We start from the raw sequence: 55,686 nt of genomic DNA on the forward strand, positions 1-55,686 counted from the left end.
AGGCCCATGTCGTCCGCGAGAATCCCGCCGACTTCCAGTTGTCGCAGCGACTGCATCCAGCTCAGGCCTTCCAGCTGATACGGGCGCAAGGTGGCATTCAGGCCTTCGGGCGCGGCGGCGGTGTGGTCCTTGATGTCGCGCAGGCGCTGGGCAAAGGTGCGGATCTGCTCGCCACCTTCCCAGAGCAGTGGCAGGCCTTCCAGCGGGTTCAGTCGCGTGGCGTCGGCCTTGCTCAGGCGCAGCTTGGTTTCGCCGGGCTCTTGCAGGTAAAACTCGCCGAGGGTGGCCAGCACCGGTTTCAGGCGGCCGAAGGGCAGCGCGACCTGCAGCGGGCCCTGGTCGGTGCTGCGGCGTTGCGGAATGTTCACCAGGATCAGTTCGTCGTCACGACGTCGGGCGAGCCGTTCCGGGTTGAGGATTTCGGTGTGGGAGCGCATCAGGTTCAACAGGATCGGCAGCAGGCTCAGGCGTTCGCCGTTGACGATGATCCCCAGTTCCAGGTCGAACCAGTCGCGTTCCGGCGTCTGTTCGACGGTGGCGTACCAGTCGTCCACGGCGGTCAGGTCGAAGCCGAAATCCTCGTCGATCTGCAACTCCCAACCCTGGGTGCGCAACTTCGGCAGCTCATTGAGGGTGAAGGTCAGCCAGGCGCTGTCGTTGACCATCTCGTAGAGTTCGCCGGCACTTTCCGGCAAGGCTTTACTTTGTCGGGTGGCGACTTTGAAACCGAGGATCCGCAGCTGTTCCCTGTAGGTCTGTTCGACTTCCGGGTGACGTTTTATCCGCAGCGTCTGTGTTTCCTGACGAATCAGGATGTCAGCGTTTTTCTGTCCGCTGACGTACTCGTCCAGATAGCTGAAGGACAGCGCCGCGCGATGCTGAATGTAGCGCTGCATCTTGCCGTTGCGCGGTTCGAAGGCACTGAATTCGATGCTCGCCAGCCACAGGCGCGGCACCGGTTGCACGTTGTCCACCAGCACTTGCGGCGGCGCTTTCGGGTTACGGTTTTCCAATACGGCCTGAAGTTTTTCCAGCAGTTCGGCGTCTTTCGCGGCGGCCGGATACGCGAGGGTTTCCTGCACTTGCAGTAGCACCGCCGCGCAATGTTTACAGTTGCTGTGAACCGGGCAGGTGCATGTGGCGTCGATCATCAGCAAGGTGCCTTTGGCCGACTCGCGCAGGCGAATGGTCTGACGGTAAACGTTGCCGCCAGAGCCTTCGCAACTGGCGGTGATGGTGGCGTCGCCGACTTCGACGATCCTGACGCGGTTCTCCAGTGCGTAGCGGCGGCCCCTCTCCAGGCTCTGTTCCTTGAATCGGCTGACCCAGGATGTTGCCAGGGGTTTGCTCAGGGGCGAGGGCATCAATCAGTCCGGAATTTCATCAGGGACTGGCCGAGGCGCAGGGGCGGTCAGCGAGGTGATCTTGATCAGCAGGCCCAGGTGGCCATTGTCGAGGAAGTTCAGCAGGCCGTTCTTGGTGTGGCTTTCCTGCTTCAGGCGTTCGCTGGCGGTGACCATGCCATTGGCGTCAATCTGATTGACCCAGAAGTCGGCGTCGACGTCAGTGAAACGCCCCAGTTTCAGGTTCAACGTGCCCTCGATAGGGAATTGGCCAAACTGTTCCTTGCCTTCGCTGATCGCGATTTTGCTGGCTTCTTCACCCAGGTTCTGTTGCCAGGCCTTGTGCAGCAACACCGTGTACTCGTTGCTGGCGGTGAGCTTTTCCACTTCGGCATTCAGGCTTGGTGTACGAAAGCTGTCGGGGCTGATGCGTTGGGCACCGGCAGCCCAGTCTTCTGGCGCGGCGCGGCTGACGATGGCAGGCACGGCGTTTTGCCGTACCAGAATCATTTCAACCTGATACAGATCATCGGCAAACGCGGTCGAGGCAAGCAGCGACATCAACAACGTCATCAACAAGGTCAGTGAGCGAAACAGGCGCATGCGGCGTCCTTCAAGCAGTGGTCGGAATGAGGCGCTCGAATAGCGCCTCTACAGTATTAAAGCGTTCTTCCGGGCGTTCCATCGGTACGAGGAATTTGAACATTGTGGCGCCTTCGAACTTGTAGCGTTTGGGTTGGCTCTGAATCAGTTTGATCAGTGTCAGCGGGTCGACCGGGGTCTGTGCCGCGAACTCGATCCGACCGCCTTGCGGGCCGCCGTCGACTTTCTTGATGCCCAGCTGTTCGGCTTGCAATTTCAGCGCCGTGATCCGCACCAGGTTCTTGGTCGGTTCCGGCAACAGGCCGAAGCGGTCGATCATCTCCACTTGCAGGTCCTTGAGGCCTTCCTCATCGGTGGCCGAGGCAATGCGTTTGTAGAGAATCAGTCGGGCATGAACGTCCGGCAGGTAGTCTTCGGGAATCAACGCCGGTACACGCAGATTGACTTCCGGACCGCCGCCCAGCGGTTGATCGAGGTTCGGCTGTTCGCCCTTGCGGATCGACTTCACTGCACGCTCGAGCATTTCCATGTACAGCGTGAAACCCACGGCCTGGATCTGCCCGCTCTGGCCGTCGCCCAGCAGTTCGCCGGCGCCACGGATTTCCAGGTCGTTGGTGGCGAGCACGAAGCCCGCGCCGAGGTCCTGGGTATTGGCGATCGCTTCCAGACGTTTTTCCGCATCGGGAGTGATTTGCTGGCGCGGTGGTGTCAGCAGGTAAGCATACGCCTGGTGGTGACTGCGACCGACCCGGCCACGTAACTGGTGCAACTGGGCCAGGCCGAACTTGTCCGCGCGTTCGATGATGATGGTGTTGGCGCTCGGCACGTCGATGCCAGTCTCGATGATGGTCGAGGCGATCAGCACGTTGAAGCGCTTGTGATAGAAGTCGCTCATCACCTGTTCGAGTTCACGTTCGCGCATCTGCCCGTGGCCGATGCCGATCCGCGCTTCCGGCACCAGTTCAGCGAGGTCTGCGGCGCATTTCTCGATGGTCTTCACGTCGTTGTGCAGGTAGTAGACCTGGCCGCCACGCAGCAGCTCACGCAGCAGGGCCTCTTTGACCGTGCTCTTGTTCTGTTCCATGACGAAGGTGCGCACCGACAAGCGACGGGCCGGCGGTGTGGCGATGATCGACAGGTCGCGCATGCCCGACACCGCCATGTTCAGCGTGCGCGGTATTGGCGTTGCGGTCAGTGTCAGGATGTCGACTTCACTGCGCAGTGCCTTGAGCTGTTCTTTCTGACGGACACCGAAACGGTGCTCTTCGTCGATGATCACCAGCCCCAGGTTTTTGATTTTTACGTCATCTTGCAGCAGCTTGTGTGTGCCGATGACGATGTCGATCTTGCCTTCGGCCAGGTCCGCAACCGCGGCGTTCACTTCCTTGGCCGACTTGAAGCGGCTCATCACTTCCACGGTCACCGGCCAGTCGGCAAAGCGGTCGCGGAAGCTGTTGTAGTGTTGCTGGGCGAGCAGGGTGGTCGGCACCAGAATCGCCACCTGACGACCGCCGTGTACCGCGATGAACGCCGCACGCATGGCCACTTCGGTCTTGCCGAAACCGACGTCGCCGCAGACCAGGCGATCCATCGGTTTCGGCGCGAGCATGTCTTCGCGCACCGCTTCGATGGTGGTTTGCTGGTCCGGGGTTTCTTCGAACGGGAAACCGGCGCTGAAGGTCGCGTAATCGGCTTTCGGGTCTGCGAAGGCATAACCCTCGCGAGCGGCGCGGCGGGCATAGATGTCGAGCAACTCGGCGGCCACATCGCGCACCTGTTCGGCGGCTTTGCGCTTGGCTTTCTGCCAGGTCTCGGAGCCGAGGCGGTGCAGCGGCGCGAGGGCGTCGTCACTGCCGGTGTAGCGAGCGATCAGGTGCAGGTTGGCCACCGGCACATACAGCTTGGCGCCTTCGGCGTATTCGAGGGTCAGGAACTCGGCGGCCTGGTTGTCGATTTCCAGGATCGTCAGCCCCAGATAGCGGCCGACACCATGATCGATGTGCACCACCGGCGCACCTTCGCGCAGCTCGGTGAGGTTTTTGATCACCGCATCGTTGTTGGCGTCGGCGCGTTTCTCGCGGCGACGGCGCTGCATTACGCGCTGACCGAACAATGGGCTTTCGGCAACCAGGGCCAGCGCTGGGTCGTCCAGCAACAGGCCTTCGTCGAGTGGTGCAATGGTGATCGCCAAGCGCTCTTTGCTGGCGACAAAGTCCGGCCAGCTGTCGACGGTTTTCGGTCGCAGCTTCAAGCGTTCGAGCAATTCCAGCAGCACTTCACGACGGCCCGCGGACTCGGCGGTAAACAGCACGCGGCCGGGGAATTCGTCGAGGAAACTGGCCAGCGCCGCCAACGGCTGAGTGGCCTTGGCTTCGATGGCCAGGTTCGGCAGAGGCTGAGCCGGGAAGCGCTCGCGGCCGACACCAGTTTCGACGTCTTGTTGACTGGCCACCACACGGGGCCAGCTCTTCAGGCGCGCAAAGCAGTCTTCCACCGGCAGGAACAACTCGGCCGGTGGCAATAAAGGACGGGACGGATCGACGCGGCGCTCTTCATAGCGGTTGCGCACATCGTTCCAGAAATTCTCCGCGGCCTGTTCGATGCCCGGCAGGGAAAACACTTGCGTGTCCTGGGGCAGGTAATCGAACAGGGTGGAGGTTTCCTCGAAGAACAGCGGCAGGTAGTACTCGATGCCCGCCGGCGTAATCCCGCTGCTCAAATCCTGGAAAATCGGGCAGCGACGGAAGTCGACATCGAAGCGCTCGCGAAACCGCGCCTTGAAGCGGGTCACGGCTTCTTTCTGCAGCGGGAATTCCTTGGCCGGTAACAGCTTGACCGAGTCGACCTTGTCGATGGAACGCTGGTTTTCCGGGTCGAAAGTGCGCAGGGTTTCGATTTCGTCGTCGAACAGGTCAATGCGATAAGGCAGCTTGCTGCCCATCGGGAACAGGTCGATCAGCGAGCCGCGCACGGTGAATTCGCCATGCTCGTACACGGTATCGACGTAGCGATAACCGGTGGCTTCAAGCCGGGTGCGCATCTGCTCGACATCGAGTTTCTGGCCGACATCCAGCACCAGGCTGCTGCCGAGCAGGAATTTGGTCGGCGCCAGGCGATGCAGGGCAGTGGTGATCGGCACCACCAGCACGCCGTGCACCAGCTCCGGCAACCGATACAGGCTGGCGATACGCTGCGAGATGATGTCCTGGTGTGGCGAGAACAGGTCGTAGGGCAGGGTTTCCCAGTCGGGGAAGTGCAGGACAGGCAAATCCGGGGCGAAGAAACTCAGCTCCTGTTCCAGCCGTTCGGCACTCTGGCTGTCGGCGGTCAGTAGCAAGGTAAAGCGCTTGGCAGCGCTGGCGGCCTCGGCGATGGCCAGGCTCAGGGCGGCACCGGGCAGGTTGCCCCAGTGCTGTTTACCTGCCGCGGCAGGGAGAAGCGGTAGACGCAGAACGGGCACGGAAGGTTGAGCTCCAAGCGTTGCGACAAAGTCGGTAATTGTAACGGTCTCGAGTGCCGGCTGTCAGTTGCAGACTGTGTCTATATACACAGGTTGAGCAAAATGTAGTGGTAATGACAAAAACTGGCGATTTAATACTGAAAATGTAGTGCCAAAACCGCCCAGTGTTACGGAGGGTTACGGACACTGTGGCGTTGTCGTCGAAAAATTGACTGTGCTGAAAGCCCCGTATTTACTGGGCTGGCGCGGGGCGTGATTTTTTTGAACGGAATTTTGTTACCGCTCGTGCGACAGGCGCGCATTGCTACGGGAGGCTCTCGGCGGCATAATGTAGCCCCTTTTTTCTGCCCCTACATGTGGAAGGTTCCCGTGACTCAGAAGCCCGACCAGTGTCTTGGTGAATGGATCGACCGTGAAGCACTCGCAGAAGCGATGATTCCGCTTATCGGTCAGCTCTACCGCAATAACAACGTGGTGAGCTCGATCTATGGCCGCAGTCTGATCAACCAGTCTGTCATCGCGATTCTCAAAGCTCACCGCTTTGCTCGCCATCGCCAGTCCGATGACAGCGAATTGTCCGTCCACGAAACATTCCCGCTGCTCAAGGCAATGAGCGAGCTCAAGCTCGGCGCTGCTTCGGTAGATCTGGGCAAGCTGGCTGTCAAATTCAAAGCCGAAGGCAATGGCCGTACCGCCGAAGCGTTCGTCCGTGACGAACTGGCTGATGTGGTCGGCAAGCAGAATGGTTCCGGTCGTACCGGCACCGACGTTGTGCTGTACGGCTTCGGTCGTATCGGTCGTCTGCTGGCGCGCATCCTGATCGAGAAAACCGGTGGTGGCGACGGCCTGCGTCTGCGCGCCATCGTTGTCCGCAAGGGCGCCGAGAACGATCTGGTCAAACGTGCCAGCCTGCTGCGTCGCGACTCGGTGCACGGTTCGTTCAATGGCACCATCACCATTGATGAAGCCAGCAACACCATCACCGCCAACGGCAACCTGATCCAGGTTATCTACGCGAAGAACCCGACTGAAGTGGACTACACCCAGTACGGCATCAAAAACGCGCTGCTGGTGGACAACACCGGTGTATGGCGTGACGCCGACGGCCTGGGCCAGCACCTGGCCTGCCCGGGTATCGACCGCGTTGTTCTGACCGCGCCTGGCAAAGGCAAGCTGAAGAACATCGTTCACGGCATCAACCACGGTGAAATCACCGCTGACGACAAGATCGTTTCCGCCGCTTCCTGCACCACCAACGCCATCGTGCCGGTGCTGAAAGCTGTCAACGACAAGTTCGGCATCGTCAACGGTCACGTTGAAACGGTTCACTCGTACACCAACGACCAGAACCTGATCGACAACTTCCACAAAGGCGATCGTCGTGGCCGTAGCGCCGCGTTGAACATGGTGATCACCGAGACCGGTGCTGCCACTGCTGCCGCCAAGGCGCTGCCTGAACTGGCCGGCAAGCTGACCGGTAACGCGATTCGCGTTCCGACGCCAAACGTGTCGATGGCCATTCTCAACCTGAACCTTGAGAAAGCCACCACCCGTGAAGAGATGAACGAGTACCTGCGCTACATGGCGCTGCACTCCGATCTGCATAAGCAAATCGACTTCGTCAACTCGCAGGAAGTGGTTTCCACCGACTTCGTGGGCTCGCGCCACGCAGGCGTAGTGGACGCTGAAGCGACCATCTGCAACGACAACCGCGTTGTTCTGTACGTTTGGTACGACAACGAGTTCGGTTACAGCTGCCAGGTAGTTCGCGTGATGGAAGACATGGCCGGTGTAAACCCGCCAGCATTCCCGCGCTAAGCCTTAGCCGCACATGAAAACGCCCCGACTTCGGTCGGGGCGTTTTTGTTTGGGCGACCGGCGAGGGCGCAATCTGCCGGGGAAAGTCCTGGCAGCCGGTTAGCCGCAGGCCTTCATGTCTACTGGCCCGACAAACTCATTGCCGCGGCCCATCACGCACGCCACGCTCTGATTGCGCTGACGTTCCCAGGCCTGAACCGGGTAGGTCTTGTTCCAGGCTTCGTACAATTGCCGATCCTGTTTCGACAGGCGCAAGCCGTACTGTTTGCTCATGTAGAAATACGTTCGGGCGATCATGCCGCGAATGGAAGGCCGGGGCATGACCTTCTTCGCCTTGAAGTCGACCTGAGTCAGGCACGAGCCATATTGACCCGATTGCACGGGTAGCCAGCCGAAACTGAAATTGCTCCGATCGCCATTCACTTCGCCGATGCTGGGCACCAGATTGTGCAGGTCGGCCTCAGCTTTTTGATAGGTTGGGTCGTAATGCGTGCAGTTCTTGCGACCTCCCTGTTGCCAGCACTGACGCTGATGGCCGATCTGCCAGGCCGGGACAATGTGTTCCCACTCGATGCGCGAGGCGCGCTTGGCGTTTTTGCGTGGTATATAACCACAGGCGGCGAGGTTCACGCGGTTGCCGGTGTATTTGCAGCCGCAATAAAACTCGGTGGATTGCGGAGCGTACAACTTCCAGGCGACTTTCTTGGCTTCGTTGAAGGTGCGTGGGGCGCCAGCTTGGGCACCAAGGGTGATGAGCAGAAACAGCAAAGCAAGCCAGCGGACGCTCATTGACTCAATCTTCCTTCGGCACAACCCAGAAAATCTGCACGCCGCCATCGTCGCGATGGGCGAGGGTGACGTTGTCGTTCTCGTCGATTTCTTCGAGCAAGCGCTCCCACTCATTCACGGGCTCGTCCGGAAGACGGAAGATCAGTGCGGCTTTGGCTTTCTGGGCGGTGGGGGAATTGATGATTTTCTGAACGCGCATACCCAGGCGTTCGTAAGCGTCAGGAGAGGCGGAGGTAGTGGCCACGGAGTTATCCTTATTGAGCTGTACGTGCATACAGTATTTAACTGTAGGCATTTTCGCAACTGCTTAAAATTCAAGAAAATCCTCTGACAGTGGTTTTTTCCGTTTGGTGTAGGGCGAAGGGAGATTTTTTATCGGAAAGAGGTCGTGAACCACTCGCCAGGACTGGCGAGTGGTGACAGCGGTGCCCGACCGCGAACGGGTCGGGCGAGGGCGTATCAGTACTCCCAGAACATCCGTTGCAGCTCTTTGCTGTCGTTGGTCTTGGTCAGTGCGACCATGGCCAGGATGCGGGCTTTTTGCGGGTTCAGGTCGTTGGCCACAACCCAGTCGTACTTGTCGTCAGGTTGTTCGGCGTTACGCAGAACGAAACCGCCAGCGTTGACGTGGGAGGAGCGAATGATTTGTACGCCGTCCTTGCGCAGAGCCTGCAGGGCGGGAACCACGCGGGACGACACCGAGCCATTGCCGGTGCCGGCGTGGATGATGGCTTTGGCGCCCGATTGAGCCAGGGCTTTGTAGGCGGTGTCACTGACGTTGCCATAGGAGTAGGCAATTTCGACGTCAGGCAGACTCTTGATGGTTTTGATGTCGAATTCCGAGTCCATGGTGTGGCGCTTGGCCGGTAGACGGAACCAGTAGGATTTGCCTTCGACCACCATGCCCAACGGGCCCCAGGCACTTTTGAACGCCTCGGTCTTGATGTTGATCATTTTGCTGACATCGCGACCCGACTGGATTTCATCGTTCATGGTCACCAACACGCCTTTGCCACGCGCGTCCTTGCTACTGGCCACGGCGACGGCGTTGTACAGGTTCAGCATGCCGTCGGCCGACATGGCGGTGCCAGGGCGCATGGAGCCGACGACGATAATCGGCTTGTCGGTTTTCTCCACCAGGTTCAGGAAGTAAGCGGTTTCTTCCAGGGTGTCGGTGCCGTGGGTGATGACAATGCCATCGACGTCTTTGCTGTCGGCCAGTTCAGCCACGCGACGTCCCAGTTGCAGCAGGTTGTCGTTGGTGATGCTTTCGGATGCGATCTGCATGACTTGTTCGCCGCGAACGTTGGCCAATTGGCTCAGTTCCGGAACTCCTGCGATCAATTGTTCGATGCCGACTTTCGCCGCTTGGTAGGTGGCGCTGTTGGCGGCGCTGGCGCCCGCGCCGGCAATGGTGCCCCCGGTGGCCAGGATCACCACGTTCGCCAGTTTCTGTCGGGTTTCGACTTCTTTTGCTTGAAGGGCTGTGGGCAGAAGCATAAGCAGGGCCAAGGCGCCCGGAATAAAAGTGTTGAAGGCAGATTTCATTATTGTTTTCTCTAGTAGTGAGACGGTGCAGATGCAGGTTCATCTAGAAGCGCCCCAAGCAGATCTGAACGCCGGGGGTGGAGAGGAAGAGCAGGATCTGTACCAGTCGGACGCTGGAGAAGGTGATCTTTTAACCTGATGATTTTTATCAATATTGTTGTCGTGGCTGGCGATACTTCGCGCCTGGCTGTCCGGGTTTCCGAATATGTTCAGCTTTTATGTTCGGCTCACCGACCTTCATTGAGAAGGTCGCCTTGCATAATCGAAAATCGGTGCTAAAGAAAACCCCGCACAGGTCGATGCTCCTTTAAAGGATCTATTTTTTCAGGAGTTCACATGTCGTTTACTGTCGGTTTTGCAAATGCAGGCGCAATCACTATCGGGGGTAAATCCCCGGCGACCATCAACGACTTGAGTGAAGCAACATCCGACGCCTCGACCCAGGCGCTGGGCAAAGAGCAGGGCGACGACAAGCAGGTCAGAACCGGTGGCGGCGCGGCGGCTCAGAGCGAAAGCAAATCCGAGAAAACCAGCAGTCAGAGTATTGCGGTGCAGATATTGCTCAAGCGCATGCAGGAACTGCAGCAGCAACTGCGCGAACAGCAGCAACAATTGGCGGCCGCTCAGGCGGCGAATTATTCGACCCCGGAAGCCAAGTCCAGCGCAGTCATGACAATCCAGGGGCAAATCGCCAATACCAGCGCTGCGCTGGCGCAAGTGACCGGCAATCTGGTCAAGGAGCTGGCCAAGGATTCCAGCGGCGGCGGTCTGGTCAACACCACGGCGTGAGGCAAAACGGGTTGGCTTTTGCCAACCGAGACGCGGAACGGGGCGTTGACAAATCTCGGCAGGGTTCGCATAGTTCGGTCTACGCAAACGTTTGCGCGGTCGCCGTCGATGGGTTGATCCATTGATGATCCAGCGCAAGCGTTGCTAAGAATAATCATAAGATCGGAGTGAACCCATGAAGCTGCCATTCGCTGGACGTCTTCTCGCTGTCGCTATGCTGGCTGCCGCATCCGCCGCGTTGCCTGTCTCTTCGGCATTCGCCGCAACCCCTGAAAAACCTAAAGTCGCGCTGGTCATGAAATCTCTGGCCAACGAGTTCTTCCTGACCATGGAAGACGGCGCCAAGGCCTACCAGAAAGACCACTCCGGCGACTTCGAGCTGATCTCCAACGGCATCAAGGACGAAACGGACACGGCCGGCCAGACGCGCATCGTCGAACAAATGATCCTGTCCAAGGTCAACGCACTGGTCATCGCTCCGGCAGACTCCAAGGCCATGGTCCCGGTCATCAAGAAGGCAGTCGATGCCGGTATCACCGTGATCAACATCGATAACCAGCTGGACCCGGCTGTCGTCAAAAGCAAAAACATCACCGTTCCATTCGTAGGCCCGGACAACCGCAAAGGCGCGCGTTTGGTGGGTGAATACCTGGCCAAGCAACTGAAGGCTGGTGACGAAGTCGGCATCATCGAAGGCGTTTCCACCACCACCAACGCCCAGCAGCGCACTGCCGGCTTCAAGGATGCGATGGAAGCGGCGCAGATCAAAGTCGTGTCCCTGCAGTCCGGCGATTGGGAAATAGACAAGGGCGGCAAAGTGGCCTCGTCGATGCTCAGCGAATACCCGAACATCAAGGCCCTGCTGGCCGGCAACGACAGCATGGCGGTCGGCGCGGTCTCTGCCGTGCGTGCCGCCGGTAAGGCCGGCAAGGTGCAAGTGGTCGGTTACGACAACATCAATGCGATCAAGCCAATGCTCAAGGACGGTCGCGTCCTGGCCACCGCCGACCAGTTTGCTGCCCGGCAAGCAGTGTTCGGCATCGAGACCGCGCTGAAAATCATCAAAGGCGAGAAAGTCGATAGCGGCGCCAACGGCGTCATCGAAACTCCGGTAGAGCTGGTTACCAAGTAGTCTTTCTGGCGACACAACGGTGCTCGCCCCTTGGGGCGGGCGCATGGAGAGTTTTTATGTCAGTTTCCGCCCCGAACGCTGTCCTCTCGGTCAGCGGTATCGGTAAGACCTACGCTCAACCTGTCCTGACCAGCATCGACCTGACGCTGATGCGCGGCGAAGTGCTGGCGCTGACCGGCGAGAATGGTGCCGGCAAAAGTACGCTGTCGAAAATCATTGGCGGGCTGGTCACGCCGACCACCGGCCAGATGCGATTCCAGGGTCAGGATTACTGCCCCGGCAGCCGCAGCCAGGCCGAAAAGCTGGGCGTGCGCATGGTCATGCAAGAACTCAATCTGTTGCCGACATTGTCGGTGGCGGAAAACCTGTTCCTCGACAACCTGCCCAGCCTCGGTGGCTGGATCAGCCGCAAACAACTGCGCAGGGCGGCGATCGAGGCCATGGCTCAGGTCGGCCTCGACGCCATCGATCCGGACACCCTGGTCGGTGAGCTGGGTATCGGTCACCAGCAAATGGTGGAAATCGCCCGCAACCTGATCGGCGATTGCCATGTGCTGATCCTCGACGAGCCGACCGCGATGCTGACGGCCCGTGAAGTTGAAATGCTCTTCGAGCAGATCACTCGCCTGCAGGCGCGCGGCGTGGCGATCATCTACATTTCCCACCGCCTCGAAGAACTGGCACGGGTGGCCCAGCGCATCGCGGTATTGCGCGACGGCAACCTGGTCTGTGTCGAGCCGATGGCCAATTACAACAGCGAGCAACTGGTCACCCTGATGGTCGGCCGTGAGCTGGGCGAGCACATCGACATGGGCCCGCGCAATATCGGTGCCCCGGCGCTGACGGTCAAAGGGCTGACCCGTTCCGACAAGGTTCGCGATGTGTCCTTCGAAGTGCGCGCCGGCGAGATCTTCGGGATCTCCGGTTTGATCGGGGCAGGGCGCACCGAATTGCTGCGCCTGATCTTCGGTGCCGATACAGCCGACAGCGGCACCGTTGCGCTGGGTTCGCCGGCTCAGGTGGTGGATATTCGTTCACCGGCCGACGCAGTCGGTCATGGCATCGCGCTGATCACCGAAGATCGCAAGGGCGAGGGCCTGCTGTTGACGCAATCGATCAGCGCCAATATTGCCCTGGGCAATATGCCGGTGATTTCCAGCGGCGGCTTCGTCAACAACGGTGACGAGATGTCGCTGGCCCAGCGTCAGATCGACGCCATGCGCATTCGCAGTTCCAGCCCGACGCAATTGGTCTCGGAATTGTCCGGCGGCAATCAGCAGAAAGTGGTGATCGGCCGTTGGCTCGAACGCGAATGCACGGTAATGCTGTTCGACGAGCCGACCCGAGGCATCGACGTCGGCGCCAAGTTCGACATCTATACATTGCTCGGTGAGTTGACCCGTCAGGGCAAAGCACTGGTGGTGGTGTCCAGTGACCTGCGCGAACTGATGCTGATCTGTGACCGCATTGGCGTGCTGTCGGCAGGGCGTCTGATCGACACCTTCGAGCGTGACAGCTGGACCCAGGATGATTTGCTTGCCGCCGCGTTCGCCGGCTATCAAAAACGTGATGCGTTGCTCAACGAAGCAGCGCCTAGGGATCTTCCATGAATACTGCAACTCTGGTCGGCAAACGTAGTGGCAATTTTTACGGCCTCGGCACTTACCTGGGCCTGGCCGGTGCCTTGCTGGCGATGGTCGCGCTGTTCTCTGTGTTGAGCAGCCATTTCCTGTCTTACGACACCTTCAGCACCCTGGCCAACCAGATTCCCGATCTGATGGTGCTGGCGGTCGGCATGACCTTCGTATTGATCATCGGCGGAATCGATTTGTCGGTGGGTTCGGTGCTGGCGCTGGCGGCGTCGACAGTCAGCGTGGCGATTCTCGGCTGGGGCTGGAGCGTGCTTCCGGCGGCGTTGCTGGGAATGGGCGCCGCGGCACTGGCGGGTACCATCACCGGTTCGATTACCGTGGCCTGGCGGATTCCGTCATTCATCGTGTCCCTCGGTGTGCTGGAAATGGCGCGGGGTCTGGCATACCAGATGACCGGTTCGCGCACCGCTTATATCGGTGATGCCTTCGCCTGGCTGTCCAACCCGATCGCTTTCGGCATCTCGCCGTCGTTCATCATTGCCTTGCTGATTATCTTCATCGCCCAGGCTGTGCTGACGCGCACGGTGTTCGGTCGTTACCTGATCGGCATCGGCACCAACGAGGAGGCGGTACGTCTGGCGGGGATCAATCCGAAGCCCTACAAGATTCTGGTGTTCAGCCTGATGGGGCTGTTGGCCGGTATCGCTGCGTTGTTTCAGATTTCTCGCCTGGAAGCGGCGGACCCGAATGCCGGCTCCGGTCTGGAGCTGCAAGTGATCGCCGCGGTGGTGATCGGCGGCACCAGCCTGATGGGCGGGCGCGGTTCGGTGATCAGCACCTTCTTCGGCGTACTGATCATCTCGGTACTGGCGGCGGGTCTGGCGCAGATCGGCGCGACCGAGCCAACCAAACGCATCATTACCGGTGCGGTTATCGTGGTGGCGGTGGTGCTCGATACCTATCGCAGTCAGCGCGCAAGCCGGCGGACCTGAGTCATGGCAACGATCAAGGATGTAGCGGCGCTCGCGGGCATTTCCTACACCACGGTTTCCCATGTGGTGAACAAGACGCGGCCAGTCAGTGAGGAAGTGCGGATCAAGGTCGAGGCGGCAATCAAAAGCCTCGACTACGTGCCCAGCGCCGTGGCTCGCTCGTTGAAGGCGAAAACCACCGCGACCATCGGGCTGCTGGTGCCCAACAGCCTCAACCCGTACTTCGCCGAGTTGGCCCGTGGCATCGAGGATTACTGCGAGCGCAATGGCTATTGCGTCATTCTCTGCAATTCCGATGACAACCTGGACAAGCAGCGCAGCTACCTTCGCGTGCTGCTGGAAAAACGCATCGACGGCTTGATTGTAGCCTCTGCCGGTGGTGACAGCAGCTTGGCCGAAGGCCTGACGGGCGTGCGTACGCCGATGGTGATCGTCGACCGTGACCTGGAGGGTGTCGATGCGGACCTGGTGCGCATCGATCACGAATACGGCGCCTATCTGGCGACCCGGCACTTACTGGAGTTGGGGCATCGGGACATCGCCACGATTGGCGGCCCGGCAAGTACCAGCGTGGCGCAGATGCGTCTGGCCGGTTATTGCCGGGCGTTGAAAGAGGCGGGCGTCGAGGTGCCGCGCGAGCGCATGCTGGAAAGCGACTTCACCAGCACCGGCGGTTACAACGCCGCCGCGATCCTGCTGGAAAAGAACCCGCCCAGCGCGATCTTCGCCGGCAACGACATGATCGGCATCGGTGTGTTGCGTGCCGCTGCCGAGCGCAATATTCGTGTGCCCACCGAGCTGTCGGTGATCGGTTTCGACGATATCCAGATGAGCCGTTACGTCTATCCGGCGCTGACCACCGTGGGCCAGTCAATCCTGCAACTTGGCGAGATGGCGGCCGAGGTGTTGCTGCGCCGGATCGCCGCGCCGGATCTGGCGACCGATCAGCGCATCGTGACGCCCAGTATTGTCCTGCGGGAATCGACCAGCGCCGCTGGCCGGTGTGTTTGCCCAATATCGCTGAGCCGAAAGCACCGCTAAACAAAAAAGCACCGCTGAAATCGAATTGATGAGTAAAGATGTATGCCAGCAAAAGTAGTGGTAATAGGCAGCCTGAACATGGACCTGGTGACCCGGGCGCCACGGCTGCCCCGTGGTGGTGAAACGCTGATCGGCCAGTCATTTGCCACGGTTTCCGGCGGCAAGGGTGCGAACCAGGCCGTGGCCGCGGCGCGGCTGGGAGCGCAGGTGTCGATGGTCGGTTGTGTCGGCAGCGATGCTTATGGCGAAGCGCTGCGTGGAGCGCTGTTGGCCGAGCGGATCGATTGCCAGGCCGTCAGTACGGTCGAGGATTCCAGCGGCGTGGCGTTGATCGTGGTCGATGACAACAGTCAGAACGCGATCGTGATTGTTGCCGGTGCCAACGGTGCGTTGACCCCCGAAGTGGTCGACCGTTTCGACAATGTATTGCAGACGGCAGATGTCATCATCTGTCAGCTGGAAGTGCCGGATGCCACGGTCGGCCATGCTTTGAAACGCGGTCGTGAGCTGGGCAAGACCGTGATCCTCAATCCGGCACCGGCCAGTCGCCCGCTACCGGCGGATTGGTATGCGGCCATCGATTACCTGATTCCCAACGAAAGCGAAGCCTCGGCCTTGAGCGGTTTGCCGGTGGATTCCCTGAGTACTGCCGAAGCTGCCGCGACCCGCTTGATCGCCATGGGCGCCGGTAAGGTGATCATCACCCTTGGTGCTCAGGGATCGCTGTTCGCCAATGGCACACGCTTCGAGCATTTCCCGGCACCGACAGTGAAGGCGGTCGATACCACCGCGGCCGGCGACACGTTTGTCGGTGGTTTCGCTGCGGCGCTGGCGGCCGGCAAAAGCGAGGCCGAGGCGATTCGTTTCGGTCAGGTCGCGGCTGCGCTGTCGGTCACCCGGGCTGGCGCGCAACCTTCGATTCCTACCTTGTCCGACGTACAGGCGTTTAAAGCACCATGAAAAAGACTCCTTTGCTCAACGTCGCGTTATCGCGGCTGATCGCATCCCTGGGTCATGGCGACACCGTTGTGATCGGCGATGCCGGCCTGCCGGTACCGCCTGGCGTCGAGTTGATTGACCTGGCATTGACCCACGGCATTCCGGATTTCATCAGTACCTTGAAGGTCGTGCTCAGCGAAATGCAGGTCGAAAGCCATGTGCTGGCCCATGAGATTCTGGACAAAAAGCCGTCGGCCTTGAGCACCCTGGATGAACTGAATGCCGACGGTGCGCTTGGTCGGCGCGAACTGCTCAGTCATGACCAATTCAAAGCGCTCAGCCGACAGGCACGGGCGATTGTTCGTACAGGCGAATGTCAGCCGTACTGCAACATCATTCTGGTGGCTGGCGTAACGTTCTAACTTTCCGTTCTTCCCACGCACAAGGAGTGCGCTATGCACCGCTATGCTCAGAAACTGCATCACCTGCTTCGGAGTCTGCTGCTTTTGTCCCTGATTACCGCAACAAGCGCCCACGCGGCGGAAAAAATCGACTTGATCATCGACACCGATCCGGGGGCCGATGACGTGGTCGCCTTGCTGTTTGCCCTGGCCTCGCCGGAAGAGCTGAACATTCGTGCGCTGACCACCGTCGCTGGCAACGTGCGTCTGGACAAAACCTCGCGTAATGCGCGACTGGCCCGCGAATGGGCGGGCCGCGAAGAAGTGCCTGTTTACGCGGGTGCACCGAAACCGCTGATGCGCACGCCGATCTATGCCGAGAACATCCACGGCAAGGAAGGTCTGTCGGGTGTCACCGTGCACGAGCCGAAGAAAGGCCTGGCCAAAGGCAATGCGGTCAACTACCTGATCGATACCCTGAAAGCCGCCAAGCCCCACAGCATCACCATCGCCATGCTCGGCCCGCAGACCAACCTGGCCCTGGCGCTGATCCAGGAACCTGAAATCGTTCAGGGCATCAAGGAAGTGGTGATCATGGGCGGTGCGCACTTCAACGGCGGCAACATCACCCCGGTGGCCGAGTTCAACCTGTTCGCCGACCCACAGGCGGCGGAAGTGGTGCTGAAGAGTGGCGTCAAGCTGACGTATCTCCCGCTGGACGTGACCCACAAGATCCTCACCAGTGAAGCGCGCCTGAAGCAGATCGCTGCACTGAACAACAATGCCAGCAAGCTGGTGGGCGATATTCTCAACGAGTACGTCAAGGGCGACATGGAGCACTACGGCATTCCGGGTGGCCCGGTGCATGACGCCACGGTCATCGCTTATCTGCTCAAGCCGGAACTGTTTACCGGTCGTTCGGTAAACGTGGTGGTCGACAGTCGTGAAGGGCCGACCTTCGGTCAGACCATTGTCGACTGGTATGACGGCCTGAAGGCGCCGAAGAATGCCTTCTGGGTTGAAAATGGCGACGCCCAGGGCTTCTTCGACCTGCTGACCCAGCGCCTGGCTCGCTTGAAGTAATCCAAAGACCCGCAGGTGCCAGCCTGCGGGTTTTTCCGCTACTCGGTATCCGTTACGCCCATGTAGTCGGCAGGGTATCTCTCGAGAACCTGGGTAATGAAGGTCTGGGCGGCCTGCGTCCCCAGTTCCTTGACCAGCAAATCGATACCAATGATTGCCAGCTCTTCCGGAGTGCCCGGGCTGTAAGAGCTGTGACCCTGTGGCCACTTGATTGTGATATTGGCGTCGATGCTTACGGTGGTCATGATGGCGCTCGTGAAGTCGGGAAAGTCTGAGTGTCGAGTTAACCATTTTGCAGGACGTTTGGCACTCCGACTTAGGCATCAGGGGAGGGCTATGCGACACTTGGTCTTTGACGAATTTTCAAGGATTGTGCTGTGCAGATCGATTTGAACACTCCTGACGGCTTGACCCTCGAAGCAGTGCGTCAGCTACTGGCCTCTGCCAGCGACGATGAGCACACCCAGTTGCGGGTCACCAAGGGCGGCATCGCCTACATTTCGTCGGGTGTCGTGGGCGGTACTGATATCGACGGGCTGCGGTTTCGCCTGGAAACCTGGGCCAAGGGCTCGGGCTATGTCGGATTAGTCGCAGCCAGCGACGAGGTCTGGGTCATGCAGATCTTCAACGCGTTGAAAGACAACTGGCCGAATCCGCCGTTCGATTACATCGACGTCTATTGAACGCTGTTCATATTCAGTCACGATTGCGGGATGAACGGTAGGGCGATGCTCAGGCAAACTCGCCACTCGTCCAGACTGAGGGCAGGGTGATAGCGCCCGCCTTGAAACCAAACGCCAAAATGGCGGTCGCACGATCTCTGCTTAATTTTTGAAAAAAGGAGGCGTCATGCCTTGGAAGCTCGCGTCATTGGGTACGTTGTTGGCCGCCACTCTGCTGGCCGGTTGCAGCAGTACGTCCACCGAGTCGGCAAAGGACCCTGTGGCGACCGATACCGGCCACAGCCGTTGTGAAGCAAAGTCTGCCGAATTCACCATTGGCAAAAAGGCTTCGCCCCAATTGCTGGAGCAGGCACGTACCCGCGCAGGCGCGCAGAATGCCCGGTTCCTCAAGCCTGACGACATGGTGACTCTGGAGTACCGCTCCGATCGCCTGAACCTGAACACCGACAGCAATCTGGTGGTTACCCGCGTCAACTGCGGCTGATTGCTTCAGGTTTTTGTTTCACCCATAAAAAACCCCGTCACATGGACGGGGTTTTTTTAGTGCGCCAGAAAATTACTCTGGGCGAACTTGTGCAGCTTGCATACCCTTTTGGCCTTTCTCAGCCACGAAGGAAACGGTTTGGCCTTCTTTCAGGCTTTTGAAACCGTCGCTTTCGATAGCTTTGAAGTGTACGAACAGGTCGTCACCGCCACCTTGAGGAGTGATGAAGCCGAAGCCTTTTTCATCGTTGAACCATTTAACGGTGCCGGTTTGGCGATTAGACATGGTGTATCTCCAAGAAACATATATTTTCAGTAGTACTGTGCTGCTCAGGCCAACTGGGCACACCGGAGTATCATAGTCGAAATGTTCGCTTTGGGAGCCCCCCGGACGTGCTGTTTGCCCTACAGTCGCGTTCTCTTTGTTGCTCTGTATGGCTGAAAGCCCCGTTTTAAAAGGCTTTCAGCCGAAAGTAAAGACAATAAAAAAAGCTGTAAAACCTGCATAAATCGTACGAAAAAGCTGAAATCCATCACTTTTTATCAGCGTTGGGCCGAGTCAAAAGGACTTTTTCCTCACTTTTTCGCCGGTGCATTGGCCTTGCATTTGGCGATCTCGCCCAGTGCCTTCTGTTGCAGTTCCGGGGTGGCCTTGTTGTCCATCAGCGACTGGATATCGCTGGCCGGGTAGGATTTGATCGCGTCGGCGCCACAAGCGCAGTGGGATTTTGCCGCAGCAGCGCCAATCTGAGGGGAGGCCGCCTGTGTGCACTGAGCCATGTACTTCTCGCGCTCACCCTTTGGCCAGTCGGCGTGGGCCGCCAGCGGCAGCAACAGGACGACGGGTGCGACTACTGCGAATAAACGATTCAGACGCATGCTGAGATGCTCCTTTCGGGTCAATGTCTTTTATCTGAGGGGTGACACGGGGTTCAAGTTCAGCACTCTGGCACAAAAAAGCCTGATTTGCCCCAGCAGAAAACCTCAGTGCATCGATGACCGTTCATCTGTGCTAGCATGCCTGGCTCGGGTGTTTGCAGGCTCCGGATGACCTTCCGTCCCGGCAGCGGCAAATGCGCGAATAACCCTGATTTGAATCCCAGTCACTCTGGTTCGGTTTTCCGGTTGGCCGCAAGGCTCCTGCCGCTGTAAGGCAGGCGTTCGTCATTGAATGGCCTGGATCGGATCTTGTACTGGCTCATCCCAACCCACGTGACCTTTGGTAGGGGTCACCACTAGGAGAGGAGGCGCCATGCCAACTATTACTCTTCCCGACGGCAGTCAACGTTCATTCGATCACCCGGTTTCCGTAGCCGAGGTCGCCGCATCCATCGGTGCAGGCCTGGCCAAGGCCACCGTAGCCGGCAAGGTCAATGGCAAGCTGGTCGACGCCAGCGACATCATCGACAGCGACTCTTCGCTGCAAATCATTACGCCAAAGGATGAAGAGGGGCTGGAGATCATTCGCCACTCTTGCGCCCACCTGGTTGGCCACGCGGTCAAGCAGCTGTACCCGACGGCCAAGATGGTCATCGGTCCGGTCATCGAAGAAGGCTTCTATTACGATATCGCCTTCGAGCGTCCTTTCACGCCCGACGACCTGGCCGCCATCGAACAGCGCATGCAGCAGCTGATCGAAAAAGATTACGACGTGATCAAGAAAGTCACTCCGCGCGCCGAAGTGATCGAAGTGTTCAAGGCTCGCGGCGAAGACTACAAACTGCGCCTGGTCGAAGACATGCCGAACGAGCAGGCCATGGGCCTGTACTATCACGAAGAATACGTTGACATGTGCCGTGGTCCGCACGTGCCGAACACGCGCTTCCTGAAATCCTTCAAGCTGACCAAGCTGTCCGGCGCCTACTGGCGTGGCGATGCCAAGAACGAGCAATTGCAGCGCGTTTACGGCACCGCATGGGCGGACAAGAAGCAGCTGGCGGCTTACATCCAGCGCATCGAAGAAGCTGAAAAGCGCGATCACCGCAAGATCGGCAAGCGTCTGGGCCTGTTCCACACCCAGGAAGAGTCGCCGGGCATGGTGTTCTGGCACCCGAACGGCTGGACTCTGTACCAGGTGCTCGAGCAGTACATGCGCAAGGTTCAGCGCGACAACGGTTACCTGGAGATCAAGACTCCACAAGTCGTTGACCGCAGCCTGTGGGAGAAATCCGGGCACTGGGCCAACTACGCCGACAACATGTTTACCACTCAGTCGGAAAACCGCGACTACGCCATCAAGCCGATGAACTGCCCGTGCCACGTGCAGGTGTTCAATCAGGGCCTGAAAAGCTACCGCGAGCTGCCAATGCGTCTGGCCGAGTTCGGTGCCTGCCACCGTAACGAGCCGTCGGGTGCGCTGCACGGCATCATGCGCGTTCGCGCCTTCACTCAGGACGATGCTCACATCTTCTGTACTGAAGAGCAGATGCAGGCCGAATCCGCCGCGTTCATCAAGCTGACCATGGACGTCTATGCCGACTTCGGCTTTAAAGAAGTCGAAATGAAACTGTCCACTCGTCCGGAAAAACGCGTCGGTTCCGACGAGTTGTGGGATCGCGCCGAAGCGGCATTGGCCGCAGCCCTTGATAGCGCGGGCCTGCCGTACGATCTGCAGCCGGGCGAGGGTGCGTTCTACGGTCCGAAGATCGAGTTCTCGCTGAAAGATTGCCTCGGTCGCGTCTGGCAGTGTGGTACCCTTCAGCTCGATTTTAACCTGCCTGTCCGTCTGGGAGCCGAATACGTCTCTGAAGACAACAGTCGCAAGCACCCGGTGATGTTGCACCGGGCGATCCTGGGTTCCTTCGAGCGCTTCGTCGGAATTCTGATCGAGCACTACGAGGGTGCATTCCCTGCGTGGCTGGCGCCGACCCAGGCAGTGATTATGAATATCACTGATAAACAAGCCGATTTTGCCGCCGAGGTTGAAAAAACTCTCAACGAAAGCGGATTTCGTGCCAAGTCTGACTTGAGAAATGAAAAGATCGGCTTTAAAATCCGCGAGCATACTTTGCTCAAGGTTCCCTATCTCTTGGTTATCGGAGATCGGGAAGTCGAGATGCAGACTGTCGCTGTGCGTACTCGTGAAGGTGCTGACCTGGGCTCGATGCCCGTCGCCCAGTTCGCTGAGTTTCTCGCGCAAGCGGTTTCCCGGCGTGGTCGCCCAGATTCGGAGTAATTATTATTAAGCGTGAAATGAGACAAGATAAACGAGCTGCACCGAAAGCCCCGATCAACGAGAATATCTCGGCACGCGAGGTTCGGTTAATTGGGGCTGAAGGTGAACAGCTTGGGATTGTGTCAATTGAAGACGCGCTTCTTAAGGCTGAAGAGGCCAAACTGGATCTGGTGGAAATTTCCGCCGATGCAGTACCCCCTGTTTGCAAACTGATGGACTACGGCAAATCGATCTTCGAAAAGAAGAAGCAGATTGCCGCGGCCAAGAAAAACCAGAAGCAGATTCAGGTTAAAGAAATCAAGTTTCGTCCAGGGACGGAGGAAGGGGATTACCAGGTAAAACTGCGCAACCTGGTACGTTTCCTGAGTGACGGGGACAGGGCCAAGGTATCCTTGCGATTCCGCGGCCGTGAGATGGCCCACCAGGAGCTGGGGATGGAACTCCTCAAGCGAGTTGAAGGTGACTTGCTCGAGTACGGTTCGGTCGAACAGCATCCTAAGATGGAAGGACGCCAGCTGATCATGGTCATCGCCCCGAAAAAGAAGAAGTAATCAACAGGGCACGGCAGGCCTTCTGATTATGTTTATCAACTGAATGCGGAGTATCCGAACATGCCAAAAATGAAAACGAAAAGTGGTGCTGCTAAGCGGTTTTTGAAAACTGCTAACGGTATCAAGCACAAGCACGCTTTCAAGAGCCACATCCTGACTAAAATGTCGACCAAGCGTAAGCGTCAACTGCGCGGTAGCAGCTTGCTGCATCCGTCTGACGTGGCAAAAGTCGAGCGCATGCTGCGCCTTCGTTAATTTTAGTCAAGAATAGAGGAAGTAACTCATGGCTCGTGTAAAGCGTGGCGTCATTGCCCGTAAACGTCACAAAAAAATTCTGAAACTTGCTAAAGGCTACTACGGCGCTCGCTCGCGCGTATTCCGTGTTGCCAAGCAAGCGGTAATCAAGGCAGGCCAATACGCCTACCGTGACCGTCGTCAGAAAAAACGTCAGTTCCGCGCTCTGTGGATCGCTCGTATCAACGCTGGTGCACGTATCAACGGTCTGTCCTACAGCCGTTTCATCGCCGGCCTGAAAAAAGCGTCCATCGAGATCGACCGTAAGGTTCTGGCTGATCTGGCAGTGAACGAAAAAGCGGCGTTTGCTGCGATTGTCGAGAAAGCTAAAGCCACCTTGGCTTAAGTACCCCCGACAGTCACCCGGCCTCACCTCTGTGGGGCCAGGTGTTAAACGTCATAAATAGGGGAAGAGCCTTCAAGCTCTTCCCCTATTTTGTATCTGGAGTCTGTACATGGAAAACCTGGATGCGCTCGTCTCTCAAGCACTAGAGGCTGTGCAAAGCGCTGAAGATATCAATGCCCTGGAGCAAATCCGGGTTCACTACCTTGGTAAAAAGGGTGAATTGACTCAGGTGATGAAGACCCTGGGGAATTTGCCGGCAGAAGAGCGTCCGCAAGTCGGTGCGCTGATCAACGTTGCCAAGGAGCGTGTCACAGAGGTTCTCAATGCGCGCAAGGCGTTGTTCGAGGAGGCCGATCTTGCGGCCAAGCTCGCCGCCGAATCCATTGACGTGACCCTGCCTGGCCGCGGCCAGACCTCAGGCGGTCTGCATCCGGTTACCCGGACTCTGGAACGTATCGAGCAGTTCTTTACCCACATCGGCTACGGCATCGCCGAAGGCCCTGAGGTCGAAGACGATTACCACAACTTCGAAGCGCTCAACATCCCAGGCCATCACCCGGCCCGGTCGATGCATGACACCTTCTATTTCAATGCCAACATGTTGCTGCGCACCCATACCTCGCCGGTACAGGTCCGCACCATGGAATCGAAACAGCCGCCGATCCGCATCGTCTGCCCAGGCCGTGTGTACCGTAGCGACTCCGATATCACCCACTCGCCGATGTTCCACCAGGTCGAAGGCCTGCTGGTCGACCGCGATATCAACTTCGCCGACCTGAAAGGGACCATCGAAGAGTTCCTGCGCGTGTTCTTCGAAAAAGAACTGGCCGTGCGTTTCCGTCCTTCGTACTTCCCGTTCACCGAGCCATCCGCCGAAGTCGACATGGAATGCGTGATGTGCAGCGGTAAAGGCTGCCGTGTCTGCAAGCAGACTGGCTGGCTGGAAGTCATGGGCTGCGGCATGGTTCACCCGAACGTGCTGCGTATGTCCGGGATCGACCCGGAAGAGTTTTCGGGCTTTGCCTTCGGCATGGGCGTTGAGCGTCTGGCCATGCTGCGTTACGGCGTGAACGACTTGCGTCTGTTCTTCGACAACGACTTGCGGTTCCTCGCGCAATTTCGCTAGTCGTAACGAATTCTTAGGAGAGCAGGATGAAATTCAGTGAACAATGGCTGCGTGGCTGGGTAAGCCCGCAGGTAAATCGCGACGAGCTGGTTGCTCGTCTGTCGATGGCCGGTCTTGAGGTCGATAGCGTTACGCCGGCCGCCGGTGAATTCAGTGGTGTGGTAGTGGGCGAGGTGCTGAGCACCGAGCAGCACCCGGACGCCGACAAGCTGCGCGTTTGCCAGGTCAGCAGTGGCGCGCAGACCTTCCAGGTTGTGTGCGGTGCGCCAAACGTGCGCCCGGGCCTGAAGATCCCGTTCGCCATGATCGGTGCCGAACTGCCAGGCGATTTTAAAATCAAGAAAGCCAAGCTGCGTGGCGTTGAATCCAACGGCATGCTGTGCTCCCAGGCTGAGCTGCAAATTGGCGAAGGCAACGACGGCCTGATGGAATTGCCGGCCGATGCGCCGGTCGGTCAGGACATTCGTGAATACCTGAACCTGGAAGACGCCAGCATCGAGGTCGACCTGACCCCGAACCGCGGTGACTGCCTGTCTCTGGCCGGTCTGGCCCGTGAAGTCGGTGCGCTTTATGCTGCCCCGGTGGTGCGCCCGGCCATTGCCAGCGTTCCTGCCGTGCACGACGAAGTGCGTTCGATCGAAGTACTGGCGCCGAACGCTTGCCCGCGTTACCTGGGTCGCGTGATCCGTAACGTTGACCTGTCCAAGCCTACGCCACTGTGGATGGTCGAGCGCCTGCGTCGCGCCGACGTGCGCAGCATCGACGCCGCCGTCGACATCACCAACTACGTGATGCTGGAACTGGGCCAGCCGCTGCACGCATTCGATCTCGCCGAAATCAATGGCGGCATCCGCGTGCGCATGGCCAAAGATGGCGAGAAGCTGGTGCTGCTCGACGGCCAGGAAGTCAGCCTGCGTAGCGATACGCTGGTGATCGCCGACCACACCCGCGCCTTGGCTATCGCCGGCGTCATGGGTGGCGAGCACAGCGGCGTCAACACCGCGACCACCCGTGATATTTTCCTGGAAAGCGCGTTCTTCGACCAGATTGCCGTCGCTGGCAAGGCGCGTTCCTACGGCCTGCACACCGACGCTTCGCACCGCTACGAGCGTGGCGTGGACTGGAAGCTGGCCCGTGAAGCCATGGAGCGCGCCACTGGCCTGCTGCTGGACATCACCGGTGGCGAAGCCGGCCCGATTGTTGAAACCGTCAGCGAACAGCATTTGCCGTCGATCGCGCCGATCACCCTGCGTGCCCAGCGCATCACCCAGATGCTGGGTATGGAAATGGATTCGGCCGAAGTCGAGCGTCTGCTCAGCGCTTTGGGCCTGACCATTACTGCCGATGGGGCAGGGCAGTGGCGCGTTGAAGTGCCAAGCTTCCGTTTCGATATCAGCCTGGAAGTTGACCTGATCGAAGAGCTGGCCCGTCTGTACGGCTACAACCGTCTGCCGGTTCGCTACCCGCAAGCCCGTCTGGCACCACAAGCCAAGGCTGAAGCGCGCAGCGATCTGCCTGAGCTGCGTCGTCTGCTGGTGGCCCGTGGTTATCAGGAAGCGATCACCTACAGCTTCATCGATCCGAAACAGTTCGAGTTGTTTAATCCGGGTGTCGAGCCGCTGTTGCTGGCCAACCCGATTTCCAACGACATGGCTGCCATGCGTTCGTCCCTGTGGCCGGGCCTGGTCAAGGCGCTTCAGCACAACCTGAACCGCCAGCAGGATCGTGTCCGCCTGTTCGAAAGCGGTCTGCGTTTTGTCGGTCAGCTGGAAGGCCTCAAGCAAGAGCCGATGCTGGCCGGTGTGGTGTGCGGTAGCCGTCTGCCGGAAGGCTGGGCGCAAGGTCGCGATGTCGTGGATTTCTTCGACGTCAAAGCCGATGTGGAAGCGGTGCTGGGCTTCGCCGGTGCACTGGATGCGTTCACGTTTGTGCCGGGTAAACACCCTGCGTTGCACCCGGGTCAAACCGCGCGCGTCGAGCGTGATGGTCGCCTGGTCGGCTATGTCGGTGCTATCCACCCTGAATTGTCGAAAACCCTCGGTCTCGACCGTCCGGTCTTCGTTTTCGAGCTGGTTTTGGCCGAAGTGGCTTCGGGCAAAATGCCAAAATTCAGCGAGTTGTCGCGCTTTCCTGAAGTGCGTCGTGACTTGGCATTGATTGCGGCCACGGACGTGGCAGCAAGTGCTGTGCTGGATGTAATCCGTGAAAATGCAGGCGAATGGCTCACGGACCTCAGGCTATTTGACGTGTATCAGGGTAAAGGCATTGATCCTGATAGAAAAAGCCTTGCGGTTGGCTTGACCTGGCAGCATCCATCGCGCACTCTTAATGACGATGAGGTGAATACCGCAACGCAAAACATCCTCACCTCGCTCGAACAAAGGTTGAACGCCACGTTAAGGAAGTGACGTATGGGGGCTTTGACGAAAGCTGAGATGGCGGAACGTCTGTACGAAGAGCTGGGCCTGAACAAGCGGGAGGCCAAGGAATTGGTCGAACTGTTTTTCGAAGAAATCAGGCACGCGCTCGAAGACAACGAACAAGTCAAATTGTCCGGTTTCGGCAATTTCGACCTTCGGGACAAACGCCAGCGGCCTGGCCGCAATCCGAAAACGGGAGAAGAAATCCCGATCACGGCTCGCCGTGTGGTCACCTTTCGTCCAGGGCAGAAGTTGAAGGCCCGAGTTGAGGCTTATGCTGGAACCAAGTCATAACGACGAACTACCCGTCATCCCGGGCAAACGCTACTTCACCATTGGTGAAGTCAGCGAGCTGTGTGCGGTAAAACCACACGTGCTGCGCTACTGGGAGCAGGAGTTTCCTCAACTCAACCCCGTCAAACGCCGCGGAAACCGCCGGTATTATCAGCGCCAGGACGTGCTGATGATCCGGCAGATCCGCGCGCTTCTTTACGATCAGGGGTTCACCATCGGCGGCGCACGCTTGCGTTTGTCCGGCGATGAAGCCAAAGACGACACCACCCAATACAAACAAATGATCCGCCAGATGATCGCCGAGCTGGAAGATGTTCTGGTGGTCCTCAAGAAATAAATTCCTGCTTTTAAATACTTCCAGTTTTCAAAAGCTTGCGATATATTCTTGAACGTTCCTCGAGATGAGGGACAGAATCAACGCCTAGTCGGGGCGTAGCGCAGTCCGGTAGCGCACTAGCATGGGGTGCTAGGGGTCGAGTGTTCGAATCACTCCGTCCCGACCATATTTTTCAATGACTTAGCCACCTTTTGGTGGCTTTGTTATTTCTGCCCCAGTGACTTTCCAAGCGAGCTAGGGCTTTTATCAAGCTGACTCCGGCACTGCATTCCCCCCAACTCTACCGAAGTTTGCCGACACTTCCTGGCATACAGGTTCAAGACCCGAATGATCCGCGGAAGCGCGATGTTCAGCGGTATATGGCATTTATCAGCCGACCACCGGAAGCCATCACGCTGAATGCGTTTCTGATGGGCAATCCTGACGTGGCAGTCATCCTGAAATAGAGCTGAAGCAATCATGCATACCCGCCATTGAGCGAGTTTATTTTGACCGGAGAAAAGTGATACCGAGCTCAACCAGAAAGCCCAGAAGGAAAAGACCGATGGCCTTACCGAAAATGAAAAGCTTCGCCGCGATGCTGCTGACTCTGCTCGCCGGCTGTGCAATAAGGGAAGTGCCAGTGGTGGGTATGGTGCCCGGTACCGCTAGCATCGCCCGCTTGGGCGATGCAGGAACCATCGAACTCTCTGCCGCTTCTGGATCAACTGCTTTCGATATCCGCGCCGGGATTATTGCCGATCAAGCAGCTCTGAGGACGCTGCAGCAGTATGTGCGCGAGGTGTGCTTGCGGTAGATGCACTGTCATTGCGCCAAGACAAAAATGCTTGCTTGAATGGTTTCTGAGGCGAGACATCATTGAGAAGGCCCGTTTCCACCCATTCTGCTTTTTTCGGCAGTCGTAGTGTGCCAAACACCAAGTCTAAAATCGGAAAGAACGCTGCATAGTTTGAGTTGTGATATTGAGCTTCCTTCCCGTGATGCAGTCTGTGCCATTGTGGGCCCGATATTATTCGGGTGAAGGGTCCTAATGAGAAGCGGACATTTGCGTGATTGAAGTAGCCCCAGCCACTGAACAGTATCAATGAGCCTAGATAGGGAACCATGTTACCTCCGCATATTATTGCGGTCGGTATGTGGGCAAGAAAAAAGCCGATTAATGCACCTCCTACGCTCTGGCGTAGAGAGGTTGAGGCATTCATATGCGTATCGCTGTGATGCACCCTATGGAATGCCCATAGAGCTACATACTTGTGCTCAAGTCGATGGGTCCAGTATTGGAAAAAGTCCCAAATGAATGCATATACAAGAGTGGCAAGGATGCCACCTAATATGCCTTTTGATTGCCAGTCCGGTACGATGCGTTCAAGCAGAGATATGCTGGGTAAAAGTTGCGCGCATCGATTCAATAGCGGTGCGGCAAGGGCTAAGCCGACTAGCAATAGAATGAAGACTTTGACGTTGTGCCACCTACCGCTTAGGCCCGAATCGGTTACAGCTGGTCTGCACCATTCAAATAACCAAACGCCACCCGTCATCATGACTGCGACCATCACTTCCTTCGAGTTGCCTTGAAACACCTGAATGATGTATTGCAGGAAGTCGTTCATTGCTGCCTCATTTTTTGTGGGCGAGTCTACAGAGAGCCAGCTAGGCAGGTCCAATGCAATCGATGGTTGTCGGGCCAGAACCGATCACCCCGCGCCTCGATTTCAAGCAGTCTGGCGCGAAGCCTTAAAGTCGTCAGCGTCATAATCACAGAAACCCAGCGAGGCTGGAATTCCAGCCCCGCAGCGCCAAGACATTGATCCTATTTTTGGCTGAGCGCCGCTATCGATACTCCCGAAGCGACGAAGGTGAGTCCTGCCCCTACGTTCAGGCCATTTACCAGCCGTGGGCTCTGACGCAAAAATCGGGACAGTACAGTGGCAAATACGCCCATAAGTGCGAATCCCACTGCCGTAAGTGCGGCGAACCATATGCCGTACACCAGCATCTGCACGCTCACTGAGCCGCGTTGTGGGTCGACGAACTGCGGGATGAACGCAAGGACGAAAAACCCAGGCTTCGGATTGAGTGCCGCCGAGAGTAATCCAGTGAGGAAAATACTCGGCAGTGATTGCCGAGTCGCTGGCTGGAAGCTGATCAGGCTACGGGAGCGCAGGACTTTTATGCCAAGCCAAAGCAAATAGCCGGCGCCGATAAGCTTGATGACCCAGAAGGCAACGGCGGACGTCTGCATCAGCAAAGTCAGTCCTAGCGAAGCGGTTGCCACATGAAAGAGAATTCCCGCCCCAGATGCCATCCCCGACACGATAGCGGCGATCTTGCCCTGGCTGAGTCCTCGGCCTACGGCCAGCAGATTGTCCGGGCCTGGTGCGAGCACCAATAGCAAGCACGCGGCAGTATAGGCAAGCCAGATATTGATCGGAAACACGGCATTCTCCTTAAGCCTCACCGAGGCATCCATCCTCACGTAGCACCAGAATGTGCTCGTACCAGGCTGCAAAGTCAAAGCCACTTCATTTGAGAATATGTGTTTGAAGAGCCTATTCGCGGGCTTGTTACGCAGCGGCTAACGTGCGGCTGCGATTATGAGTTTGAACCAGTCGGCACGGCTTGACGGCCATTTAACCACGCAAGGTCTGTTGGGCGGACGCTTACTGTCCAGGGCTGGCCAGAAGGTTTTAGAAAGTGCGTTAGGGGGCTTGAAACTCTAAGCAGGCTGCAGCTTCCGTCTTCTAGATGCTGACAGTTCAGTTGGAAGAGTTGTGCAGCTGCTGAAGCTCAAGTTGCTTGGCAGCACTGGCTTCGAGGTTTGCACGCTCTTCATCCAGATACCGATAAATGCTTTGGAGGTTGGCGATTTTCTGTTTGATTTCTGCCATCTTCTTTTCAATTAGCTTAGCGCCGTCAGCACAGTCGATCAGCTTGTTCCGCTGCGCATCCAGAATCTCGCCTATTTCCCCCAGGGAAAACCCCATGCTTTGCGCGCGCTGGATAAAGTCCAGATCCTGCAGAGTTTGCGCTGTGTAAACGCGATAGTTGTTAGTTTGCCGCAGCGATGAGATCAGGCCGATTTGCTCGTAGTAACGCAGCGTATGGCGGCTGGCGCCACTGCGGGCTTCGAGTTCGCCGATTTTCATGAAAACACCGCTTGACTGTAGAGTTGGGTCGATAGTTTACGCTTGATTTCTCACCTTAAACAAGGAGCAGGGAAATGAGTGTGGAGTGCTTTGTCACGGGGGGGACCGGCTTCATCGGTCAACATTTGGTGGCGTACCTGAGTGCAAAAGGTCACACCATTCGGGTGTTGATGCGTCGCCCGGAGCGACTAGATGCACTGCGCGAGCAAGTCGACAATTTGGGAGGGAACGCAACCCGGGTATTTGCCGTAGCTGGCGATCTGGAACGGGACAACCTCGGGTTGAGTCTTGCTGACCGAGAAGTGCTAAGGCACGCCAGAGTCGTATTCCACCTGGGCGCCCATTTCGCTTGGGGGCTTTCAGTGGAGCATTCTCGTGCGGTGAATGTGGAAGGGGCAAAGCGCGTGGCGCTGTTGGCGGCTGAGCAAAAAAGCCGGTTAGTGATGATCGGCGGCTACATGCTGAAAAATCATGAACATCTGCAGCGCATCGGAATTGATCCTCGTTATCCGGAGCTGACGAATTGGCCTGCCGTCTACCGACATGTCGGTGGTTACGAGGGGAGCAAGCTGGAGGCGCATTTTGCGACCCTGGAGGTCATGTCCGCCAAGGGCGGGGAGATGACCGTTGTCCACCCCGCGACGGTTTGTGGCCACAGCCGCACGGGGCATATCCTTGACGGTCAGCCGCTGGTGGAGCTGATACGCAACCTTGTGCAGGGAAAGCTGACTGCAGTGCCCGGTACTGCCGAGCACTGGCTGCCACTGGTTACCGTGGATTACCTGGTTGAGCTGGTGGCGGTTTGTGCTTTTGATCCTGCCATGGTGGGCCAGGAACTGCTGGCGCTTGATGACCAAACTCCCAACTTGCGAGAACTCCTGGTACAGGTGGCACAGCCCGTTGGCTTAAAGTCTCCCAAGTATTACATTTCGCTCCGATTGCTGAAGTTGCTACTGAGTATTCCTCCCGTCGCGCGGTTTTTGAATACAAAACCTGAAGCCTTGGACTTTATCCAGACCACTCGTTTTGATACAGCGGCGGTCGAGCAATTTGCCAACAGGCATGGAATAGCCAAGCCGGATATACGTCAGTCATTGCAGCACACTGCCACGTTCGTCAACTCAAATTGCATAGCCAAGGGCAAGGCCCGCTAGCAATGGCGGCAGAGCACGCGGAAGTTGCTAAGCGATTGCTCATCCCATGTGACGGTGAAGTAATGAATATCCAAACCGTATGGAGCGAGAGCAGGTACCTGGAAAATGGCCAGCTTTGCTGAAATAGTTGGCATTCGGGTTCAAAAGGGCTTCGATAGATGACTTTGATAGCGCTATGAGGACGGGGAAAGCATCCAAAAAATTTGCACCTGGGTTATTCGCCCAGCCTTCACCTCAACCGCCGTTTGACTCATGCGTCTTAATGCAGAGTCGAAATCCTTCGACTCTCTCCAATCCTGATCCGATCAAGCGCCCGGTTTAGTGCATCCAACGCATCCAGGAGGGCTTTCGCCTCAGCTTCCCGGCCATCACCCCAAAGGCGTTCTGCCATTTTGTTCAGGGCCTGGATGGAGCGCTCAATTTCAGCAGCAGTCGCCGCTTTGCTTTCCGGTTGCTTCTTCAACATGAGTACCCAGGGAGGACGAGAATTAATTAAAAAGGGTCGCGAGATTTTACCTCGCGACCCTTTTTATTTGTCTCAGTTTTACTATTGATGCAATCAGCGCCGATCCAACCAAACCGTCTGCGCATTGCAAAACTCTCGCACCCCAAAATGCGACAGTTCCCGGCCAAAACCGCTTTTCTTCACACCACCAAACGTGACACGCGGGTCCGTCGCGCAATATCCATTGATGAACACACCACCAGTTTCCAGTTCACCAGCCATCTGCTCCGCCAGCTGAGCATTGCCTGTGTAGATGGTTGAGGCGAGTCCGAATTCGCTGTTGTTGGCCAATTCCAGCGCATGGGCGGCGTCGCGTGCGGTGATGATCGAGGCTACCGGGCCGAACAGTTCCTGTTTGAATGAGGTCATTTGGTCAGTGACGTCAGCGAAGACGGTGGGCTCGTAAAAGTTGCCGGGGCCTTCAGCTTTCTTGCCGCCCATCAGCAATGTCGCGCCTTCTTCCAGGGTGTTGCGAACCTGGCGATCCAGTTCATCACGCAGGTCGAAGCGGGCCATGGGGCCAATATAGGTGTCTGGGGCCAGTGGATCGCCGACGACCAGTTGGCGGGTGGCTTCGACGAACTTGCGGGTGAATGCCTGGGCAATGCCTTGCTCGACGATCAGGCGCTTGGCGGCTGCGCAGACTTGTCCGGTGTTCTGATAGCGGCCAATGACGGCGGCTTTGACTGCCTCGTCAAGGTCGGCATCGTTGAGCACAATGAACGGATCGGAGCCGCCCAGTTCCAGCACACACTTTTTCAAGGCCGCACCGGCCTGTGCGCCAATGGCAATGCCGGCCCGTACGCTGCCGGTGAGCGTCACCGCGGCGATGCGTGGGTCGGCGATGGCCGTGGAGACGCCGTCCGGCGTGACATTGATGACTTCGAAAACACCTTCGGGAAAGTCCGCGTGCTTGAAGGCATCCCGCAACAGCCAGGCGCAGCCCATCACGTTGGGGGCATGTTTGAGGACGTAGGTATTACCGGCGATCAGTGCTGGAACGGCGCCGCGCAGGACTTGCCAGATCGGGAAGTTCCACGGCATCACGGCGAGAATCGGGCCGAGCGGGCGGTATTCAATGCGTGCCTTGCCACCCTCGACCATTGTCGGTTCGGCACTCAGCATGGCAGGGCCGTGTTCGGCGTACCACTGGCAAAGCTGCGCGCACTTTTCGATTTCACCGCGTGCCTGAGTGATGGGCTTGCCCATTTCCTGGGTGATCATGTTCGCCATCGTGGCGGCGTTGTCGCGCAATACCTGAGCCAGGGTGATCAACAACTGCGAGCGTTGATCAACGGGTTTGCTGCGCCAGACGCGGAAGCCGGCAGCGGCGCGCGACAATGCGGCGTCCAGGGTCGATGGGGATTCGAAAGGGTAGTGGCCGATCTGCTCGCCAGTGGCGGGGTTGATCGAAATGGCATGGGTGAGACTGGAAATTGGGGTCATGACACCGTCCTGCAGGGTGAGAATCAAAATGGCTGGTTCGCGCGCGCCAGAATGGCTTGGGCACGACCAATGACCGGTGCATCGACCATTTGCCCATCCATCACGAACACGCCTTCCCCGGAGCTGGCGGCATCGATGATGCGTCGCGCCCAGTGCAATTCTTCAGCGGTGGGTTGTAATGCCTGATGGATGATCGCCACTTGGCTCGGATGGATGCACAGTGCGCCGCCGAAGCCCATGTCGCGGGCAAATTCAACGGCGGCGTGCAGGCCGGTGGTGTCCTCGATCGAGGGAAAAACACCATCCAGCGCAGGCGCCAGTCCGGCAACCCGGGTCCAGAGCAATACGGCATAACGGGCGTGGCTGAGCACTTCATCGGCGGCGCGGCTGCCGGTGGTCAGGTTCAGGTCCAGGCCCAGATCGAGACTGCCGAACGACAGCCTCTCGACACCTTGGGCGATGGCAATCGAGCCAAGTGCAGCCAAGCCTTTGGCGCTTTCGATGATCGGCCAGACCGGTTTGCCGGTGCTGCCTGCAGTGTGCACTTGCGCACAGGTTTCAGCCTTGGGCAGCAGAATGGCGGTCACACCGGCATGGCGTCGGCAAAGATCCAGGTCTGCAGCGTGTGCCCAGTGATCCGGGGCATTCACGCGAACCAGAATCCGGGCGTCCGGGTGGTCACTCAAGAAGCGCTGCAGATTATCCCTGGCCTGTTCCTTGAGGTTTTCCTGTACGGCATCTTCCAGGTCGACAATCACCCGGTCCGCGCCGGTGGCGATGGCTTTGGGGATGCGCTCTGGACGCGTGGCCGGGACAAACAGGGCGGTGCGAACGATCGATGGATTCATGGGGTTTCTCCCGCGCTGAACTCGACTTCACCGATTTGTGCGGTGCCGTCCTGATTGCCCGCCCAAACCTGCGCCTTGCCGCTGTCGATCAGACGCCCGCCCACTTCGAAGGGTTGCGGTGAAATCAGCGGCCTGACACCCCGGAACGCGAAGCGCTTCAAGCGCGCGGTCGGGTGCGCTCTGGTGAAGGCACGCAAGTTGAGGGTGGCGATCAAAGGGCCATGCACTACCAACCCCGGATAGCCTTCGGTCTCTGTGACGTAGGGCCAGTCATAGTGAATCCGGTGGCCATTGAAGGTGACTGCGGAATAGCGGAACAGCAGGGTCGGTGAGGGTTCGACCTGGTCTTGCCATTGGCCTTCAGGGAGCGCTTCGGTGCCGCTCAGTTTGGGCGGTGTCGGTTCCCGGTAGACGATGTCCTGCTCATCTTGCAGGGCGCGTTGGCCGTCCTGGAAATACTCATGGCGTACCGTGACGAACAGCAACGATCCGGTGCGACCGTGCTTCTCTTCGACGTTGAGAATGGTCGATACGCAGGTCACATCCGCCTCTACCTTCAGAGGCTGGTAGAACTCGATTCGGCTACCGGCCCACATGCGATTGCGGTTGCGGGCTGGTGGCAGGAAGCCGCCGAGCGCGGTATGGCCGTCCGGGCCCAGTTCGCTGGCGGCAACCGGCTCCTGAAAGAACGCCCAGTGCCACAGCGGCGGCAGCGCTTCGCCAGGCAGTGGCGCCACTTCGCTCAAGGTGGCGGCAATGCGTTTGACCAGGTTGAAGCTGATCCGGTCCTGGCTTTCCTGATGACGTCCGATCCACGCTGAAAAATCGATATTGCTCATACATGTCGCTCCTGTCGGTCGGTGATCAGGCCAGGGCGGCCATTTCTGGAATCGCTTCGAACAAATCCGCCACCAGGCCGTAATCGGCCACCTGGAAGATCGGCGCTTCTTCGTCCTTGTTGATCGCCACGATCACTTTGGAGTCTTTCATGCCGGCCAGGTGCTGGATCGCGCCGGAGATACCGACGGCGATGTACAGCTGTGGCGCAACGATCTTGCCGGTCTGACCGACCTGCATGTCGTTGGGTACGAAACCTGCGTCGACCGCGGCGCGCGAAGCACCGACAGCAGCACCGAGCTTGTCGGCCAGGGCGTACAGGTGTTTGAAGTTGTCGCCGTTCTGCATGCCGCGCCCGCCGGAAACGACGACCCTGGCGGCGGTCAGTTCCGGACGATCGGACTTGGCCAGTTCTTCACTGACGAAGCTGGATTTCCCCTCGTCGAAAACGGTGGCGACCGCTTCGACGACCGCCGAACCACCTTCAGCCGCCACCGGGTCGAAACCGGTAGCCCGCACGGTGATTACTTTGACCGCAGCGTTCGATTGCACAGTGGCGATGGCGTTACCGGCGTAGATCGGGCGCTTGAAGGTGTCGGCGCTTTCGACCGAGATGATCTCGGAAATCTGATCAACGTCCAGCTGAGCGGCTACGCGTGGCAGGGTGTTTTTGCCGTTGGAAGTGGCCGAGGCCAGCACATGGCTGTAAATCGTGCGCTGCTCTATCACCAGACCTGCCACTAACGGGGCAACGTTTTCCGGCAGTTGATGCGCGTAGGCGGCGTTGTCGGCCACCAACACTTTCGCCACACCGGCAATTTTCGCCGCGGCTTCAGCCACGGCACCAACACCTGCGCCGGCCACCAGAACGTGGATGTCGCCACCGATTTTCGCGGCGGCCGCCACGGTGTTCAGCGTGGCCGGGGCCAGCACGTTGTTGTCCTGCTGGTCATTTGAATAGTCAGCAATTACCAGGATCGTCATTCAGATCACCTTCGCTTCGTTCTTCAATTTCTCCACCAGCTCAGCCACCGACTTGACCTTGATCCCCGCGCTGCGTGCAGCTGGCGCTTCGACTTTCAAGGTTGTGTTGGTGGAGGCGGTGGAAACGCCCAAAGCGTCCGCAGTCACTACTTCGAGAGGCTTCTTCTTGGCTTTCATGATGTTTGGCAGGGACGCGTAGCGCGGCTCGTTCAAACGCAGGTCGGTAGTGACGATGGCCGGCAGTTTCAGGGAAACGGTCTGCGCGCCGCCGTCGATTTCGCGGGTCACGGCAACGCTGGCTCCGCTGACTTCGACTTTGGATGCGAACGTGCCCTGACCGTAGCCGCTCAATGCCGCGAGCATCTGGCCAGTCTGGTTGTTGTCGCTGTCGATGGCTTGTTTGCCGAGGATCACCAGCTGTGGCTGCTCCTTGTCGACCACGGCCTTGAGCAGCTTGGCCACGGCCAGGGAAGTCAGGTCTTCAGCGGATTCGACGAGGATGGCGCGGTCGGCGCCCAGAGCCAGCGCGGTGCGCAGTTGCTCTTGAGCGGTGGACGGGCCGATGGAAACAACGACGATTTCAGTCGCAATACCGCTCTCTTTCAGACGTACCGCTTCTTCCACGGCGATTTCGCAGAACGGGTTCATCGACATCTTGACGTTAGCGAGGTCGACGCCGGAATGGTCCGCTTTCACACGAACTTTCACGTTGTAATCGACCACGCGTTTCACAGCTACGAGGATCTTCATTGGGCAGTGTTCTCTCGAAAATCTTTTATCGTTGCAGTCAGATGGCCCCGGCGGCGCGCATTTCTTCAATGCGTTCCGCGCCCAGCCCCAGTTCCCTGAGCAACTGTTCGGTGTGTTGACCAAGGCCCGGTACGGCATCCATGCGTGGCTCGAATGCGCTGTTGCTGCCGGGCGGGATCAGGCTTGGAACGGGGCCGGCGGAGGTTTCAACGGCTCGCCAACGGTCACGGGCCTGAAGTTGCGGGTGGTCCCAGACACCTTGCATGTCATTCACCCGGGCGTTGGCAATTTGCGCATGGTCGAGGCGATCGATCACCGCATCGAAGTTGAGCGTGGAGAACGATTCGATGATCAGTTCCCGTAGGGCGTTGCGGTTCTCGACGCGTTTGAAGTTGGCCGAGAAACGCGGGTCTTTTGCCAGCTCGGGGGCAAGCAGCACCTTCTCGCAAAACAGCTGCCATTCACGCTCGTTCTGCAAACCCAGCATCACGGTGGTGCCGTCACCGATGGGGAAGGGGCCATAGGGGTAAATGGTGGCGTGCGCTGCACCGGCGCGAGGGGGTGGAGGCGCACCGTCGTAGGCGTAGTACAGCGGGTAGTTCATCCACTCGACCAGGCTTTCGAGCATCGACACATCGAGGTGGCTGCCTTCGCCGGTCCGTTCGCGCAGCAGCAGGGCAGACAGAATCCCGGTGTAGGCGTACATGCCGGCCGCGATGTCGGCGATGGAGCAACCGGCCTTGGCCATTTCGTCCTCGCCCGGGCTGCCGGTGACCGACAGAAAGCCGCCTTCACTCTGGATCAACAGGTCGTAGGCTTTCTTCTTCTCGTAGGGACCACCGACGCCATAGCCTGAAATGTCACAGACAATCAGGCGCGGAAAGCGCTGGTGCAACGCCTCAAATGACAATCCCATCCGCGCAGCGGCACCGGGCGCCAGGTTCTGCACGAGCACGTCGGCAGTGGCGAGCAAACTGTCCAGCACCTCGGTGGCCGAGTCCTGTTTCAGGTCGAGGGTCAGGCTTTCTTTCGAACGGTTGGTCCAGACGAAGTGCGAAGCCAGGCCGTTGACGCGTTGGTCGTAGCCCCGGGCGAAATCACCTGTGCCTGGACGTTCGACCTTGATCACCCGGGCGCCGAGGTCGGCCAGTTGGCGGGTGCAGAAGGGCGCTGCAATGGCATGCTCAAGGCTGACGACGGTAAGGCCATCGAGCGGGCGGAGGCCTTTGGGCTGGCTCATGATGTTTATCTCTCTTGTTATTAGAAAGAGCGCGGCAGTTCGAGCAGGTGTTCGGCAACGTACGACAGGATCAGGTTGGTGGAGATGGGGGCGACCTGATACAGACGGGTTTCGCGGAACTTGCGCTCGACGTCGTATTCGCAGGCGAAGCCGAATCCGCCGTGGGTTTGCAGGCAAGCATTGGCTGCCTCCCAGGAGGCTTTCGCTGCCAGGTACTTGGCCATGTTGGCGCTGGCTCCGGCGTTGAGGCCGCTGTCGTATTCCTCGCAGGCACGCCAGCGCATCAGGTCGGCTGCTTCGATTTCGATGTGGGCTTCGGCGATGGGGAACTGCACACCCTGGTTCTGCCCGATCGGGCGCCCGAACACCACGCGGTCGCGGGCATAGGCACTGGCCTTTTTGATAAACCAGCGACCGTCACCGATGCACTCGGCGGCGATCAGGGTGCGTTCGGCATTCAGTCCGTCGAGGATGTACCGGAAGCCTTTGCCTTCTTCGCCAATCAGGCTGTCAGCGGGGATTTCCAGGTTGTCGAAGAACAACTCGTTGGTCTCGTGGTTGACCATGTTGGCGATGGGCTGCACGGTCATGCCATTGCCGATGGCCTCGCGCAGGTCGACGAGGAAGATCGACATGCCTTCGGACTTTTTCTTCACGTCGGCCAACGGCGTGGTGCGCGCCAGCAGGATCATCAGGTCGGAATGCTGGATCCGCGAGATCCACACCTTCTGCCCGTTGATCACGTACTTGTCGCCTTTGCGTACGGCAGTGGTCTTGATCTTGGTGGTGTCGGTACCGGTGGTGGGCTCGGTCACGCCCATCGATTGCAGGCGCAATTCACCGTTGGCCAGCTTCGGCAGGTAGTAACTTTTCTGCGCCTCGCTGCCGTGTCGCAGCAGGGTGAACATGTTGTACATCTGCCCGTGCACGGTCCCGGAGTTGCCGCCGCAGCGGTTCACCTCTTCGAGGATCACCGAGGCCTCGGCCAGCCCCAGGCCGGAGCCGCCGTATTCAACCGGGATCATCGCGGCCAACCAGCCGGCATCGGTCAGGGCCTTTACGAAGGTTTCCGGAAAGCCTTTTTCTTCGTCGATTTTGCGCCAGTAAGCGGCATCGAATTCTGCGCAAAGAGCGCGTACGCCCTCGCGGATGGCATTGAGTTCTTCAGCGTTGCGATCAGTCATTATTATTCTCCTCAACGTGCCACGCCTGGCATCAGCCCGGCGTGACTCGGTCCGGGTAGGGCGCAATCAGATCGGGTTGAAACCCAGCGCAGCACGAAAGCGATTCTTGATGTAGTGACCATCACGCGGTGGCAGCACCCGTGGCGGGTTTTCCGCTTTGATCTTGATCGTTGCGAGCTTGACGCCGTCGCGGGTGGCGAAGCGCTCGCGCAGGTCATGCACGCCTTGCATGTCGCGGATTTCGTCGGTCCAGCTGAAGCTGCAGGTCTTCGCCACCTGGTCCAGGGAAATACCGAAACCGGCGTGGCTGACTTGCATCCCGGTTTCGCCAAAGTGGCCGTTATCCAGCACGGCGATGGTCAGGTTGGCGGGTTTTTGCAGCGCGACGGTGGCCAGTGCGCCGAAGCCCATGAGCAATTCGCCGTCGCCGGTGACCACCACCACCGACTTGTCCGGCTGGGCATTCGCCAGGCCCAGGCCGACCGTGATGGCGCTGCCCATGGCAGCCCAGAGGTAGTAATTCAGATCATGGTCGCCGGCGGCCATGACGTCATAGGACGCTGAGCCCAGGCCGGTCACGACCAGTACGTCTTTACGGTCGGCCAGCAAGGCCTTGACCACTTCGCGGCGACACAGGGTGTGGTTGGCGCTTACTTGACCCATTTCTTTTCTCCAATCAGGCGCTGGCCGAGCAGCAGGGCAGTGGACGAATCACCGTTGAAGGCCATGGTCGCAGCACCGTGCAGCAGCGGGGCGACGTCTTCGGGAACGTCCGCGCGCCAGGTCATGACTTTCATCAGGTTCAGGGAGGCTTCGGTGGCCTGGCCCATCGGGTTCTGCCACGCGTTGAATTCGGCCCAGTCACCGCGCATGGTCACCACCATCAACAGTGGGAAACCGGCGCAGACTTGGAGCGCGAGGGTGTTGATGCAGTTACCGACACCGCTGGACTGCATCAACAGGGCACCGCGTTCACCGCCCAGCCAGGCGCCGGCGAGGTAGCCGATGCCTTCTTCTTCGGTGGTGAGGACGACGGCCTTGATGTCCGGGTCGGCATACGACATGCGGATGGCCGCCGAGTGGCCTGCATCCGGTACGAAGACCACATGTTTGACGTCGTGGGCCTTGAGCACGCGGAACACGTCCTCCTGCCAATCCTGTCCCACGGTTTGTTCAGCTTCTGTTGACATGCCAGTCTCCCAAGCAGTGCTGCTTTTGTGTTTTCACACATTCTGGGAGTGCTGATTGCTGCCGACGACTACCGTTTTTGTCTTTGAGATATGCCTGTTTTGTATAGCTTGGCGGCGAACGCGTGGCGCAGCAGGGAACGGCGATAACCGCACATTATGGGAAGGGCAAAGCCGAGCAGCAGCCTTGCGCAAAGGTGCTGAGCCTGGGCGCCGGGTCATAGCATTTGGGCATATCAGCTAGAGCGTGATCCGCTCTTATTGAGGAGGTGGGGCTAGGGTAGTTTTCCGGCTACGTGGTTACAGCGCGTAACCGACGCAACAACAATAAGAAGGGGTTACACCTAATGAAAAACAGGCTACCGGCTGCGGCAGGCATTCTGATCGCCATGCTATTGGGGGTTCTTATCGGTTACATGATTTTCCTGAACTTCCCGGACAAAGCGATGGCAACCAGGATCGCCGGTTATATCTCGATCATCTCTGACATTTTTCTACGCCTGATCAAAATGCTCATCGCTCCTCTGGTGTTCTCGACCCTGGTGGTGGGCATCGCTCATATGGGGGATGCAAGCGCTATCGGCCGGGTATTCGGCAAGGCACTGGGCTGGTTCGTGACAGCCTCATTGATCTCGCTGTCGGTGGGGTTGGTCATGGCGAACATGTTGCAGCCCGGGCACAACCTGGGATTGCCGCTGCCAGACGTGACCAGTACGACCAACTTGCAAACGTCGGTATTCACCCTCAAGGATTTCATGACCCATCTGGTGCCCAAATCCTTCGCGGAGGCCATGGCCACCAACGAAATTCTGCAAATCGTGGTGTTCTCGATATTTTTCGGCGTCGCGTTGGCCTCCTTGGGCAAGAAAGCCGCCGGCCTGGTGAATGTCATCGAAGACCTGTCCCACGCAATGTTGAAGGTCACCGGTTATGTGATGAAGCTTGCACCACTGGCGGTGATGGCGGCCATGGCAGCGACCGTTGCAATCAATGGCCTGTCCATTCTGGTCAAGTTCGCCGTGTTCATGCGCGACTTCTATCTCGGGCTGATCGTGCTCTGGGGCATGTTGGTGTTTGCCGGCTGGATGTTCCTCGGACGGCGTGTGTTCAAACTGGTGGTGTTGATCAGAGAAGCGTTCCTTCTGTCTTTTGCCACTGCCAGTTCCGAGTCGGCTTACCCGAAGATTCTTCACGCGCTGGATCGTTTTGGAGTCAAACGCAGAATCTCCAGTTTCGTCATGCCCATGGGCTATTCCTTCAATCTGGATGGCTCGATGATGTACTGCACCTTTGCCGTGCTGTTCATCGCTCAGGCGTATGGCATCGAGATGTCTATCGGTACGCAGATCACCATGCTGTTGACGCTGATGCTGACCTCCAAAGGCATGGCCGGCGTGCCGCGTGCTTCGCTGGTGGTCATTGCAGCGACCCTGACTCAGTTCGATATCCCCGAAGCCGGTCTGCTGCTGATTCTAGGGATCGATACCTTTCTGGACATGGGCCGCTCGGCGACTAACGCGGTGGGCAATTCCATCGCAACAGCGGTGGTGGCCAAATGGGAGGGCGAGTTGGTGAGTGAGGATGAGGCCGAGCGTCATGCAACTGCGCTGGATGTTCAGGGTGATACAGGAGAAAAACCGCTGACGGTCTGACCTGTTATCGGTGCATCTTCAAGATCAAAGGGGGAGCATTCACAGAGGTGGGTGCTCGCCCTTTGTCATGATCAGGACTTGCGTTGCAGGGTGTGATAACCCAGCTCTGACCTGGCTTCCCTGAGGGATTTGCCTTCAGCGATCAGGGCGCGGATACGGGCTTCCACTGCTTCGATCGAGCGGGCGCAGGCGGCCACTTCACTGGCACGCTCCCGAGGCACGATGACCACGCCGTTGGCATCGGCGACCACAATGTCTCTGGCGCACACGCGGGCCTGGCCGATGGACACCGGCTGATTGACCGACGCTACTTCGACCCGATCTTTCCCGGTACGCATGAACCGGCCTTTGCTGAACAGTGGATAGCCATCACCGAGTGCCTTGCTGACATCTCGGCAGACACCGTCGATAACGGTCGCTGCAATCCGTTGGCTCCCTGCATATTGGGTCATGATGTCGCCCCAGACGGTGCAATCGGTGCGTCCGTCGTTGTCGATCACCACCACGTCGCCTTCGGCCACATCGTCGATGAAATCTCCGACCGTTCCCGGCGGGCAACTGGCGCTGACGTAGCGCACGGTGAAGGCCGGCCCGACCACCACTTGCCGATAGTTATCCAGTGGCATGATGCCCAGGCACTGGCCAGGCAGGCCCAGTTTATCCAGGGCATCGGACACACCCGGCGTATCCAGGCCTTCAAACAGGGCAACCAATTCTTTGTCTTGGGGGGACATGTGTAACACCTCGCAGTGATGACAGAATCGTTCAGACAAAAGCCGCTCACATGAGCGGCTGGGCTTTGTTCGCAATGCACTTCAAACCGGGGCGTTCAATCTCGCCCGAGGCTCGGAAATGGTCAGCAAGAGGATGAAGCTGATAAATGAGCCGACTGCCAACCAGGCGAACACATAGTTCCAGCCATAGTTGTCCAGCAGCAGCCCAGTAATGAACGGCGTCGCTGCGGCGCCCAACTGACCGACCATGTTCACGATGGCGTTGGAGATGGGGAACGTCTTTTTGGTGGTCAGCCCCATTGGGTAAACCATGTAGGAGGAGAAGCCCAGGCTCAGCACAACGCCGGTCAGCATCAGCAACAAGCCATAGGGCAGGGGTTCGGCGGGCGAATTGATCAGCAGATACATCATCAGCGACGTGCCGAGCGCAGACAGCAGCATGCCGGGTTTGCGCCGCCCGCCCATTAGCCGGTCCGAGCAGAAACCACCCAGCAGGTTGCCGAGCACGGCGCCCACCCATGGCGCAGCCGACACCAGCCCCATGTTCATGATCGAGAACTGTTTGACCGTCATCAGGTAGGTCGGAATCCAGGCCAGCAGTACGCTCGATACGCCCAGTTGGAAGCAATAACTGGTGGCGCAGCCCCAGATATTCCAGGACTTGAACACCTGCCGGTTGGTTTCCAGGGGCGTTTCATGGCGGGCACGTATGACTCGATCAAGTTTGCCCACCCAGGCTGGAATCTTCCGTGGGCGGGCTTGCTGAGTAGCCTCAGTACTGCCGGTTTCTTCGATGATGTGGTTGAGCTCGGCTGCGTTGACGAACCGGCTCCGGGAAGGGTGATCGGTGACCATGAAGTACCAGATCACCGCCAGTACGATGCCGGGCAGGGCGAAAAAGTAGAAGATCTCTCGCCAGCCCCATACCGAAATGATCACTGCACAGAGCGGTGGCACGATCACTGGCCCGAACTTGACGGCGGACAGAAATATCCCTGACGCGGTGCCTTTTTCCCGCGCTGGAAACCAGTTGTTGATGGTCGTGGTCATGCTGATCGGCAGTGGGCCTTCAGCGACGCCAAGTCCCAGGCGATACAGTTTCAATGCCAACAGTGAGCTGGCAGTACCCACCAGGCCGGTCAGCAATGAGGTCAGCACCATGGCGCCAGGCAGGATCCTGCTGACGCCGTAACGGCCGAAGGCAAACCCGGAAGGGATTTGTGCCAGGGCATAGGCCAGCAGAAACAGGCTCATCAAGCCACCGGCCTCGGCATTGCTCATTTCAAACTCTTTACGAATAAACGGCAGCGCGACACCCAGGTTGGCCCGGTCGGCGGCTGCGATGGTGTAAATCAGAAAAATCAGGGCCGCAACCACCCAGCGGTAATTGCTGCGCACAGCAGGTTTTATGACTTCAGGCATAGACATGGGGTGGACCTTGTTTTTGTCGGTGTTGTCCGGCCAAAGTAATGAGTGTGAATCTGCAAAAAAAGCGACAAATATTCCGCTCAACAGATCACTTTTATTGATGAAAAAGCGTGGCCGAATGGCCAAAGTTTTTCGACCGGGTGCGCTTACCTTCGGATTGATTGCACCACTAGAGGGCTATCCGGGAGCTTTCCCATCCACGAGAGCGCCTTTTACGGACCACTGGAGGGCCCGAATGCGCCATTACGCACAGGTCGTGGATTACACGCAGGTCGCAATGCGTTGATCGATTTGTGGGAGCGCCAACGTGAAGAGCCGTTTTCATCTGCATTTCTCCCTCTGCTCAAGGGCAGGGAACCATCCGATCGTGGCGGTGGCCCGAGCCCTGAGACGGGTGAGTTAGAACGAGTAGCGACGCATACCGCCATCCACCAGCAATACGGTGCCGGTGATGTAGCTTGCGCGAGGGGAAGCAAGGAAGGTGACTGCGTTAGCCACATCGTCAGGCTGGCCAAAGTCACGCAGTGCAATCTCTCGGTCGGCGAATTTTTTACGCTCTTCGCCCGGATACATACGGCGGATCTGAGCCGTATCGATCAGCCCAGGCTGTACACAGTTCACCGTGATACCGTGCTGGCCAAGCTGTTCAGAAAGACCTTTTGACCATACGACGATACCGGCTTTAGCCACCATTGCCGCGTTGACGACTTCCGGCTCAAGATTGCCGGAGAGGCTGATGATTGCTCCGGACTTACGCTGAAGGAAGTTTGGCAACAGTTTTTGGGTCAGCTGACGATGACGGTCAAAGTTCAGCGTCATGCCTTCGATCCATTGTTCTTCAGGAGCATCAATGTCCATCGGACGGCTGCCGCCCGCGTTGTTGACCAGGATGTCGATGTGACCCATAGCGGCCAGAGCAGCACTTGCAATTCTTTCTGGGCCGTCAGCTGCGACAAAATCCTGAACGAACGTGATCGGTGCTATACCACCCGCATCGGTGATTTCGCCTGCCAAACTGACCAACAGCTCTTCGTTTCGCGCAGTAGCAAATACCTTCACACCTTCAGCGGCCAGGCTTTTGACAATGGCTCGTCCGAGCCCTTGGCTAGCACCGGTTACCAAAGCAGTTTTTCCAGCAAGTTGCATATCCATGGCGAGTCCTCGAATAGACAGATTGAAAAATACAGTGGGGACGAACTGAGTGTTCGCCCTGATTCGAGGAGCAATTTAGGCCTTGCTGAATGGGGGATAAACGGCCCGATTAGAACTTGATTAGTACTGTGTCGTTACCAATCGCTCTCACTTAAGACCTGCCTCGGAGAACAGTTCCATCAACCACTCCATGAACACACGAACTTTTGGTGAAAGGTGACGACGGTCGGTCAGGAGCATTGATACGGGCTTTGCGACTGTACGCAGTTGCGGAAGGACTTCAATCAGTTCTCCCGAGTCGATATGCCTCTGTAGCGAGGGCCGCAATCCTTGAAGCAATCCGAGCCCGGCCAGGCCGCAAGAGAGAAAAGCTTCGGAGTCGTCGACCACGATCCCGCTTTGGACTTTGACGGAAATGACGCCATCTCCATCCTGAAATTTCCACGGCATGATCTTTCGTCGATGCTCAATGAGGAAGTTGACTGCCAGGTGGTTATCCAGTTCATCCAGGGATTTAGGCGTACCGAATCGCTCAAGATAAGAAGGCGCGGCACAGGTCACCATAGGCACCAACCCGATACGGCGCGCTATCAAACTCGAGTCGTCCAGCTCACCCAGGCGGACGGCGCAATCTATGCCCTCAGCAATGAGATCAATTTGATGATCAGTCGATCCCAGCGTCAGTTCGACTTGTGGGTAGAGGTCTCGAAATCCGGGAAGCGCAGGAATGATGATCGCTTTTGCCAGTACGACAGGAACGTCCACCCGTAGCTTGCCTCGCGGTGGGCGTGTGGGCGAAAACCAGTCGAAGGTATCTGCAAGATCGCCCAACAATTGCTTACATCGGTTGTAAAACTCCTCACCCTCCGGAGTGACGTTGACCCGTCGAGTGGTTCTATGAAGCAGCTGGACGTTCAACTCACTCTCAAGGTTCTGGATAGCCTTCGAGAGTGCAGGGCGGTGCAACTGGAGAGCTTCCGCTGCGCGCGTGTAGCTACGTTGCTCAACAACAGCAACGAATATCTCCATCGCCTCGATCATATTCATCTAGAAGCCTCGAAGCCGCCATTCTCAGCGGGAATCTGCCGATCGCTGCAAGTGTAATCGAGTGCGAAATGTTGCACGTTCTTCACCTACGGGTTAACGCAGGGCGCTACAGAACGCCCGGATGGCCTCGCAAGCCTGACACAATGAAGCGTCATCCAGAGCATAGGCAATGCGAATATAGGGGCCAAGGCCAAAAGCGCTGCCATGCACCACGGCTACATCCGCTTCGTCGAGCAGCGCGTGGGCGACATCTTCATCGGTGTGCAGAACTCGCCCGCCTGGGGATGTTCGGCCAATCAGTCCGGCGCAGGAGGCGAATGCATAGAACGCACCTGCTGGAGCCGCGCATTCGAGTCCTGGAATGTCGTTTAGCAGCGTCACCATCAAATCTCGGCGGCGCTGGAACACGACACGGCTTTCGTGGATGAAATCCTTAGGCCCCTCCAGTGCTGAGAGTGCCGCCTGTTGCGAGATCGAACTGGCGCCAGAGGTTTGCTGCCCTTGCAGTTTTTCCATGGCCTCCAGCAACCAGCGCGGCCCGGTGGCAAAACCGATGCGCCAGCCGGTCATGGCGTAGGCCTTGGAGACACCGTTCATGGTCAGGGTTCGTGGAGCCAGCCGTGGTTCAACCTGAGCCAGGGTGTGGAACGCTTGATCGTCGAAGATCAGGTGTTCATAGATGTCATCGGCCAGGATCAGTACATGGGGATGATCGAGCAACACCGCCGCCAGTGCGTGAAGTTCAGCCTCGCTGTACACCGCGCCGGTGGGATTGGACGGTGAATTGAGGATCAACCAACGGGTTTGCGGGGTGATCGCGGCGGCCAGTGCCGCGGGCGTCAGTTTGAAACCGGTGTCGGCATCGCAGGTAACGATCCGCGCTTCACCGCCGCACAGTTGCACCATCTCCGGGTAACTGACCCAGTACGGCGCCGGCACGATCACCTGGTCGCCCTCGTTGAGGGTCGCGGCCAGGGCGTTGTAAATCACCTGTTTGCCGCCGTTGCAGACGAGGGTGTCTTGCCAGGTGACGTCCAGGCCATTCTCGCGGCGGAATTTGGCGGCCACCGCTTCTCGCAGTGAACGGACCCCGGCGACCTGGGTGTAGCGGGTATGGCCGTGTTCAATGGCATTAATGGCCGCTTCGCGCACATGCTTGGGCGTATCGAAGTCGGGCTCGCCAGCGCACAGCGAAATGATCTTCGCGCCTTGTGCCCGGCGTTCCGCCACCCGGTCCATGATCCGGTAGGTCGCGGAAGGTTGCGCGCTGGCCAGGCGCTGGTTCAGTCGTTGGATATCAAGGCTCATGCGCGGGTTCTCCACTCGGTCAGGTTCATCAGCTCCAGGGTCGAGCGGCCTTCGGTCAGCGCCTGCATCATCTGCGCTTCCTTGTTCGCGCGCGCCTCGCCTTCGGCCAGGGTACGTGCCGCATCCGCCTTGGGGATGATGATTACGCCGTCATCGTCGGCCACCACCAGATCACCCTGAGCCACCAAGGCACCGTTGAAATTGAACGGTTGCCCCACCGAAGGGGCGCTGGCCTTGACCGTGCCTTTGACCGAGATGCCACGGGCAAATACCGGGAACCGGCGTTTCTTCAGGGCCGCGATATCGCGTACGCCGCCATCGATCACCAGACCGACCACGCCAGCCGCCTCGGCTGCCACGGTGAGCACTTCGCCCCAATAACCGGCGATGAAACCACCCGTGCCCACGACCAGTACGCTGCCACGGGGCACTCGTTCCATCGCCAGGTGCAGGGCCAGGTTGTCGCCCGGCGAACATTCCAGAGGGTAGGCGGGGGCGGCGATGAAGGCGCCGTCCCAGATCGGGCGGATCGCACTGTCGACCGCGCAGGGCAGATGGGACGCTTCATACAGCGTCGAACTGCCCAGTACTTTTGCCCGTTGGTGAAAATCCGTGGGGAAGGGGAGCGTGCTCATCAGGCTTTCCTCTGCAGGCTGTGGTAACCCAGGGCGGCCCGGGCTTCTTTAAGGGTTTTGCCCTGAGCGATCAGGGCGCGAATGTCGGCTTCAACCGATTCGATCTGACGGGCACACGCCGCCACTTCCGCCGCACGCGCGCGAGGCACGATCACCACGCCGTTGGCGTCGGCGACCACGATGTCACGGGCACAGACCCGCACCGTGCCGATCGACACTGGCTGGTTGACCGACTGCACCTGTACGCGGTCCTTGCCGGTGCGCATGAAGCGGCCCTTGCTGAAGATCGGATAGCCATCGCCCAGCGCCTTGTTCACGTCACGGCAAACACCGTCGATAACGGTGGCGGCGATCTGCCGGGTGCCGGCGTACTGGGTCATGATGTCGCCCCAGACGGTGCAGTCGGTGCGACCGCTGTTGTCGATGACCACCACGTCGCCGGGCGCCACGTCTTCGATGAAATCGCCCACGGTGCCAGGCGGTACGCTGGCCGAGACGTATTGCACGGTGAACGCCGGACCGACGATGACCTTGCTGTAGTTGTCCAGTGGCGCCACACCGAGGCATTGGCCGGGCAGGCCGAGTTTGTCCAGGGCATCGGAGACGCCCGGGGTGTCCAGGCCTTCGAACAAGGCGACCAGTTCTTTGTCTTCGATATTCATCAGGCATGCTCCACGTGGATCGCTTCGAATTGGGTGTCATGCATCACTTCGGCTACCGAGCGACCGCTGCGGACCGCCTCGACCATGCCGTCCTGGCGGTGGGCGATACGCTCGCCAAGGTCGACCACTTTCTCGATATGGGTTGAGGGCACGAACACCGTGCCGCAGGTATCGGCGATGACATAGTCGTTCTCGCTGACATCGACGCCGGCGACGTTGATCGTCACGCCAGCATCGATCTGCACCACCCGATTGCGCGCGCTGATCATGGTCACGCCACGGCCGTAAACCGGGTAACCGATGGCTTCGCTACCGTCGATGTCACGACTGAAACCGTCGATCACCGTGCCGCGCACTTTCTTGCCGGCCGCTGCGTTGGCGAGGATGTCACCCCAGCAGGAGATGCCTTCGATACCACCGGCGATCACCAGCACGCGATCGTCGCTGTCGATCTGTTCAACCACCGGGGTAATCAGGTGCACTGTGGGCGCACTGTCGGATTTTGGCGCCAGCAGCACCGTACTGGCGCGGCCGACGATCCTTGGGCAGTTCCACAACGGGCGCAGCCCAACGGTGGCACCCGGCAGGCCGAGGAAGTCGAGCGCATCGGAAACCGTGTTGGTATCCAGCGCCGCCAAGCGATCCAGCAAACTCTTGTGGATCATGCTCTTGTTAATCATTGGAAAAGCCCAGTGGTGACGGAGGCGCCCAGTGTCAGCGAGAGCATTTGATAGGTATATTACGAATCACAGAAGCGTTGGATACGCTAAACCTATGGATTAATCATGATCAATTTTCGTCTGATTCGTCATCTCTGGCTGTTCCTCGCGGTGGCCGAAGAACAGAATTTCGGCCGCGCGGCCAAACGGCTGGGCATGTCCCAGCCACCGCTGAGCGAGCAGATCCAGGTGCTGGAGCAGGCGCTCAAGGTCAAGCTGTTCGACCGTTCGCGACGCGGGGCGAAACTGACCCCTGTTGGCGCCGCGATCCTGCCGGCGGTGCGCAAGTTCGCCGACCAACTGGAGCGTCTGGAACTCGCCGTGGAGGAGGCGGTGGCGGGGCAGTCGGGGATGTTGACCATTGGTGCAATTTCCACGGCGATGTTCGATGTGTTGCCGGGGCTGATCGAGCAGCTGAAGAACGATTACCCGCACCTCACCGTGTCCGTGCGCGAAATCGACAGCGTCGAAGCCGTCCCGGCGCTGGAGGCCGGCGACATCGATTTGGCCTTCGCCCGGCTGGACGGTGATCTTGGCGCTTCGATCCATTCACTGCCGCTGTTGGAGGATCGCCTGGTGGTGGCGCTGCCCAGTGATCACCCCTTGGCTTCGCGCACACGCATCAGTCTGTCCAGTCTGTCCAACGAGCCGTTGGTGATGTTTTCCCGAAAGGTCAGCCCGGTGTACTTCGACAATCTGATCGCAACCTGCCGGGCCAGCGGGTTTTCCCCTAGGGTGCTGCATGAAGTGCGTTCCGTCGCTTCGCAAATTGCCTTTGTCAGCTATGGCCAAGGCATCGCACTGGTGCCGGCGTCACTGAAAAAACTGGCGCCGGACAACGTTGTGTTTCGAGCGCTGAGCCAGAAGCTCAATGTCGTGACCACCGCAGTGGCCTGGAATGCCGATCGACCCAACCCGGTGGTGGAGGACGTCGTTGCCCGGTTCCGGGCCAAGGCGTGAGTTGGCCCAGGGATTGTGTGTGAACACCGATTGATAGGATTGGCCTATGAAAGCCTTCCTCAATCAGGATTTTACAGAACACCCGATTCCCTTGAAATTGCGAGCCTGGCCGCCGGCAACCCAGGCTCGGCGCAACCTTTTCGCTCAAGGAGTCCAATATCGTGCCCTCACCAGAAACGTTCACTCACGTGCAACTCCCTCTGACGGTGGAGGGTGTCCAACTGAACGTGGCCGCCATCCATCGCGACGGCGTGCTGGCGCCGATTGTGTTCCTGCATGGGTTTGGTTCGACCAAGGAGGACTACGCCGATATCGTGCATCAGCCCGCGTTTGCCGGTCACCCTTTCATCGCTTACGACGCACCGGGTTGCGGTGAAAGCCAGTGCAGTGACCTTTCCAGGATTTCCATTCCCTTTTTGTTGCAGACGGCGCTGCAGGTGCTGGCGCATTTCGGTATCGAGCGCTTCCATCTGGTCGGCCACTCGATGGGCGGGCTGACCGCGCTGATGCTGGCCCATCAGTTCCCGGATCGGGTGCTCAGCTTTGTCGATATCGAGGGCAATATCGCCCCGGAAGACTGCTTCCTCAGCCGGCAGATCGTTGACTACCCGAGCGACGATCCCGAGGCGTTTTTCGCCGCTTTCATCGAGCGTGCCCGACACGCTCCGGCGTATGCCAGCGCACTCTATTCCGCGAGCTTGCGGCACAAGGTGCGTGCCGGTGCGGTGCGAGGCATTTTCCAGTCGATGGTCGACCTCTCCGATAACGCCGACCTGATGGGCAAATTCCTCGGGTTGAAGTGCCCGCGCATGCTCATGTACGGCGAACAGAACGCGTCATTGTCCTACTTGCCACACATCCAGGCTGAAGGTGTGCGGCTGGCGCCCATTCCCGAGTGTGGGCATTTCCCGATGTATTCCAACCCGATCGCGATGTGGCAACAGATCGCCGATTTCCAGGCGAGCACTGCGCAATAACAAAACAGGGCGCAGAACCTGTGGGATCGCGGCACCGCGCGCTCCCACAGGACTTTTGGCGCTCAAATTTCTTGGTCAGACCCCGGCAGCGCTCGGTTTTGAATAACCCTTGAGCCCGGTGCGCTCTTCGACTTCACCCGAACCGCTGATGTACCCGTAGCGAGACAGATTCGGCATCAACATCGCGGCGATGAAGGTGATGGTCACTACCGCTGCGACATAGAAGAAAAAATACTCCTCGATCCCCTGGGATCGCAGCGACAAGGCGACGTACTCGGCAGTGCCACCGAATGCCGCATTGCCGACGGCATACGGAAAGCCCACGCCCAACGCGCGTACGGCAGGTGGAAACAGTTCGGCTTTGACGATCCCGGCGATCGGGGTGTAGAGCGATGCGATGGCCAGCCCGCCAAACACCAGTAGAAACGCCATGAACGGACTGCTGACCGACTGCAATGAATAGAGCAGGGGGATCACCAGCAACATGGCGAACCCGGAAAACATCAGCATGTGCGCCTTGATCCCGATACGGTCAGCGAGCAGGCCAAAGAGCGGTTGGCAGAGCATGAAGCCGACCAGGGCGGCGGTCATGATGAAGCTCACCGTTTCCGGGCTGAAGCCTGCGGAGATCACCAGGAATTTCTGCATGTAGGTGGTGAAGGTATAGAAGTACAGCGAGCCACCTATGGTGAACGCCACTACCAGGGCGACCGCCCGTTTGTGTTTGAACATGCCGCGCAGAGAGCCGGCATCTTTGCGGTTCATGTCTTTTTTGGTCGCGGTTTCATGCATGGCCCGCCGCAGATACACCACCACGATCGAGCTCACGGCGCCGATGAAGAACGGAATCCTCCAGCCCCATTCGCGCAACTCTTCGCCGGTCAGGGTTTGCTGGAGAATGACCACGGTCATCAAGGCCAGCAGCTGCCCGGCAATGATGGTGAAGTACTGAAACGATCCATAGAAACAGCGGCGTCCCGGTGTCGCGATTTCGCTGATGTAGGTGGCGCCGGTGCCGTACTCCGCGCCGACGGACAGGCCCTGAATCAGCCTGGCCACCACCAGCAGAATCGGTGCCGCGACGCCTATGGTTGCGTAGGTGGGCATGACGGCGATCAGCAGTGAGCCGGCGCACATCATGAACACCGAGATAATCATCGACACCTTGCGGCCACGGGTGTCGGCAATCCAGCCGAAGATCCAGCCGCCGAGCGGGCGCATGAAAAAGCCGACGGCGAAGACACCCGCAGTCGACAATAACTGGCTGGTGGTGTCCCCCTTGGGGAAAAACGAAGCGGCAAAATAGATGGCGGTGTAGGCGTAAATGAAAAAGTCGTACCACTCCACCAGATTGCCCGAGCAGGCACCCATGATGGCTTTGACGCGGTTCGGCGCTCTCATCGGAGCGGCTTCGCCAGCGTGGTCTTTGGCGTCTGTGTTTGATGCGGACATGCTGTTCACCCTTTCTTCAAGGCGAGGCGATACGAGGAGCACGCTGATGCGTGTCCGACGTGACGGGCTCGATGGGTTGTCGGGTTTAACGAAGAGGCGTGAACCCGTTCATGGCCGGGTTTACTGAAGAGAAAGGGGAGGGAGGATGCACGAGCATGGCGAGCTGTACGTGGCCCGGGGAAGCCGGACAGGTCAGGTAAGACGAAGCATTGAACATCATGGCGCGAGCCCTCGAATCTTATTCTTGTAGTGAGTCGGACGCTCTTTGGCGCCGACGTTGATTGCACGCTACCGCAGAGTCAGGAGGCTAATAAGCCGTCAGGCAGGCCTAACTGATATACCTGAATTCTATAGCTTGGCATGCAGCCCCGGCGCGCTGGGGGATACAGCCGACTCGCAAGTCTTGAGGCCTCGCGATACACGGTTGGCGAGGCATTCCAAGGTGCGCAAATGCGATTACACTCACAACACTTTCGACGCATATCGCGCCGAGCCCGATGCTGACTGGCCTGGTAATGGATGTCGTTCAACTCAAGACCCTGATTCATGTGGCCGAGCTGGGCAGTCTCAGCAAGGCCTCGGATCGTCTTCACATCGCGCAGCCGGCCCTGAGCCGGCAAATCCGGTTACTGGAAAAGGAACTCGGCACCTACCTGTTCGACCGACATGGGCGAGGCATGGAAATTACCGAGGCCGGCCGCGAAGTGCTGGCCCATGCCACCCGAATCATGGAAGAAATGGAATCCATCCGAAGCTCAGTGGTGGGCGGAAAAACCTCTTTTCGGGGAACGGTGGTCATCGGGACAACGCCGACGGTCGCGGAAATCGTCACCGTCCCTCTGGTGCGCAAGATCAAAGAGGCGCATCCGAATCTCGGCATCAGGTTTTCCTCGGCCTTCAGCGGCTACCTGCTGGATTGGGTTCAGCGTGGCGAGTTGGAACTGGCGATTTCCTACGATCCGCAACCCCTGCACACGCTGCGTATCGTGCCGGTGATGATGGAAAACCTGCTGCTGGTCGGCCCTGCCAACGCCAACCTGCGGCTTGATACGCCGGTGTCGTTCGCGTCGCTGGCCGAGCAACAGTTGGTATTGCCCAGCGCGCGACATGGCCTTCGGGTGATTCTGGATAACTGTGCGCGTGAAGTCGGGATCAAGCTCAAGACCAGCGTTGAAGCCGATTCCTTCGGCGCGATGATCGACCTGGTTCGCAATGGCTTCGGTTTGACCGCTTTGCCGTTGGCCTCGATTTACGCGCAAATCGAAGCGGGCGTGCTCAGTGCGGCACCGTTGGTCGACCCCGCTCCCATGCGTAAATTGGTCCTGGTCTTTCCCGCGGACAGGCGCGTCAGCCCGGCCGCGAAATTTGTCGGGGATGCCTTTATCGAAATTGCAGCCGATCTGGTCAATCGCAAAATCTGGGCCGGGCACATGCTTTGAGCCATCGGCCAATCTATTAGCCCCTACCCGTTGTTGCGCAGCTGCTCACGACTTCTGCTTTTTTCTCACCACTGATGACACTGTCTTGAACCATCAAACGCGACTGCCTGGCGTATTCGGCATTTTTATATTGGGGATGCTGCAAGTTCTGGTCTGGGGAGGTTCGTTCTTCTTGATGGCCGTCATGGCTGATCCAATCATGAAAGAGACCGGCTGGGCCAGCCAATGGGTGTATGGCGCGCTGTCTCTGAGCATTCTGGTTTCTGCAATGCTGGCGCCATTGACCAGCCGGCTTATCGCCCGCTACGGCGGCCGCCCCATCCTTGCCAGTAGCGGCCTGGGCGTCGCCATCGGGTTGTTTCTGATGGCGAGCTCGACCTCGTTGCCGATGTTTCTTTTGTCTTGGGCAGTAATTGGCGTCGGTATGGCGCTGGGGCTGTATGAAGCGTTGTTCGCCGCTTTAGGTTCTCTGTACGGGGAGCGGGCGGGCAGTGCGATTACCGGGATCACGCTTATTTCAGGGTTTGCGACAACGCTGTCATGGCCAGCGGTTGCGTTGGTCATCGAGCACGTTGGCTGGCGCACGACGTGCTTGGCTTACGGGGCGTTATTGGTCATTGCCGTGGCACCGCTTTATCTCTGGGTGCTGGCGCGGGGCGCGGGGCCACTCGCAAAAAGCCATGCCATGAGTGATGAAAGCCTCTCGATCGACCGGCGGATCTACTTGCTGCTCACACTGATTTTTGCGTTGGGTGCAGTGATCATGACGGCGATGTCTGTCCAGCTGATTTCATTGTTGCAGGGGCAGGGCTACTCACTTGCAGCCGCCATCGGACTGAGCGCCTTGCTGGGGCCAAGCCAGGTGGGTTCACGTGTTCTACAGGTGTTTTCGCGAAAGAGACATCCTATCTGGACGACATTGATCTGCATGGTATTCGTGGCAATCGGCCTGTTGTTGGTGACCATGGCGCCGGCAATGACCGCAGTGGGCCTGGTGATCT

General features: G+C 58.5%; 55 protein-coding genes, 1 tRNA gene and 2 pseudogenes (2 of these 58 only partly in view). 27 read left to right on the forward strand and 31 right to left on the reverse strand.

Annotated features, from left to right (window positions below; all coding sequences use genetic code 11):
• The 3 genes in view from ACEN9A_RS08155 to mfd are tightly spaced (at most 10 nt apart) and all read right to left on the reverse strand, a layout consistent with a single transcriptional unit that may run on beyond the window.
• Positions 1 to 1,364, reverse strand: partial view of a DEAD/DEAH box helicase gene (locus tag ACEN9A_RS08155; protein ID WP_258672932.1) — the 5' portion only. 1,327 nt of this gene lie to the left of the window's left edge; 1,364 of the gene's 2,691 nt are visible here — the first part of the coding sequence; its start codon is at positions 1,362 to 1,364; its stop codon lies off the left edge, out of view.
• 3 nt (positions 1,365 to 1,367) lie between these two features.
• Positions 1,368 to 1,946 (reverse strand): CsiV family protein, encoded by a 579-nt coding sequence (locus ACEN9A_RS08160; protein ID WP_019582841.1) that lies wholly within the window; start codon positions 1,944 to 1,946, stop codon positions 1,368 to 1,370.
• A gap of 10 nt (positions 1,947 to 1,956) precedes the next feature.
• Positions 1,957 to 5,406: a transcription-repair coupling factor gene (gene mfd / locus ACEN9A_RS08165; protein WP_258672933.1), complete on the reverse strand. Its 3,450-nt coding sequence runs from the start codon at positions 5,404 to 5,406 to the stop codon at positions 1,957 to 1,959.
• 354 nt (positions 5,407 to 5,760) lie between these two features.
• Here mfd and ACEN9A_RS08170 point away from each other — a divergent pair, with 354 nt between their 5' ends.
• The gene (locus ACEN9A_RS08170) at positions 5,761 to 7,224 is read left to right on the forward strand and encodes a glyceraldehyde-3-phosphate dehydrogenase (RefSeq protein ID WP_026345862.1); all 1,464 of its coding nucleotides are present in this window, start codon (positions 5,761 to 5,763) and stop codon (positions 7,222 to 7,224) included.
• Positions 7,225 to 7,323: 99 nt separating this feature from the next.
• Here the strand turns inward: ACEN9A_RS08170 and ACEN9A_RS08175 are convergent, their stop codons facing one another.
• From ACEN9A_RS08175 to ACEN9A_RS08185, 3 genes are all read right to left on the reverse strand, one after another.
• Positions 7,324 to 8,013, reverse strand: a complete 690-nt coding sequence (locus ACEN9A_RS08175) for an endonuclease I family protein (protein WP_258672934.1) — start codon at positions 8,011 to 8,013, stop codon at positions 7,324 to 7,326.
• 4 nt (positions 8,014 to 8,017) lie between these two features.
• A complete protein-coding gene (locus ACEN9A_RS08180) occupies positions 8,018 to 8,308 on the reverse strand; it encodes a DUF1654 domain-containing protein (RefSeq protein WP_258672935.1) in 291 nt (96 codons plus the stop codon).
• A 164-nt stretch (positions 8,309 to 8,472) separates the two neighbouring features.
• Positions 8,473 to 9,561 (reverse strand): asparaginase, encoded by a 1,089-nt coding sequence (locus tag ACEN9A_RS08185; RefSeq protein ID WP_019582839.1) that lies wholly within the window; start codon positions 9,559 to 9,561, stop codon positions 8,473 to 8,475.
• 336 nt (positions 9,562 to 9,897) lie between these two features.
• On the opposite strand from ACEN9A_RS08185, the gene ACEN9A_RS08190 reads away from it, so the two are divergent.
• The 8 genes and pseudogenes from ACEN9A_RS08190 to ACEN9A_RS08225 all read left to right on the forward strand — a co-directional run bounded on the left by ACEN9A_RS08190 (position 9,898) and on the right by ACEN9A_RS08225 (position 17,530).
• Positions 9,898 to 10,350, forward strand: coding sequence for a hypothetical protein (locus ACEN9A_RS08190; RefSeq protein WP_258672936.1), 453 nt, complete (start codon positions 9,898 to 9,900; stop codon positions 10,348 to 10,350).
• 175 nt (positions 10,351 to 10,525) lie between these two features.
• Complete coding sequence (locus tag ACEN9A_RS08195; RefSeq protein ID WP_019582837.1) at positions 10,526 to 11,482, forward strand: sugar ABC transporter substrate-binding protein; 957 nt, start codon at positions 10,526 to 10,528, stop codon at positions 11,480 to 11,482.
• Positions 11,483 to 11,538: 56 nt separating this feature from the next.
• Positions 11,539 to 13,092 (forward strand): sugar ABC transporter ATP-binding protein, encoded by a 1,554-nt coding sequence (locus ACEN9A_RS08200; protein WP_258672937.1) that lies wholly within the window; start codon positions 11,539 to 11,541, stop codon positions 13,090 to 13,092.
• Positions 13,089 to 14,066, forward strand: coding sequence for an ABC transporter permease (locus tag ACEN9A_RS08205; RefSeq protein ID WP_007940220.1), 978 nt, complete (start codon positions 13,089 to 13,091; stop codon positions 14,064 to 14,066). Before ACEN9A_RS08200 ends, ACEN9A_RS08205 begins: the two co-directional genes overlap by 4 nt.
• Before the next feature lie 3 nt (positions 14,067 to 14,069).
• A pseudogene (locus ACEN9A_RS08210) lies at positions 14,070 to 15,090 on the forward strand (LacI family DNA-binding transcriptional regulator).
• Between the two features lie 59 nt (positions 15,091 to 15,149).
• Entirely contained in the window at positions 15,150 to 16,067 is a 918-nt protein-coding gene (rbsK, locus tag ACEN9A_RS08215) for a ribokinase (protein WP_258672938.1), read from the forward strand.
• Positions 16,064 to 16,468 carry a D-ribose pyranase gene (gene rbsD, locus ACEN9A_RS08220; protein WP_019582833.1) on the forward strand — a complete coding sequence of 135 codons (405 nt, stop codon included), beginning with the start codon at positions 16,064 to 16,066 and terminating at the stop codon, positions 16,466 to 16,468. The genes rbsK and rbsD overlap by 4 nt, the downstream gene beginning before the upstream one ends.
• A 33-nt stretch (positions 16,469 to 16,501) precedes the next feature.
• Positions 16,502 to 17,530 (forward strand): nucleoside hydrolase, encoded by a 1,029-nt coding sequence (locus ACEN9A_RS08225; RefSeq protein WP_258672939.1) that lies wholly within the window; start codon positions 16,502 to 16,504, stop codon positions 17,528 to 17,530.
• A 38-nt stretch (positions 17,531 to 17,568) separates the two neighbouring features.
• Here the strand turns inward: ACEN9A_RS08225 and ACEN9A_RS08230 are convergent, their stop codons facing one another.
• A complete protein-coding gene (locus tag ACEN9A_RS08230; RefSeq protein ID WP_019582831.1) occupies positions 17,569 to 17,775 on the reverse strand; it encodes a hypothetical protein in 207 nt (68 codons plus the stop codon).
• A 132-nt stretch (positions 17,776 to 17,907) separates the two neighbouring features.
• Between ACEN9A_RS08230 and ACEN9A_RS08235 the strand changes: the two genes are divergently transcribed.
• Both ACEN9A_RS08235 and ACEN9A_RS08240 read left to right on the forward strand, forming a co-directional pair.
• Positions 17,908 to 18,213: a hypothetical protein gene (locus tag ACEN9A_RS08235; protein WP_258672940.1), complete on the forward strand. Its 306-nt coding sequence runs from the start codon at positions 17,908 to 17,910 to the stop codon at positions 18,211 to 18,213.
• Between the two features lie 166 nt (positions 18,214 to 18,379).
• Positions 18,380 to 18,697: an I78 family peptidase inhibitor gene (locus ACEN9A_RS08240; RefSeq protein ID WP_019582830.1), complete on the forward strand. Its 318-nt coding sequence runs from the start codon at positions 18,380 to 18,382 to the stop codon at positions 18,695 to 18,697.
• A 72-nt stretch (positions 18,698 to 18,769) separates the two neighbouring features.
• On the opposite strand, the gene ACEN9A_RS08245 is transcribed toward ACEN9A_RS08240, so the two are convergent.
• Both ACEN9A_RS08245 and ACEN9A_RS08250 read right to left on the reverse strand, forming a co-directional pair.
• A complete protein-coding gene (locus ACEN9A_RS08245) occupies positions 18,770 to 18,982 on the reverse strand; it encodes a cold-shock protein (RefSeq protein ID WP_003179963.1) in 213 nt (70 codons plus the stop codon).
• 290 nt (positions 18,983 to 19,272) lie between these two features.
• Positions 19,273 to 19,575, reverse strand: a complete 303-nt coding sequence (locus ACEN9A_RS08250) for a hypothetical protein (RefSeq protein ID WP_018930277.1) — start codon at positions 19,573 to 19,575, stop codon at positions 19,273 to 19,275.
• Positions 19,576 to 19,948: 373 nt separating this feature from the next.
• Here ACEN9A_RS08250 and thrS point away from each other — a divergent pair, with 373 nt between their 5' ends.
• The 10 genes and pseudogenes from thrS to rz1 form a co-directional block, all read left to right on the forward strand.
• Positions 19,949 to 21,871: a threonine--tRNA ligase gene (gene thrS, locus ACEN9A_RS08255; RefSeq protein WP_007940231.1), complete on the forward strand. Its 1,923-nt coding sequence runs from the start codon at positions 19,949 to 19,951 to the stop codon at positions 21,869 to 21,871.
• Positions 21,871 to 22,422, forward strand: a complete 552-nt coding sequence (infC, locus tag ACEN9A_RS08260; RefSeq protein ID WP_172435341.1) for a translation initiation factor IF-3 — start codon at positions 21,871 to 21,873, stop codon at positions 22,420 to 22,422. Before thrS ends, infC begins: the two co-directional genes overlap by 1 nt.
• A 60-nt stretch (positions 22,423 to 22,482) precedes the next feature.
• Positions 22,483 to 22,677, forward strand: a complete 195-nt coding sequence (rpmI, locus tag ACEN9A_RS08265; RefSeq protein WP_002553160.1) for a 50S ribosomal protein L35 — start codon at positions 22,483 to 22,485, stop codon at positions 22,675 to 22,677.
• A 28-nt stretch (positions 22,678 to 22,705) separates the two neighbouring features.
• Positions 22,706 to 23,062 (forward strand): 50S ribosomal protein L20, encoded by a 357-nt coding sequence (gene rplT / locus ACEN9A_RS08270; protein ID WP_007905879.1) that lies wholly within the window; start codon positions 22,706 to 22,708, stop codon positions 23,060 to 23,062.
• 109 nt (positions 23,063 to 23,171) lie between these two features.
• Complete coding sequence (gene pheS / locus ACEN9A_RS08275) at positions 23,172 to 24,188, forward strand: phenylalanine--tRNA ligase subunit alpha (protein ID WP_007940232.1); 1,017 nt, start codon at positions 23,172 to 23,174, stop codon at positions 24,186 to 24,188.
• Between the two features lie 26 nt (positions 24,189 to 24,214).
• The gene (gene pheT / locus ACEN9A_RS08280; RefSeq protein ID WP_258672942.1) at positions 24,215 to 26,596 is read left to right on the forward strand and encodes a phenylalanine--tRNA ligase subunit beta; all 2,382 of its coding nucleotides are present in this window, start codon (positions 24,215 to 24,217) and stop codon (positions 26,594 to 26,596) included.
• Positions 26,597 to 26,599: 3 nt separating this feature from the next.
• The gene (ihfA, locus tag ACEN9A_RS08285) at positions 26,600 to 26,902 is read left to right on the forward strand and encodes an integration host factor subunit alpha (protein ID WP_002553164.1); all 303 of its coding nucleotides are present in this window, start codon (positions 26,600 to 26,602) and stop codon (positions 26,900 to 26,902) included.
• A complete protein-coding gene (locus ACEN9A_RS08290; RefSeq protein WP_003179985.1) occupies positions 26,883 to 27,239 on the forward strand; it encodes a MerR family transcriptional regulator in 357 nt (118 codons plus the stop codon). Before ihfA ends, ACEN9A_RS08290 begins: the two co-directional genes overlap by 20 nt.
• Before the next feature lie 89 nt (positions 27,240 to 27,328).
• A tRNA-Pro gene (locus ACEN9A_RS08295) sits at positions 27,329 to 27,405 on the forward strand.
• 478 nt (positions 27,406 to 27,883) lie between these two features.
• A pseudogene (gene rz1, locus ACEN9A_RS08300) lies at positions 27,884 to 27,994 on the forward strand (lysis system o-spanin lipoprotein Rz1); the annotation flags it as partial.
• Here rz1 and ACEN9A_RS08305 read toward each other — a convergent pair.
• The 3 genes from ACEN9A_RS08305 to ACEN9A_RS08315 form a co-directional block, all read right to left on the reverse strand.
• Positions 27,971 to 28,849 (reverse strand): sterol desaturase family protein, encoded by an 879-nt coding sequence (locus tag ACEN9A_RS08305; protein WP_258672943.1) that lies wholly within the window; start codon positions 28,847 to 28,849, stop codon positions 27,971 to 27,973. The pseudogene rz1 and the gene ACEN9A_RS08305 sit on opposite strands and share 24 nt — an antisense overlap.
• A 200-nt stretch (positions 28,850 to 29,049) precedes the next feature.
• Positions 29,050 to 29,676, reverse strand: a complete 627-nt coding sequence (locus tag ACEN9A_RS08310) for a LysE family translocator (protein WP_026345860.1) — start codon at positions 29,674 to 29,676, stop codon at positions 29,050 to 29,052.
• A 319-nt stretch (positions 29,677 to 29,995) separates the two neighbouring features.
• Positions 29,996 to 30,385, reverse strand: a complete 390-nt coding sequence (locus ACEN9A_RS08315; RefSeq protein ID WP_258672944.1) for a MerR family transcriptional regulator — start codon at positions 30,383 to 30,385, stop codon at positions 29,996 to 29,998.
• Positions 30,386 to 30,459: 74 nt separating this feature from the next.
• On the opposite strand from ACEN9A_RS08315, the gene ACEN9A_RS08320 reads away from it, so the two are divergent.
• Positions 30,460 to 31,539, forward strand: a complete 1,080-nt coding sequence (locus ACEN9A_RS08320) for an SDR family oxidoreductase (protein WP_258672945.1) — start codon at positions 30,460 to 30,462, stop codon at positions 31,537 to 31,539.
• 259 nt (positions 31,540 to 31,798) lie between these two features.
• Here the strand turns inward: ACEN9A_RS08320 and ACEN9A_RS08325 are convergent, their stop codons facing one another.
• The 10 genes from ACEN9A_RS08325 to ACEN9A_RS08370 form a co-directional block, all read right to left on the reverse strand.
• Positions 31,799 to 32,005 carry a hypothetical protein gene (locus ACEN9A_RS08325; RefSeq protein ID WP_018930267.1) on the reverse strand — a complete coding sequence of 69 codons (207 nt, stop codon included), beginning with the start codon at positions 32,003 to 32,005 and terminating at the stop codon, positions 31,799 to 31,801.
• A gap of 93 nt (positions 32,006 to 32,098) precedes the next feature.
• The gene (locus ACEN9A_RS08330) at positions 32,099 to 33,490 is read right to left on the reverse strand and encodes an aldehyde dehydrogenase family protein (protein ID WP_258672947.1); all 1,392 of its coding nucleotides are present in this window, start codon (positions 33,488 to 33,490) and stop codon (positions 32,099 to 32,101) included.
• Positions 33,491 to 33,513: 23 nt separating this feature from the next.
• Complete coding sequence (locus ACEN9A_RS08335; protein ID WP_258672948.1) at positions 33,514 to 34,338, reverse strand: HpcH/HpaI aldolase/citrate lyase family protein; 825 nt, start codon at positions 34,336 to 34,338, stop codon at positions 33,514 to 33,516.
• Positions 34,335 to 35,177, reverse strand: a complete 843-nt coding sequence (locus ACEN9A_RS08340; protein ID WP_258672949.1) for an HTD2 family dehydratase — start codon at positions 35,175 to 35,177, stop codon at positions 34,335 to 34,337. The genes ACEN9A_RS08335 and ACEN9A_RS08340 overlap by 4 nt, the downstream gene beginning before the upstream one ends.
• Before the next feature lie 25 nt (positions 35,178 to 35,202).
• Entirely contained in the window at positions 35,203 to 36,159 is a 957-nt protein-coding gene (locus ACEN9A_RS08345; RefSeq protein WP_258672950.1) for an electron transfer flavoprotein subunit alpha/FixB family protein, read from the reverse strand.
• Positions 36,160 to 36,909: an electron transfer flavoprotein subunit beta/FixA family protein gene (locus ACEN9A_RS08350; RefSeq protein ID WP_258672951.1), complete on the reverse strand. Its 750-nt coding sequence runs from the start codon at positions 36,907 to 36,909 to the stop codon at positions 36,160 to 36,162.
• Between the two features lie 37 nt (positions 36,910 to 36,946).
• Positions 36,947 to 38,149 (reverse strand): CaiB/BaiF CoA transferase family protein, encoded by a 1,203-nt coding sequence (locus ACEN9A_RS08355; protein ID WP_258672952.1) that lies wholly within the window; start codon positions 38,147 to 38,149, stop codon positions 36,947 to 36,949.
• A gap of 20 nt (positions 38,150 to 38,169) precedes the next feature.
• Positions 38,170 to 39,333, reverse strand: a complete 1,164-nt coding sequence (locus tag ACEN9A_RS08360) for an acyl-CoA dehydrogenase family protein (RefSeq protein WP_258672954.1) — start codon at positions 39,331 to 39,333, stop codon at positions 38,170 to 38,172.
• A 66-nt stretch (positions 39,334 to 39,399) separates the two neighbouring features.
• Positions 39,400 to 39,996 (reverse strand): thiamine pyrophosphate-dependent enzyme, encoded by a 597-nt coding sequence (locus tag ACEN9A_RS08365; protein WP_258672955.1) that lies wholly within the window; start codon positions 39,994 to 39,996, stop codon positions 39,400 to 39,402.
• A complete protein-coding gene (locus ACEN9A_RS08370) occupies positions 39,984 to 40,523 on the reverse strand; it encodes a thiamine pyrophosphate-binding protein (RefSeq protein ID WP_018928360.1) in 540 nt (179 codons plus the stop codon). Before ACEN9A_RS08370 ends, ACEN9A_RS08365 begins: the two co-directional genes overlap by 13 nt.
• A 344-nt stretch (positions 40,524 to 40,867) precedes the next feature.
• Here ACEN9A_RS08370 and ACEN9A_RS08375 point away from each other — a divergent pair, with 344 nt between their 5' ends.
• Positions 40,868 to 42,172 (forward strand): dicarboxylate/amino acid:cation symporter, encoded by a 1,305-nt coding sequence (locus ACEN9A_RS08375; RefSeq protein WP_258672956.1) that lies wholly within the window; start codon positions 40,868 to 40,870, stop codon positions 42,170 to 42,172.
• 71 nt (positions 42,173 to 42,243) lie between these two features.
• Here the strand turns inward: ACEN9A_RS08375 and ACEN9A_RS08380 are convergent, their stop codons facing one another.
• The 8 genes from ACEN9A_RS08380 to ACEN9A_RS08415 form a co-directional block, all read right to left on the reverse strand.
• Positions 42,244 to 42,906, reverse strand: a complete 663-nt coding sequence (locus ACEN9A_RS08380; RefSeq protein WP_018928358.1) for an RraA family protein — start codon at positions 42,904 to 42,906, stop codon at positions 42,244 to 42,246.
• Positions 42,907 to 42,987: 81 nt separating this feature from the next.
• Positions 42,988 to 44,334, reverse strand: coding sequence for an MFS transporter (locus ACEN9A_RS08385; RefSeq protein ID WP_258672957.1), 1,347 nt, complete (start codon positions 44,332 to 44,334; stop codon positions 42,988 to 42,990).
• Positions 44,335 to 44,733: 399 nt separating this feature from the next.
• Positions 44,734 to 45,486, reverse strand: a complete 753-nt coding sequence (locus tag ACEN9A_RS08390; protein WP_258672958.1) for an SDR family NAD(P)-dependent oxidoreductase — start codon at positions 45,484 to 45,486, stop codon at positions 44,734 to 44,736.
• Between the two features lie 147 nt (positions 45,487 to 45,633).
• Entirely contained in the window at positions 45,634 to 46,533 is a 900-nt protein-coding gene (locus ACEN9A_RS08395) for a LysR family transcriptional regulator (protein ID WP_018928353.1), read from the reverse strand.
• Between the two features lie 93 nt (positions 46,534 to 46,626).
• The gene (locus ACEN9A_RS08400; protein ID WP_258672959.1) at positions 46,627 to 47,841 is read right to left on the reverse strand and encodes a pyridoxal phosphate-dependent aminotransferase; all 1,215 of its coding nucleotides are present in this window, start codon (positions 47,839 to 47,841) and stop codon (positions 46,627 to 46,629) included.
• Positions 47,838 to 48,476 (reverse strand): RraA family protein, encoded by a 639-nt coding sequence (locus ACEN9A_RS08405; protein ID WP_258672960.1) that lies wholly within the window; start codon positions 48,474 to 48,476, stop codon positions 47,838 to 47,840. Before ACEN9A_RS08405 ends, ACEN9A_RS08400 begins: the two co-directional genes overlap by 4 nt.
• Positions 48,476 to 49,138 (reverse strand): RraA family protein, encoded by a 663-nt coding sequence (locus tag ACEN9A_RS08410; RefSeq protein ID WP_258672961.1) that lies wholly within the window; start codon positions 49,136 to 49,138, stop codon positions 48,476 to 48,478. Before ACEN9A_RS08410 ends, ACEN9A_RS08405 begins: the two co-directional genes overlap by 1 nt.
• Complete coding sequence (locus tag ACEN9A_RS08415; protein ID WP_258674155.1) at positions 49,138 to 49,803, reverse strand: RraA family protein; 666 nt, start codon at positions 49,801 to 49,803, stop codon at positions 49,138 to 49,140. The genes ACEN9A_RS08410 and ACEN9A_RS08415 overlap by 1 nt, the downstream gene beginning before the upstream one ends.
• A 120-nt stretch (positions 49,804 to 49,923) precedes the next feature.
• On the opposite strand from ACEN9A_RS08415, the gene ACEN9A_RS08420 reads away from it, so the two are divergent.
• Positions 49,924 to 50,817, forward strand: coding sequence for a LysR family transcriptional regulator (locus ACEN9A_RS08420; protein WP_258672962.1), 894 nt, complete (start codon positions 49,924 to 49,926; stop codon positions 50,815 to 50,817).
• Between the two features lie 161 nt (positions 50,818 to 50,978).
• Positions 50,979 to 51,794: an alpha/beta fold hydrolase gene (locus ACEN9A_RS08425; RefSeq protein ID WP_204124442.1), complete on the forward strand. Its 816-nt coding sequence runs from the start codon at positions 50,979 to 50,981 to the stop codon at positions 51,792 to 51,794.
• A gap of 75 nt (positions 51,795 to 51,869) precedes the next feature.
• On the opposite strand, the gene ACEN9A_RS08430 is transcribed toward ACEN9A_RS08425, so the two are convergent.
• Entirely contained in the window at positions 51,870 to 53,246 is a 1,377-nt protein-coding gene (locus ACEN9A_RS08430; RefSeq protein WP_309475236.1) for an MFS family transporter, read from the reverse strand.
• A gap of 497 nt (positions 53,247 to 53,743) precedes the next feature.
• Between ACEN9A_RS08430 and ACEN9A_RS08435 the strand changes: the two genes are divergently transcribed.
• Together ACEN9A_RS08435 and ACEN9A_RS08440 are read left to right on the forward strand one after the other, a co-directional pair.
• A complete protein-coding gene (locus ACEN9A_RS08435) occupies positions 53,744 to 54,685 on the forward strand; it encodes a LysR family transcriptional regulator (RefSeq protein ID WP_258672963.1) in 942 nt (313 codons plus the stop codon).
• 136 nt (positions 54,686 to 54,821) lie between these two features.
• Positions 54,822 to 55,686 carry the 5' portion of an MFS transporter gene (locus ACEN9A_RS08440; RefSeq protein ID WP_258674157.1) on the forward strand. 245 nt of this gene lie beyond the right edge of the window, so only the first 865 of its 1,110 coding nucleotides appear in the window; it begins with the start codon at positions 54,822 to 54,824; the stop codon falls past the right edge of the window.

The sequence above is a fragment of the Pseudomonas sp. Pseusp18 genome, assembly GCF_059506005.1.

Excerpts from the sequence above, each read along its gene's own strand:
- pheS (WP_007940232.1), top strand. The coding sequence starts at position 23,172 with ATGGAAAACCTGGATGCGCTCGTCTCTCAAGCACTAGAGGCTGTGCAA.
- ACEN9A_RS08415 (WP_258674155.1), bottom strand. The coding sequence starts at position 49,803 with ATGATCCACAAGAGTTTGCTGGATCGCTTGGCGGCGCTGGATACCAAC.
- ACEN9A_RS08190 (WP_258672936.1), top strand. The coding sequence starts at position 9,898 with ATGTCGTTTACTGTCGGTTTTGCAAATGCAGGCGCAATCACTATCGGG.
- ACEN9A_RS08175 (WP_258672934.1), bottom strand. The coding sequence starts at position 8,013 with ATGAGCGTCCGCTGGCTTGCTTTGCTGTTTCTGCTCATCACCCTTGGT.
- ACEN9A_RS08160 (WP_019582841.1), bottom strand. The coding sequence starts at position 1,946 with ATGCGCCTGTTTCGCTCACTGACCTTGTTGATGACGTTGTTGATGTCG.
- ACEN9A_RS08375 (WP_258672956.1), top strand. The coding sequence starts at position 40,868 with ATGAAAAACAGGCTACCGGCTGCGGCAGGCATTCTGATCGCCATGCTA.
- ACEN9A_RS08225 (WP_258672939.1), top strand. The coding sequence starts at position 16,502 with ATGCACCGCTATGCTCAGAAACTGCATCACCTGCTTCGGAGTCTGCTG.
- ACEN9A_RS08405 (WP_258672960.1), bottom strand. The coding sequence starts at position 48,476 with ATGAGCACGCTCCCCTTCCCCACGGATTTTCACCAACGGGCAAAAGTA.
- ACEN9A_RS08290 (WP_003179985.1), top strand. The coding sequence starts at position 26,883 with ATGCTGGAACCAAGTCATAACGACGAACTACCCGTCATCCCGGGCAAA.
- ACEN9A_RS08170 (WP_026345862.1), top strand. The coding sequence starts at position 5,761 with ATGTGGAAGGTTCCCGTGACTCAGAAGCCCGACCAGTGTCTTGGTGAA.
- ACEN9A_RS08200 (WP_258672937.1), top strand. The coding sequence starts at position 11,539 with ATGTCAGTTTCCGCCCCGAACGCTGTCCTCTCGGTCAGCGGTATCGGT.
- ACEN9A_RS08180 (WP_258672935.1), bottom strand. The coding sequence starts at position 8,308 with ATGCCTACAGTTAAATACTGTATGCACGTACAGCTCAATAAGGATAAC.
- ACEN9A_RS08205 (WP_007940220.1), top strand. The coding sequence starts at position 13,089 with ATGAATACTGCAACTCTGGTCGGCAAACGTAGTGGCAATTTTTACGGC.
- ACEN9A_RS08325 (WP_018930267.1), bottom strand. The coding sequence starts at position 32,005 with ATGTTGAAGAAGCAACCGGAAAGCAAAGCGGCGACTGCTGCTGAAATT.
- ACEN9A_RS08435 (WP_258672963.1), top strand. The coding sequence starts at position 53,744 with ATGCTGACTGGCCTGGTAATGGATGTCGTTCAACTCAAGACCCTGATT.
- ACEN9A_RS08185 (WP_019582839.1), bottom strand. The coding sequence starts at position 9,561 with ATGAAATCTGCCTTCAACACTTTTATTCCGGGCGCCTTGGCCCTGCTT.
- ACEN9A_RS08195 (WP_019582837.1), top strand. The coding sequence starts at position 10,526 with ATGAAGCTGCCATTCGCTGGACGTCTTCTCGCTGTCGCTATGCTGGCT.
- ACEN9A_RS08230 (WP_019582831.1), bottom strand. The coding sequence starts at position 17,775 with ATGACCACCGTAAGCATCGACGCCAATATCACAATCAAGTGGCCACAG.
- ACEN9A_RS08335 (WP_258672948.1), bottom strand. The coding sequence starts at position 34,338 with ATGAATCCATCGATCGTTCGCACCGCCCTGTTTGTCCCGGCCACGCGT.
- thrS (WP_007940231.1), top strand. The coding sequence starts at position 19,949 with ATGCCAACTATTACTCTTCCCGACGGCAGTCAACGTTCATTCGATCAC.
- ACEN9A_RS08250 (WP_018930277.1), bottom strand. The coding sequence starts at position 19,575 with ATGCGTCTGAATCGTTTATTCGCAGTAGTCGCACCCGTCGTCCTGTTG.
- ACEN9A_RS08305 (WP_258672943.1), bottom strand. The coding sequence starts at position 28,849 with ATGAACGACTTCCTGCAATACATCATTCAGGTGTTTCAAGGCAACTCG.
- ACEN9A_RS08360 (WP_258672954.1), bottom strand. The coding sequence starts at position 39,333 with ATGACTGATCGCAACGCTGAAGAACTCAATGCCATCCGCGAGGGCGTA.
- rplT (WP_007905879.1), top strand. The coding sequence starts at position 22,706 with ATGGCTCGTGTAAAGCGTGGCGTCATTGCCCGTAAACGTCACAAAAAA.
- ACEN9A_RS08330 (WP_258672947.1), bottom strand. The coding sequence starts at position 33,490 with ATGACCCCAATTTCCAGTCTCACCCATGCCATTTCGATCAACCCCGCC.
- ACEN9A_RS08410 (WP_258672961.1), bottom strand. The coding sequence starts at position 49,138 with ATGAATATCGAAGACAAAGAACTGGTCGCCTTGTTCGAAGGCCTGGAC.
- ACEN9A_RS08355 (WP_258672952.1), bottom strand. The coding sequence starts at position 38,149 with ATGAGCCAGCCCAAAGGCCTCCGCCCGCTCGATGGCCTTACCGTCGTC.
- rbsK (WP_258672938.1), top strand. The coding sequence starts at position 15,150 with ATGCCAGCAAAAGTAGTGGTAATAGGCAGCCTGAACATGGACCTGGTG.
- ACEN9A_RS08240 (WP_019582830.1), top strand. The coding sequence starts at position 18,380 with ATGCCTTGGAAGCTCGCGTCATTGGGTACGTTGTTGGCCGCCACTCTG.
- ACEN9A_RS08385 (WP_258672957.1), bottom strand. The coding sequence starts at position 44,334 with ATGTCTATGCCTGAAGTCATAAAACCTGCTGTGCGCAGCAATTACCGC.
- ACEN9A_RS08350 (WP_258672951.1), bottom strand. The coding sequence starts at position 36,909 with ATGAAGATCCTCGTAGCTGTGAAACGCGTGGTCGATTACAACGTGAAA.
- ACEN9A_RS08340 (WP_258672949.1), bottom strand. The coding sequence starts at position 35,177 with ATGAGCAATATCGATTTTTCAGCGTGGATCGGACGTCATCAGGAAAGC.
- ACEN9A_RS08320 (WP_258672945.1), top strand. The coding sequence starts at position 30,460 with ATGAGTGTGGAGTGCTTTGTCACGGGGGGGACCGGCTTCATCGGTCAA.
- ACEN9A_RS08395 (WP_018928353.1), bottom strand. The coding sequence starts at position 46,533 with ATGAATATGATCGAGGCGATGGAGATATTCGTTGCTGTTGTTGAGCAA.
- ACEN9A_RS08365 (WP_258672955.1), bottom strand. The coding sequence starts at position 39,996 with ATGGGTCAAGTAAGCGCCAACCACACCCTGTGTCGCCGCGAAGTGGTC.
- ihfA (WP_002553164.1), top strand. The coding sequence starts at position 26,600 with ATGGGGGCTTTGACGAAAGCTGAGATGGCGGAACGTCTGTACGAAGAG.
- ACEN9A_RS08370 (WP_018928360.1), bottom strand. The coding sequence starts at position 40,523 with ATGTCAACAGAAGCTGAACAAACCGTGGGACAGGATTGGCAGGAGGAC.
- rbsD (WP_019582833.1), top strand. The coding sequence starts at position 16,064 with ATGAAAAAGACTCCTTTGCTCAACGTCGCGTTATCGCGGCTGATCGCA.
- pheT (WP_258672942.1), top strand. The coding sequence starts at position 24,215 with ATGAAATTCAGTGAACAATGGCTGCGTGGCTGGGTAAGCCCGCAGGTA.
- ACEN9A_RS08245 (WP_003179963.1), bottom strand. The coding sequence starts at position 18,982 with ATGTCTAATCGCCAAACCGGCACCGTTAAATGGTTCAACGATGAAAAA.
- ACEN9A_RS08315 (WP_258672944.1), bottom strand. The coding sequence starts at position 30,385 with ATGAAAATCGGCGAACTCGAAGCCCGCAGTGGCGCCAGCCGCCATACG.
- ACEN9A_RS08380 (WP_018928358.1), bottom strand. The coding sequence starts at position 42,906 with ATGTCCCCCCAAGACAAAGAATTGGTTGCCCTGTTTGAAGGCCTGGAT.
- ACEN9A_RS08420 (WP_258672962.1), top strand. The coding sequence starts at position 49,924 with ATGATCAATTTTCGTCTGATTCGTCATCTCTGGCTGTTCCTCGCGGTG.
- ACEN9A_RS08390 (WP_258672958.1), bottom strand. The coding sequence starts at position 45,486 with ATGGATATGCAACTTGCTGGAAAAACTGCTTTGGTAACCGGTGCTAGC.
- ACEN9A_RS08430 (WP_309475236.1), bottom strand. The coding sequence starts at position 53,246 with ATGTCCGCATCAAACACAGACGCCAAAGACCACGCTGGCGAAGCCGCT.
- ACEN9A_RS08400 (WP_258672959.1), bottom strand. The coding sequence starts at position 47,841 with ATGAGCCTTGATATCCAACGACTGAACCAGCGCCTGGCCAGCGCGCAA.
- rpmI (WP_002553160.1), top strand. The coding sequence starts at position 22,483 with ATGCCAAAAATGAAAACGAAAAGTGGTGCTGCTAAGCGGTTTTTGAAA.
- ACEN9A_RS08345 (WP_258672950.1), bottom strand. The coding sequence starts at position 36,159 with ATGACGATCCTGGTAATTGCTGACTATTCAAATGACCAGCAGGACAAC.